Below are 57,671 nucleotides of genomic sequence, written 5' to 3'. Positions count from 1 at the left end.
CTACCGCAGCACCGTCACCCCGTTCGAGTTGAAGACCTACCTCAGCCTGTAACGGCTCCCCGCCCGGCAGGATTGCCGAACCGAGGGGCGGTTGCGTTACCGTGCTGACGTGCCCGCGTCCAAACCTGCCTCGCAGCGCCCGAAGCTGCCCAGCGTAGGGCGGCTCGGCCTGCTGGAACGCACCGCGCAGTCCGACCTCACCCGCCTGGGCTGGGACACCGACGCACACATCGAGCTGCTGTGGTCGTTGTCGCGGGCTCCCGACGCCGACGCCGCGCTGCGTGCCCTGGTGCGACTGGCCGACGCCCTGGGCGCCGAGTGGGACGAACTCAACACCGCGCTGCTCAAAGACAAGGGACTGCGCGGCAGGCTGCTCGGGGTGCTCGGCTCGTCGCTGGCGCTCGGTGATCACCTGGTGGCCAACCCGAATGCGTGGCGGCTGCTGCAAGGCGCCACCCCGGGGCCGATCACGCTGCCGTCGGCCGACGAACTCAAGCGCACGTTCCTCGAGGCGGTGTCCCACGTCACCGCCCAAACCGCCCCGGCGACAGTGGTTCCCGTCCTGCGCACGCTGTACCGGGACCACCTGCTGGTACTCGCCGGCCTCGACGTCGCACCCACGGTGGAGAACGAACCGGTACTGCCGTTCCCGACCGTCGGCGCGCACCTGGCCGACATGGCCGACGCCGCGCTGACCGCCGCCCTGCATGTGGCGACCACCATCGTCTGCAAAGGCGACACCAAGCCACCGCGGCTGGCCGTCATCGCCATGGGCAAATGCGGTGCGCGGGAACTCAACTACGTCTCCGACGTCGACGTCATCTTCGTCGGTGAGACCGCGGACGGCACCGAGACGCGGGTGGCCGGGGAGATGATGCGGCTGGCGTCGGAAACCTTCTTCGAAGTGGATGCCGCCCTGCGGCCCGAAGGCAAACGCGGCCAGCTGGTGCGCACCCTGGAATCCCATATCGCCTACTACGAGCGCTGGGCCAAGACCTGGGAGTTCCAGGCCCTGCTGAAGGCCCGGCCCGCCGTCGGTGACGCCGAACTCGGCGAGCAGTACATGGCCGCGCTGATGCCGATGGTCTGGACGGCATGCGAGCGTGAGGATTTTGTGGTCGACGTGCAGGCCATGCGCCGCCGCGTCGTGGAACTGGTGCCCGCCGATGTGCGCAGCCGCGAGATCAAACTGGGCACCGGCGGGCTGCGTGACGTCGAATTCGCCGTGCAGCTCCTGCAATTGGTGCACGGCCGCAACGACGATTCGCTGCACGTCACCTCCACGGTGGACGCGCTCGCCGCGCTGGGTTCCGGAGGCTATGTCGGCCGCGACGACGCCGCCAACATGACAGCCTCCTACGAATTCCTGCGGCTGCTCGAGCACCGGCTGCAGCTGCAACGCCTCAAGCGCACCCACATGCTGCCCGCCCCCGACGACGACGAGGCACTGCGCTGGCTGGCCCGCGCCGCGCATGTCCGCCCCGACGGCCAGCACGACGCGCTGGGGGTGCTGCGCGAAGAGCTCAAGCGCCAGAGTGTGCGGGTCTCGCGTCTGCACGCCAAGCTGTTCTATCAGCCGCTGCTCGAATCCGTAGGCAACGCAGTCGATTTCGCTTCCGGTCTGAACAACGAGGGGATGTCCAGCGAGGCCGCCGAGCGGCAGCTGGCCGCACTCGGCTACCAGGCGCCGCGCAGCGCGCTGACCCACCTGGCGGCGCTGACCAGCCAGGGCGGCCGGCGGGCCCGGGTGCAGACCGTGCTGCTGCCGACCCTGCTGGACTGGCTTTCCGACACCCCCGATCCCGACGCCGGGCTGCTGGCCTACCGCCGGATCAGCGAGGCGCTGTCCGACGCGCGGTGGTACCTGTCCAGCCTGCGTGACGAGAGTGCGGTGGCCAAGCGGCTGATGCACGTCCTGGGCACCTCGGCGTACGTTCCCGATCTGCTGATGCGCGCCCCGGAGGTCATCCAGTCCTACGCCGACGGGCCCACCGGCCCCAAACTGCTCGACGTCGAACCCGAAGGCGTGGCACGTTCTCTGGTCGCTGCGGCGGGGCGGTACTCGGACCCGGTCAAGGCGATCGCCGCGGCGCGCACCCTGCGCCGGCGTGAACTGGCCCGCATCGCCTCGGCCGACCTGCTGGGCATGCTCGATGTGCGCGCGGTGTGCAAGGCACTCACGTCGGTGTGGGTGGCGGTCCTGCAGGCGGCGCTGGAAGCGGTGATCCGCGCCAACACGCCCGCCGACGGCATCATCCCGGCGAAGTTCGCCGTCATCGGCATGGGCCGGCTCGGCGGCGGTGAACTGGGCTACGGATCCGACGCCGACGTCATGTTCGTCTGCGAGCCCGTCGACGGGGTCGAGGAGAACCGGGCGGTCAAATGGTCGACGTCCATCGCCGAGCAGGTGCGGGCGCTGCTGAACACCCCGAGCGCCGACCCACCGCTGGAGGTGGACGCCAACCTGCGCCCGGAGGGGCGCAGCGGGCCGCTGGTGCGCACCCTGTCGTCCTATGCCGCCTACTACGACCAGTGGGCGCAGTCCTGGGAGGTCCAGGCGCTGCTGCGGGCCCACCCGGTGGCCGGTGACCTCGAGCTCGGGCACCGCTTCCTGCTGATGGCCGACAAGACCCGCTATCCGGCCGGAGGTGTCTCCGAGGCCGCGGTGCAGGAGATCCGGCGCATCAAGGCGCGTGTCGACGCCGAACGGCTGCCGCGCGGCGCGGACCCCAACACCCACACCAAGCTGGGCCGCGGCGGGCTGGCCGACATCGAGTGGACCGTGCAGCTGCTGCAGTTGCGGTTCGCCCACAAGATCCCGTCACTGCACAACACCTCGACGCTGGAATCGCTGGACGCCATCGGCGCCGCGGAGCTGATCGCCGAAGGTGACGTGGACCTGCTGCGGCAGGCGTGGCTGACCGCCACCCGTGCCCGCAGCGCGCTGGTGCTGGTGCGGGGCAAGCCCACCGACCAGCTGCCCGGGCCGGGCCGTCAACTCAATGCCGTGGCCGTGGCCGCCGGTTGGCACAACGACGACGGCAGCGAGTTCCTGGACAACTACCTGCGGGTGACCCGGCGGGCGAAGGCCGTCGTGCGCAAGGTCTTCGGGGGCTAGCTGTACTGACCACGGACGTTAGGTACGGATTACGGCGTGGCGTGGTGACATGAAGAAGACCTCCGAGTGAAGTGCGAGCTGTCTAAGGAACGCACCAACTCATCTCGGAGGTCTTCGTGTCCCACCGTAATGCCCCCTTGTCAGAAACCGGGCGTTTGCGCCTGGCTCGCTGCATCATCGAGGATGGCTGGTCGCTGCGACGAGCTGCCGAACGATTCCAGGTCGCCGTCACCACCGCCCAGCGCTGGGCGAAGCGCTACCGCGAGGAAGGGCCGGCCGGGATGGCCGATCGCAGCTCACGGCCCCACCGCAGCCCCAATCAGACCTCGACCCGGACCGAACGTCGCATCATCAAAGTCCGCGTCATCCGGCGTTGGGGCCCCGCCCGGATCGCCTACCACCTGAGCTTGAACGTCTCGACCGTGCACCGCGTTCTGACCCGCTACAAGCTGGCCAGGCTCTGCTGGCTGGACCGACCCACCGGGCGGGTCATTCGGCGGATGGAGTCCGCCGCTCCGGGTGATCTGGTGCATGTCGATGTCAAAAAGCTCGGCAAGATCCCGGCCGGCGGCGGGTGGCGGATGCTGGGCCGAAGTGCAGGTCGGCGCCACTCTCGGGCGGACAAACGCCACGGCACCGGAGCGGACAACGACGGACGGCGCGGCTATCACTTTCTGCACACCGCCATCGACGCGCACTCCCGGCTGGCCTATTCAGAGATCCTCAGCGACGAATGCAAAGAGACGGCTGCACAGTTCTGGCTACGTGCGCATTCCTGGTTCAACAAATGCGGCTTCACCGTACGGAAAGTATTGACCGACAACGGATCCTGCTACCGGTCTCAGACATTCCGAGACGCGCTCGGTGACATAGAACACCGCCGCACCCGACCCTACCGACCGCAGACCAACGGCAAGGTGGAGAGGTTTCATCGCACGTTGGCCGACGAATGGGCCTATGCGCGCCTCTACACCAGCGACGCCGAACGTTGCGCCGAGTTCCCGATCTGGCTACACCACTACAATCATCACCGCGGCCACACCGCACTCGCAGGTAACGCACCCGCCAGCCGCGTACCTAACCTCTCAGGTCAGTACAGCTAGCTCGGTCGCCGGGGAGGTAGGGCCGAGCTGAAGGGGTCGAGCACGTTTCGTAGAGCCCTCGATGATATGAAGATCGGGTGCGGTTCACTCACGATGCCACCAGCGACGACGAGTACGAGCGCCAGCGGGCGTACTTCGGACCGTTCACCGACGCGGTGCGCGACCTGCTGGACGCCACCATCCGAACCGAGGTCGGCGAGGACGCCATCCGGCAGGCGCAGGCCGCCATCGAGGCCGTGACCGCCACGTTGCGCACCCAGCAGATCGACGGCGCCTACGGCGTGCGGTTCAGCGCCGAAGGCCGCAGCCGGTCCTGGGGCAACCCGGTGATCGGGCTGCGTAACCCGATCGCCCCGCCGCTGGTCATCAGCCGCGACGAGCAGGACCGGTGTGTGGCCGAGTTCGAACTGGGCGCGGCCTACGAAGGTCCGCCGGGGCACGTGCACGGCGGCATGTCCGCGCTGGTGCTCGACCACATCCTCGGCGAGGCAGCCAGTGGGGGACTGACGAAGCCGAACTTCACCGGCACCATCTCGTGCCGCTACGTGCGCGCCACGCCGCTGGGCCGGCTGCGGGCCGAGGCCTACATCGACCGGGTCGAAGGCGTGAAGACCTACGCCCGCGGGTTCATCGCCGACGCCGACGGGGTGTGCGTGGAAGCCGAGGGTGTGTTCATCACCCCCGCTTGGGCGCGCGAGGTCAGCTGACCGGCATGCGGTTCTACGTCAGCGTCGCCTTCTTGGACACCCGGGAAGCCATCGAAGTCGCCAGGGCGGCAGACGAACTCGGTTATGACGGGATCGGCATCCCGGACCATGTGGTGAACCTGGAGAACCTGAAAACACCCTACCCGTACACCAAGGACGGCAAGCGCCGCTGGGAGGCATTCACCCACTGGCCCGACCCCTGGGTGATGATCGGGGCGATCGCGCTGGTGACCACTCGCGTGCGATTCGTCACCACGGTCTACATCCCGGCGATGCGCGATCCCTACTCCGCCGCCAAATCCATCGGCACCGCCGCGGTACTGGCCGGCGGGCGACTGGAACTCGGGGTGGGCGTCGGCTGGTGTGAAGACGAATTCGCGTTGCTGGGACAGCAATTCGAGCGCCGTGGCAAGCGCACCGACGAGATGCTGGAGTTGATGAAACAACTCTGGGCGCCCGGCTGGACCGAGTTCGACGGCGACTTCTACCCGACCCCGCGACTGGAGATGGAACCCACTCCGCCGCCCATCCCGATCTACGTCGGCGGCCTGTCGGACATCGCGTTGCGCCGCGCGGCGCGTCACGACGGCTGGATCGGCGACCTCATCACCACCGATCGGGCGCTGGAACGGGTGTCCCGGCTACGTGAGTTGCGCGCCGACAATGGCCTGTCCATGGATGATTTCACCGTCATCACTCCACTGACCGACGCCTTCACCTCCGAGCATTTTCAAGCTGCCGAGGCCGGCGGAATCCACGGCATCATCACCATGCCGTGGATGTACTACAGCGGAGCCGACGCCACCCTGGCCGAGAAGATCGACGGGATGAAACGCTTCCGCGCCGACATGGCGCTCGACTGAAGGGTTGTCACAACGCGGTGGCCATGGCGCGGTAGCCTTCCCACACACTCCGGTGGTGAGGCGTCCAGGTGGTGGCCGCGCGGAAGCGGGCATTGCTGACCCGCAGGGATCGCGTCATGGACGTGGCACGCTCACCCAGCAATGACGCCAACCGGCCGGGCGCCTCGAGCCATGCCGTCGCGCCGACCGCCTGCGCCATTGCCGCGCTGTTCTGCGCCGCGGTGACGGGCTCGTCATCGACGATGTTGTAGGTGCCGCCGGGGCAGTCGAGCGCCGCGACGACAGCCCCGGCCGCGTCGGCCAGATGGATCGATGACAGGTAGGAATCACGGGAGCCCATCCGGAACCCCAGGTGGCGCCGCGCGAGGTTCATGATCTGCTCGCTGTGCGCTGCGCCCGGTCCGTAGAACAAGCCGAAGCGCAATACCGTTGCGCTGCAGCCGGACTCGGCGAATCGCCGAGAGCTGGCTTCGGCGGCGTGATTGCCCGCGGAGATCGGATAGTGATCGACCGGCCAGTCCTCGTCGACCCACTGGGCGCCACCGTCGCGGTAGATCATCACCACGGACTCCTGAACCACCCTGGGCACCCCCGCCGCCAACGCCGCATCAACGAGAGTCGCCGACCCTTCGGTGCGGATTCGAGTGCATTCCCGCCACGCGGATTTCAGCATGAACCGCTGCGGAGGCGGCAGTGCCGAGGCCAGATTGACGGCGACGTCGTGCCCGCGCAATGCCGTGGTGAGCCCGGCGCGGTCGAACAGCGACACCTGCACGGCAGTGGCGCCCTGATGCCGGAGCGCATCGGCCTTGGCGGTGCTGCGGGCCATCGCCGTCACGGTGTGACCCGCTTCTAGCAGCGCCGGCACCGCATGACTCCCGATGGCGCCCGTGCCGCCGGTGACGAACACCCGCATAGCTTTTCCTTCACAGACTGCGCGCGATGATGTCCTTCATCACCTCGTTGGCGCCGGCGTAGATGCGCTGCACCCGGGCGTCCTCGTACATCCGGGCGATCAGGTACTCACGCATGTATCCGTAGCCGCCGTGCAACTGCACACACCGGTCGATCACCGCGCACTGCTGATCGGTGAGCCAGTATTTGGCCATCGCGGCTTCGGTGCCGTCGAGTTCCCCGCGCAGGTGGGCGTCGATGCAATGGTCGAGAAAGGTCCGTGACACCCGGGCCAGCGTGGTGCACTCGGCGAGTTCGAACGCCGTGTTCTGGAACTCGAACAGGCTGTGCCCGAACGCTTCCCGCGCCTTGGTGTAGGCGATGGTCTCGTCGACCGCACGTTCCATTCCGCCGACGGCCTGCGCACTGACGATCAACCGCTCCTGGGGCAGCTGGGCGATCATCTGACCGAAGCCCTTACCCTCCTGGCCGCCGAGCAGGTTGGCCACCGGCACCCGGACGTCGGTGAACGACTGCTCGGCGGTGTCGGCGCCGTGCATGCCGACCTTGTCGAGCACCCGGGTGACCTGATAGCCCGGTTCGTCGCGCAGGTCGACGATCAGCAGCGAGATACCGCGCGCGCCGGCCTTGGGATCGGTCTTGACGGCCAGCAACGACATGTCCGCGGAGCCGCCGTTGGTGATGAACGTCTTGGACCCGTTGACCACATAGTGATCACCGTCGCGAACGGCCGTGGTGCGGATGGCCTTCAGATCCGACCCGGCGCCCGGCTCGGTCATGCCGATGGAACCGAGCACTTCCCCGGTGGCCATCAGCGGCAGCCACGCGCGTTTCTGTTCTTCGCTGCCGTAGGCCAGCAGGTAGTGCGGGACGATCCCGCTGTGCACACCGATGCCCAGCGACAGATCACCGGCGTAACCCTGGGCGTCGAACACCGCGAGATCGTGCGCGAAAGTACCGTCCCCGCCGCCGTATTCGGCGGGGATCGAGCACAGCAGCAACCCGAGCTTGCCCGCCTCCAGCCACACCTCACGGTCGATGCGCCGCTGGGCATCCCACTTGTCGACCTTGGCCACGACCTCACGCTCGAAGAACCCGCGTGCGAGATCGAACAGAGCCCCCACCTCGTCGTCGTACCAGGACGGGGTGCGCTTGATCGTCATCTCAGCGGCGCCAGCCCCGCCGCGGGGTGCGGCCGGTCACGACACCGCCGCGGGCCACCCGGCGCGACTCGATGGCGTACCGGCCCGGGCCGGTGAAGACCAGCAGCAGGAAGGCGAAGCAGAACAGCACCGCCGGTTCGCCACCGTTGTTGATCGGCCAGAAACCGCCGGGCAGGTGCTGCCAGAAGAAGGCCACGGCCATGTGGCCGGAGGCGATGAACGCCGCTGGGCGAGTGAAGAACCCGACGGTCACCAGCGCCCCGGTCACCAGTTCGATGATGCCGGCCCACCAGTACGGCCAGGTCCCCACGGGCACCTGCGGGCCGCCGGGCCAACCGAACAACTTCGACGTGCCGTGGAGCAGGAACAGCAACCCCACGACGATGCGGAACAGACTCAAGACCGCAGGGGCCTGCGGGTCGAGGCGGGCGTTCAGGTTCTGGGTCATGCACCGACGATACTTTTCAGACCTTGGCCCGAAGGGAGTTTCCGGTCCTATCGTCGCCGGATCGCAACCCTTTGTGCACTCACAATTCGAGCAACACCGTCACCGGTCCGTCGTTCACCAGGGCCACCGACATCTCCGCACCGAACACCCCGGTCTCGACGCAGGCGCCGAGCCGGCGTAGCTCATCGGCGAACGCCGTCACCAACGGTTCGGCGACCGCGGCGGGCGCGGCGGCATTCCAGGACGGCCGCCGGCCCTTGACGGTATTGGCATACAGCGTGAACTGGCTGATCACCAGGATGGGCGCACCGATGTCGGCGGCGCTGCGCTCGTCGTCGAGAACCCGCAACTGCCAGAGCTTTTCGGCCATCCGCGCAGCCTTGGCCGGGTCATCGTCATGCGTGACACCCACCAAAGCCACCAAACCCTGCGTGTCAGGGTTGATGGCGCCGACCGCCTGCCCGTCGACGGTGACACTGGCCGACGTGACGCGCTGTAGCAACACCCGCATGCGGGCCAGTACAGCACATGGGCTCACCTCCCCGGGGTTCGTGCGTCACCCCGCCTCGGCGCCCGGCGTAGTCAGCTGATGGACTCGCGGAACGCCACCCCCTCCTGGGCAACACCCAGCCAATCGGAGTAATCCATGACCGGATGCACTTCGAATTCGTTCAACGGGCCGAACTTCGTCACGCCGTCGAGGACCTCGGCGGGATCGTCCGTTTCGACGACGGCGAAGCCGCCGGTGCCGTCGAGGCGGCCCAGGAACTGGTGGAAGGTGGTCTGCGATGGCATCTCGTACTTGCTGAACAGTTCGATGCCTCGGCGGGCGGCCTGCTCGTTCTCTCGCTCCGAACCGGTGAGCCTGGTCTTCCAGGCGATCACATACTTCATGACTCCTCCTCGGGGACTGACGCGAGCCAGTGTCCTCGGGCCGGCGGACCGTTTCGGAGGTTCGAACCAGAAATACAAAAATGCCCCGTCCTGCAGGACGGGGCATCTTCGCTCAACGTGATTACACGTCGTAGTACAGCGAGAACTCGTACGGGTGCGGACGGATCTGCACCGGCAGGATCTCGTTCTCCCGCTTGTAGGAGATGTAGGTCTCGATGAGATCCTCGGTGAACACGCCACCCTCGGTGAGGTACTCGTGATCCTCTTCGAGCTTGTCGATGACGGCCGACAGCGAGGTCGGGGCCTGCGGGATCGCGGCGGCCTCGTCCGGCGGCAGCTCGTAGAGGTCCTTGTCGACCGGGGTCAGCGGCTCGATCTTCTTCTTGATGCCGTCGATACCGGCCATCAGCATGGCCGCGAACGCCAGGTACGGGTTGCCCGAGCTGTCCGGGCAACGGAACTCGAGGCGCTTGGCCTTCGGGTTGTTGCCGGTGATCGGGATACGAACGCAGGCCGACCGGTTGCGCTGGCTGTAGACCAGGTTGATCGGAGCCTCGTAACCCGGCACCAGACGCTTGTAGGAGTTCACCGTTGCGTTGGTGAACGCCAGCAGCGACGGCGCGTGGTGCAGGATGCCGCCGATGTAGTGGCGGGCGATGTCCGACAGACCCGCGTAGCCGGCCTCGTCGTGGAACAGCGGCTTGCCGTCCTTCCACAGCGACTGGTGGGCGTGCATGCCCGAGCCGTTGTCGCCGAACAGCGGCTTCGGCATGAACGTGACGGTCTTGCCGTTGGCCCACGCGGTGTTCTTGATGATGTATTTGAACAGCAACACATCGTCGGCCGCGTGCAGCAGCGTGTTGAACTTGTAGTTGATCTCGGCCTGGCCGGCGGTGCCCACCTCGTGGTGGCCGCGCTCCAGGACGAAGCCGGCGTTCTGCAGGTTGGTGGCCATCTCGTCGCGCAGATCCACGTAGTGGTCATACGGAGCAACGGGGAAGTAGCCACCCTTGGGGCGCACCTTGTAACCGCGGTTGGCGCTGCCGTCGGCCTCGAAGGGCTCGCCGGTGTTCCACCAGCCCGACTCCGAGTCCACCTCGTAGAAGGTGCCGTTGATCTTGGAGTCGAAGGACACCGAGTCGAAGATGTAGAACTCGGCCTCGGCGCCGAAGAAGCAGGTGTCGGCGATACCGGTGCTGGTCAGGTAGTTCTCCGCCTTGCGGGCCACGTTGCGCGGGTCACGCGAGTAGGCCTCACGGGTGAACGGATCGTGGACGAAGAAGTTGAGGTTCAGCGTCTTCGCGGCCCGGAACGGGTCGATGCGCGCCGTCGCGGGATCCGGCAGCAGCATCATGTCGGATTCGTGAATCGACTGGAAGCCGCGCACCGACGAACCGTCGAACGCCAGACCGTCCTCGAAGACGCTCTCGTCGAACGCCGAGGCCGGGATCGAGAAGTGCTGGACTGCACCGGGCAGATCGCAGAACCGGACGTCGACGTACTCAACGTTTTCGTCTTTGATTTGCTTGAAGATGTCGTCAGCAGTCTTTTCTGCCACTTACTGCTCCTTCGTGTGCTCGTGTAGGCACAGTTGTGAATTAACCCGCGGCTGACGGTATGGAGCCGATGTTGCACGCCAGTCAACCGCATGTTGCGTGGACGTTACGCAATCAATCTCACCCTATGCTGGCTGCATGGCTCGCGCGCTGTCGTCCTGGCTTTCCGGCCCCGAACCTGCGGACTCCGGACACCAGTCCGCGTACCCGGGTGAAGCGTTCGGTTTGCCTGAATCCGGGCCACGATCCATCGCCCGCTCAGGCCGCCGGTTCGCCGCACTTCTGGTGGACTGGCTGATCGCCTACGGACTCGCCGGCCTGGCCATCAGCCTGGGCCTGTTCTCCCTGGCCTGGCTGTCGACAGCGGTGCTGGTGATCTGGCTGCTGCTCGGCGCGATCTCGGTGCGGTTGTTCAGCTTCACTCCGGGACAGTTCGCGCTGGGGCTGATGGTGGTGTCCATCGACAACCGTATGCATGTCGGGTTCGGTCGCGCGTTGTCGCGTGGGCTGCTGCTGTCGCTGGTGATCCCGGCGCTGTTCATGGACAGCGACAGCCGCGGCATGCAGGACAAGTTCACCTTCACCGCCGTGGTGCGGAGATGACGTGGACGGAGACGCCACAGCCGTCAGACTTCGTGCCGGATCTGGCCGTTCATCAGCGTCATCATCACGTTGGCCGTATGAATGTCGTGCGGATCGATGTCGAAGATGTTCTTCTCCAGGACGATGAGATCGGCGAGCTTGCCCACCTCGACTGAGCCCACCCGGTCGTCGAGCCGGATCTGGTAGGCCGCACCCAGGGTGTTGGCGTGCACCGCCTCGGCGACCGTCAGCTTCTGATCGGCCGGAGCCAGCACCGCCGCGCCGCTGTCGCCGATGAGCTGACGTGTCACCCCGATCTGGATGGAGTCCAGCGGCTTGTAGGTGGAGAAGTAGCCCGCCGCGGGCCAGTCGGTCCCCAGTGAGATCCGGCCGCCGGAGCGCAGCACCTCCTGCGGCCGGTACATCAGGTCCTTGCGCGGCGATCCGTAGCGGGCCGCCATGTTCTCCAGGGTGTCCGGGTCGGCCGACATCCAGTTCGCGGAGAACTGTGCGACGACACCGAGTTCGCCGAAGCGGGGATTGTCGCTGTCCTCGACGTAGACCAGGTGGGCGATGGTGTTGCGGCGGTCGCGGGCGGGGTTGGCGGCGATGGCACGTTCGATGGCGTCGAGGCCCACCCGCGCGGTCCGTTCACCGCAGGCGTGGACATGCACATCGAAACCGGCGGCGTCGATGTCGCCCACCAGCTGGTGCCACTGCTCTTCGGTGAAGGGGGAGCCGCCGGTGGAATCCGGCTTGTCGGCGTAGGGCTCGATCAGCCACGCGGTGTAGCCGCCCTGAGTGCCGTCACCGATGATCTTGACGACATCCACCGACACCAGGTCACCGGAGATCTCGCTGCGGACCCGGCGGAAGTTCTCCACCGTGCCGTCGATGGGGGCGGTGCGCACCGAATACGACGCCACCACCCGGAACGGCAGCTCACCGCTGCGCTCGACGTCGGTGTAGAGGCGCAGAATCGAGGCCTGGTCGTCGCCGATGGGCGGCACCCCGGCGTCGAACACCGAGGTGATGCCCGCCGCCGACGCCTTCGGCAGCCAGCCCCGCATGAGCGTGCCCATGGTGTCCGGTGAGATGGGCTCGACGGCGTTGACCAGCCCCAGCACCGCGTTGACCTCGAGGATGTAGCCGGTCGGGTCGCCGCCGGCGTCCCGCGCGTAATAGCTGAAACCCGGGATCGGGTCCGGGGTGTCGCGGTTGACCCCGGCCATCTCGAGAGCCTTGCTGTTGGCCCACAGGCTGTGCCCGTCGATGGCGAAGAAGAAGCCCGGACGGTCCGGCAGCACAGTGTCCAGGTCGGCGCGGGTGGGGCCGTCGGGACCGAACATGTCCACCCGCCACCCGAAGCCGCGGACCGGGCCATCGGGATGCTGCCGCGCATAGTCGGCGATGGCGGCCTGGGCATCGGCCAGCGTCGGCACCTGCAGATCGACGCCGGAGGTCAGGAACGAACCCAGGAACGGATGCGTGTGGCCCTCGACGAAGCCCGGCATCAACAGCCGCCCGTTCAGGTCGACGATGCGGGTGTTCGGGCCGGCCAGCGCCATGGCGCCGGCCTCGTCGCCCACGAAGCTGATGGTGTTTCCGGTGACGGCCACCGCCTGCGCCCACGGGGTGGGGCCGGCGACGGTGTAGACGGGCCCGTTGCGGAAGACGAGATCCGCGGGACCGGCTGGGGGCGCCGCCTGCGCGGACGGTGTCGCCACCGTGGCGCCCAGGGCGCCTGCGGTCATGGCGGCAGCCGCGCGCAAAGCCGAACGACGGCTGAAGGTGACGTCGCGTCCGTACGCGGCAAAATGGGGTGCCCACTCACACGCAGTGCACATAGCCGAGCCTCTCCGACGCGCTCATCCGCCGAATGGCCAGCACCTGTCTGCGTCGCGCGAATTATCGCGGGCGCAAATCAGATTCACAAGTGCAACACGCTGAGATCGGGCGCGGCCGAACGGAATTCGCGAAGCCCGGCACCGGCGCTGCGTCTACAAGGGCCGACGCGCCGTGTCACGGCGTCAGCGACGCTGAACCTTGCGCTGCACACCGCGAAGCTTCGCGGCGTTGGGCAGCGGCCCCTTGGGCATGGCGGCCGGGCCCATCTTGGTGCCGAGCGCCACCAGACGCGACTCCAGCGAGTCCATCTGTTTGACGTTGATGTTGGCCGGCAGCTTGTTGAGGTGGCGTTCCAGCTTGGCCAGCGGCACCTCGCCCTCGCCGTTGCCGACGATGATGTCGTAGATCGGCACGTCGCCCACCAGGCGGGCGGTGCGCTTCTTCTCCTGGGCCAGCAGCGGCTTGACCCGCGCCGGGGTACCTTCGCCCACGAAGATCACACCCGGCCGGCCGATCACGCGGTGCACGGCGTCGAAATGCCCCGTCGCGGCCACGCCCGGCGTCACGCGCCAACGGCCACGGAGGTTGTCCAGTGCCCACGCCGCGGCGCCGGTCTGGCCCTCGGCCTTGCGGTACACCGACTTCTGCGCGCGGCGGCCGAAAATGATGAACGCGACCAGCGCGCCGAGCACGATGCCCAGCGGAATCAGCATGTACATGGTGAACCCGCCGATGGCGATGCCCGCGGCCACCGACAGCGCCACGATCAGCACAAATGCGCCGATCATGTAGGGCAGCAGACGCTTGTCTTCCTTGCGCTGCATCTGGAAGGCCTGCCACAGCTGGCTCCGACGCTGCTTGGACGCAGCCTTGCGGGCGGCCTTCGCCTGGGCCTTCGCCTCTTTGGCCTGGGCGGAGTTACGGGATTTCGCCATAGCTCTCAGGATACGGCGGCAGGGGAGGTGCTGATACCACCCCGGCGCTTCTCGGCTGCCTGCTGATACAGGCGCCCGGCCCGGTACGACGAGCGCACCAACGGGCCCGCGAGCACTCCGGCGAACCCGATGCCCTCCGCGTACGCGGCGTGCTCGACGAATTCCTCCGGCTTGACCCACCGTTCCACCGGGTGGTGCCGGGCCGACGGCCGCAGGTACTGCGTGATGGTGATCAGGTCGCAGCCCGCGTTGTGCAGGTCGTCCAAGGCGGTGCGCACCTCGTCCGGGGTCTCACCCATGCCGAGGATCAGGTTGGACTTGGTCACCAGGCCGAAGTCGCGGGCGGCCGTGATGACGTCCAGGCTGCGCTGGTAGCGGAACGCCGGCCGGATGCGCTTGAAGATGCGCGGCACGGTCTCGACGTTGTGCGCCAACACTTCCGGCCGCGACTCGAAGACCTCTTCGAGCTGCTCGGGGACGGCGTTGAAATCCGGGATCAGCAGCTCCACGCCGGTACCGGGGTTGAGCTTCTTGATGTAGCGGACGGTCTCGGCATACAGCCAGGCGCCGCCGTCGGGCAGGTCGTCACGGGCGACACCGGTGACGGTCGAGTACCGCAGCCCCATGGCCTGCACGCTTTCCGCAACCCGGCGGGGCTCGTCACGGTCCAGATCAGCCGGTTTGCCGGTGTCGATCTGGCAGAAATCGCAGCGCCGCGTGCACTGTTCACCACCGATGAGGAACGTGGCTTCGCGGTCTTCCCAGCATTCATAGATGTTGGGGCAGCCGGCTTCTTCACACACCGTGTGCAGGCCCTCGCGCTTCACCAGGCCCTTCAGCTCGGTGTACTCGGGCCCCATCTTGGCGCGGGTCTTGATCCAGGGTGGTTTGCGCTCGATCGGTGTCTGCGCATTGCGCACTTCGAGCCGCAGCAGCTTCCGACCTTCTGGAACGACACTCACTGGGTCGATCCTACGCTCGCCGCAGGGGCGGACACGTGTTCGCGGACAGGCAGAACACCGTCGAGTGCGTCACACACCACAGTGCCCACCCGCTCGCGGACTTCGGCCACCCGGACCTGCCGGCCCAGCTCGGCAGACAGCGACGTCACCCCGGCATCGGTGATGCCGCAGGGGATGATGCCGGCGAACGAGCCCAGGTCGCAGTCGCAGTTCAGGGCGAACCCGTGCAGCGTGACCGCACGGGACACGCGGATGCCGATGGCGCCGATCTTGCGGGCCGGTCGGAGGCCGTCCTCCGGTAGCCACACCCCGGAGCGGCCCTCGACCCGGCCGGCGTCCAGACCGAAATCGGTGCAGACCGTGATGAGGGCTTCCTCCAGGCGCCGAACGAAATTCACCACGTCCAGGGGCTCGGCCAGGCCGATGATCGGATAACCGACCAACTGGCCCGGACCGTGCCAGGTGATCTTGCCGCCGCGATCGGTGTCGACCACCGGGGTGCCGTCCCGCGGCCGTTCATGGTCTTCGGTGCGCCGTCCCGCGGTGTACACCGACGGGTGCTCCAGCAGCAACAGCGTGTCTGGGCCGCCGGCCACGCGCGCGTCGGCGAGCTCGCGTTGCCTGTCCCACGCCGCCACATAGTCCAGCGTGCCGAGCTGACGGACATCGACCGGAGCGGTGCTGGATCTGATGGAACTCATGATGGCCAAATTACGCCCGTTCGCTGGTGACGTAGCTCAGCGCTTCGCCGAGCGTTTGATGGTGGAACTGAAACCCGGCCCGTTCCAGCGCCGCCGGGATGGCGCGCTGCCCGATCAGCAGCCCCTCCTGCGCGAACTCCCCGAGCAGGGCCTTGATGGCGAAACCCGGCGCGATCAGCGGAGTGGGGCGGTTGAGGGCCCGGCCCACCGCGGTGGTGAATTCGGCGTTGGTCACCGGAGCCGGTCCGGTGAGGTTCACCGGACCGGTCAGCTCGTCGTGGAAGATGGCGAACAACAGCGCGCGCACCTCGTCTTCGAGGCTGATCCACGGCATGTACTGCCGCCCGCTGCCCAGCCGCGCACCCAGCCCGAGGGAGAACAGCGGTTTGAGCCGGCCGAGCATGCCGCCGGCGGGGGAGAGCACCAGCCCCGAACGCACGTGCACCACCCGCGCCCCCGCGGCCTCGGCGGCGACCGTCGCCGCCTCCCAGTCGATGCACAGCCGGGCCAAGAAACCCGTACCCGGGCCGCTGGTCTCGTCGACCACGCGGTCCCGGGTGTCGCCGTAATAACCGAGCGCGCTGGCGTTGACCAGCGTCGGTACGCCGGCGTCGGCCACGGCCGCTGCCAACACCTCCGTCGGGGCGATCCGGCTGTCGCGCAGGCTCTGCTTGAACGCACCCGACCAACGGCCGCCGCCGACGTTGACCCCGCACAGGTTCACCACCGCGTCCACGCCGATCAGTCCACTCGGGTCGAACTCCCCGGTGTCCGGATTCCAGTGCAGCTCATCGGGATTCGACGGCGCCCTGCGCACGATGCGCACCGCCCGGTGATCGGTCGCGCGCAGGGCGTAGACCAGAGCCGAACCGATCAGGCCGGACGAACCGGCGACGGCGACCGTGGCAGTGCTCATGGCGGCCCAGTGGCCTTTCTACAGACCCAGATCGGCCTCGAACGCACCCTCTTCGAGGCGACGCTTGACCGTCGTCAGGAAGCGTCCCGCGTCGGCGCCGTCGATGAGGCGGTGATCGTAGGTCAGCGGCAGGTAGGACACCGAGCGGATGCCGATGGACTCGTTGCCGAACTCGTCGACGATCACCCGCGGCCGCTTCACGATGGCACCGGTGCCCAGCATCGCCGCCTGCGGCGGAACCAGGATCGGGGTGTCGAACAGCGCGCCCTCACTACCGATGTTGGTGATGGTGAAGGTGCCACCGGACAGCTCGTCGGGCTTGAGGTTGCCCGAGCGGGCCCGGCCGGCGATGTCCTTGATGGCCCGCGCCAGGCCGGCCAGCGACAGGTCGCCGGCGTTGTGCACCACCGGTGAGAGCAGGCCCTGCTCGGTGTCCACCGCGAAGCCGAGGTGCTCGGCGTCGTAGTAGGTGATCTCCTTGCTGTCCTCGTTGTAGCTGGCGTTGACGTTCGGGTGCGCCTTCAACGCGTCGATCACCGCGCGCGCGATGAACGGCAGGTACGTCAGGTTCACGCCCTCGCGCTCGGAGAAGCTCTTCTTGGCCTTGGCCCGCAGCGCCACGATCTTGGTCATGTCGACCTCGTGGACCTGCGTCAGTTGCGCGGTGGTCTGCAGCGACTCACGCGTCTTCTTGGCCGTGATCTGGCGGATCCGGTTGGCCTTCTGCGTGGTGCCGCGCAGATGCGCGAGCGGGCTCTCGGCGGGAGCCTTGGCGGCGGGCGCAGCAGGCTTCTCCGCTGCAGCGGCGGGCTGCTCGGCCGGCTTCTTGGCAGCGTCGGCCGCAGCCAGCACGTCCTGCTTACGGATGCGGCCACCTACGCCGGTGCCCTTCACCGACGCCAGGTCGACGTTGTTCTCGGCGGCCAGCTTGCGGACCAGCGGGGTGACGTACGGGCTGCCGTCACCGGACGGCTCCGCTGCGGGTTCGGGCTTGGTCTCTTGCTTGGGTTCGGGCTTGGGCTCGGGTTTCGGTTCCGGCTTCGGCTCCGGCTTGGTCTCTTGCTTGGGTTCGGGCTTGGCCTCTTGCTTGGGCTCGGGCTTGGGTTCCGGCTTGGCCTCTTGCTTGGGCTCGGGCTTGGGTTCCGGTTTGGCCGCCGCAGCGGCGCCCTTGTCGCCGATCTTGGCCAGCTCGCCACCGACGGCCACGGTGTCGTCTTCTTCGGCGGTGATGCTCAGCAGGGTGCCTGCCACCGGCGACGGGATCTCGGTGTCGACCTTGTCGGTGGATACCTCGACCAGCGGCTCGTCTACCTCGACCGAATCGCCGACGCTCTTGAGCCAGCGCGTCACGGTGCCTTCGGTGACCGATTCGCCGAGCTCGGGCATGGTCACCGAGGTGCCTTCGCCACCACCCGACGACTGCTGCGAGGGCTCCGGCTCCGGCTCCGGCTCAGGTTCGGGTTCCGGTTCGGCCTGCGCCTCGGGCTCGGGCTCCGGCGCTGCTTCTTCGCTGGGGGCGGCCTCGGGCTCGGTGGTACCGCCCGTGCTGTCGCCTTCTTCGGCGTCGCCGATGACTGCCAGCTCGCCGCCGACCTCGACCGTGTCATCCTCCTGCGCCACGATCTTGGTGAGCACGCCTGCCGCCGGGGAGGGGATCTCGGTGTCGACCTTGTCGGTGGAAACCTCGAGCAGTGGCTCGTCGACTTCGACGGTGTCACCTTCTTGTTTCAACCAGCGGGTGACAGTCCCCTCGGTGACGCTCTCACCGAGTGCGGGCATCTGGACTGAAACGGCCATCCTGTTGACTCCTCGAAGGTCAGTCGTTGTTCGACTTACGAGCGGTTCGAGTTCCGGCTTACCACAACGTCGTGTACCGGTTCAGAAACCAGTTGCATTTTGTGCTGGACCATCCTTTCACTCTCGGCGGATACGCATGCACGCAGGGTTGCTCGGAGCTCTGGCACTATCGAAGTGAGAGTGAACTCGGCCGACAAGCAAGGAGCGAACCGGAGTTGGGATTGTTCGACAGGTTCCGGCGCGGCGGCGGCGCGCGCGGCGCCGATCCCGCAGCTGACCTGCGGTACATGCGCGAGTGGGTGGCCACTCACACCGGTGTGGAAGCGTTCGTCGAACCCAAGACGACGGTCACCGAGCTAACTGTGGTGCTGGTCGCCAACGACGGGGAGTGGACGCGCAGGCGCGTCGGCGGCGAGAAGGGCGCCCGCCGGCTGTCCGATCAGCTGAAGATCCCGGTGTACGACGTGCAGAAAGTCGGCTACCCGCAACGCATGCGCGACCACGACGCCCGCCGGCGGATCGAGCGGCGCCGGGCGCTGCGCGACGAACTGGCCGAGGACTGACTGGGCGACGAGGCGGCGAGGGACGAGCCGGGGAGGAGAGCCAGGCAGCAGGGGGACTGACTGGGCGACGAGGCGGCGAGGGACGAGCCGGGGAGGAGAGCCAGGCAGCAGGGGGACTGACTGGTCTTGATTCCGGTACCGGCGGTATGAGGTACTGAGCCATGGCATCAGCTCCCACATTCGTCGACAGCACCGACGGCGTCCGGATCGCCGCCTACGAAGAAGGCAACCCCGACGGGCCCACCCTGGTGCTCGCGCACGGCTGGCCGGACTCGCACGTGCTCTGGGATGGCGTGGTGCCGCTGCTCGCCGAGAAGTTCCGCATCATCCGCTACGACAACCGCGGCGTCGGCGGGTCGTCGGTGCCCAAGCCGGTCCGGGCCTACCGGATGGAGCGCTTCGCCGACGACCTCGAAGCAGTCCTCACCACGCTCAGTCCCGGCGAACCGGTCCACATCCTCGGCCATGACTGGGGTTCGATCGCGACCTGGGAGTACCTCAGCCGGCCCGGCGCCGCCGACCGGGTGGCGTCCTTCACGTCGGTCTCCGGTCCCAGTACCGACCATTACAAGGCCGGCATCCTCCGGGCGCTGGCGCGGCCGTACCGGCCGGTGCTGTTCCTGCATGCGCTGGAGCACGCGCTGCGGTTGACCTACATGATCCCGCTGTCGATCCCGGTGCTGGCCCCGGTGGTGATGCGGGCGTTGTTCTCCGGCGGGCGCGGCAAGGTTCTGCTGACCGACGGCGTGCCGACCGCGCAGCGGTTCCGAAGTGATTCTGTGGCAACGGATCTGGCGAACTCGCTGAAGATCTACCGGGCGATGACCAGCCGCTCGCCACGGCAGTACCGCCGCGACCACTATGTGGGTGTGCCGGTGCAGTTGATCGTCAACCGCCGTGACCCGGTGGTCCGGCCGCACGGTCTCGACGGTGTGTCCCAATGGGTGCCGCGGCTGTGGCGCCGCGACATCAACGCCGGGCATTGGGCGCCGATGTCGCACCCGCAGGTGCTGGCGCAGGCCGTCACCGAACTGGTCGACCACCTGGACGGGGCGCCCGCCAAGCGAGGGCTGCTGCGCGCGCAGGTGGGCCGGCCCCGTGCCCCGTTCGGTGACACCCTGGTGTCGGTGAACGGCGCGGGCAGCGGGATCGGGCGTGCTACGGCCGTCGCGTTCGCTGCCCAGGGCGCCGAGGTGGTGGTCAGCGACATCAACGAGGACGTCGTCAAGGAGACCGCCGCGCAGATAGCCGCGGCCGGCGGTATCGCACACGCCTACGTGGTCGACGTCTCCGATGCGGACGCAGTCGAGCGGTTCGCCGCCGAGGTCTGCGCCGAGCACGGCGTCCCCGATGTGGTGGTGAACAACGCCGGCATCGGACAGGCGGGCGATTTCCTGGACACCCCGGCCGAGCAGTTCGACCGGGTGCTCGATGTCAACCTCGGCGGTGTGGTCAACGGCTGCCGTGCCTTCGCCCGCCGCCTCGTCGAGCGCGGCACCGGCGGGCACATCATCAACGTCGCCTCCATGGCCGCGTACGCACCGCTGCAGGGGATGAACGCCTACTGCACCAGCAAGGCCGCGGTCTACATGTTCTCCGACTGTCTGCGCGCCGAATTGAGCTCTGCCGGAATCGGTTTGACCACCATTTGCCCGGGTGTCGTCAACACCGACATCGTGCGTACCACCCGCTTCGACGTGCCCGCCGACAAGGAGGACGCGGCCGCCGCGGCCCAGGCCCGCGCCCAGAAGGCCTTCGCCGCACGCCGCTACGGGCCCGAGAAGGTGGCCGCCGCGATCCTGGACTCGGTGCGCAAGAACACCGCCGTCCGTCCCGTCACCCCGGAGGCCCACCTGGTCTACGGGGTGTCGCGGGTGGCGCCACAGATTCTGCGCAGCACCGCCCGCGGCAAGGTGGTGTGACATGGGTGCGCCTGACGTGCACGTCGGCTCAGTGCCGAGTAGTGCGCAGCGGAGGCATGAAGTGGCAGTTCGGGGTGGCAGCGCACCGTCGGCCATCGGAACGTCATTGCGCTAGTTCACCTTTGGCCGTTTCGGTCAGCTTGAACAGATACCTCGCCGGGTTGTGTGAGTGCGTCGATTCGTGGCTGGGCAACTGGCGGCCCTTCCCGCCGGACATGCTTGTTGAAGTGGGGGAACACGGGTGTTGCCTTGCGTCAAGGCCCGTGGTGTCGGGTTGTGGATGAAGTGCTGACTGTGGATAAGTAGGCGCTTGTCGTGGTGGATTGCCTTGTGGCGCATGTCTTGTCGGTGGGCGTGGGTAGTGTCGAAAGCATGTTCGAAGAGCTGATTGATCCGACCACCTGCGGGGATTTGTCCCCCGCGGCGATGGTCGATGCCATCGGCGCCTTCCACCGCGCTGAGGCCACCATGGTCGCGCACAAATGGACGATGATCGCCCGCCTACTGGCCCACCACAAAGACCACGCCGCCGCCGAAGAGAAAACCTGGGCCTACGACGAATGGAACGCCGTGCGGGATCAGGTGGGCCCGGTGATGCGGCTGAGCGCACGACGGGCCTCCACCCAGATGCGCCTGGCCGAAGGGCTCGCCCGGTCCCCGAAGGTCGCGGCGTTGTTGGCGGCGGGGGTGATCAACACCCGGGTCGCCGAAACCCTGATCTACCGCACCGAGCTGCTGCTGCCGTCGGTGCAGGCCACCGTCGATGCCGAGCTCGCCGCCCACGCGGGCGGCTACACCCTGCTCTCCGACGATGACCTGGTGCTGGCCGTGGATGCGATCATCGAAGAACACGACCCCGATGCGGTGCGCCGCTACCGTGAGGCTGCCCAAGGCTGTGATGTGGGGTTCGGTAAACGCGATGACGCTACCGGCACCGCGTCGCTGTATGGGCGGATCTCGGCAGCTGATGCGGAGTTGGGGATGCGGGTGCTGGATGCACTGGCCGCCACCGTCTGCAGCAACGATCCCCGCAGCAAAGGCGAGCTCCGCGCGGCGGCGCAAGGGGCGGTCTACGCCCGGCGGGACCGGTTGGTGTGCCAGTGCGGTGCCGGCGACTGTGTGGCCGCGACGCTGCCGTCGGCGGTGCCTGCGGCGGTGATTCATGTGCTGGCCGAACACGGTGCCCTGGAGCAGGTGCTGGCCCAACTCGACGCCCTGCGCCAAGCCCAGTCCACCGATGCCACCGCGGCCCCACCCACCATCGACTACGAGGGGCTGGCCCGCGAGGCCGCCGCGGCCGAAGCCGCCCGCATCCCCACCCCACCCGCGCCGCCACCCTGGGAAAACAACCCTGTCACCACCGAACCCGAACCCGAGTCGGAGCCGGAGGCTGGGCAGCCCGACGAACCGGCCGCCGATGACGGTGGCGTCGACTGGTCGCACTGGTGGACCACCTCACCCGGTGACGACGACGGGGAGGAGCCACCCTGGGCGCACCCCACCCCACCCCCGCTGGAAGCACCTGACAAGACAGACGGCGCCGGCGACGAAACAGACGACGACATCGACGAGGGCGCTGACCGCATCAACGAGACGGACGAGGCCGACGGCGCCGCCGACGACCCCGGCACCGACCCCGAGGACGATGACGAGTCGCCGTGGGGCACCGGCAGTGCCCCGCCACCCCCACCCGGACCCACCACCCCCGACACCGGCGGCGGAACCACCGCAGCCACCCCCGACGCGGCCGACCGGGTGAACAACGCTGCCTCCGAGCAGGTCTCGGCCCAGGATCTGCCGCAGGCACCGGCCGCGCACACCCCACCACGGCGGCCCCGCCCTGCAGTCACCCTCGGTGGCACCCTCATCCCACTCGACCAACTCGCCGCGATGCTCCGCGACGGCGCCACCGTCAAAGCCGTTCCGATCCCGCCCGCGGCACCTGCCCGCGGCTACAGGTTCACCGGCAAGGCCCGCGAGTTCATCCGATGCCGGGATATGCGATGTCGGTTCCCGGGCTGCACCCGTAAAGCCGAATACGCCGACATCGACCACACCGTCCCGCACGGCGACGGCGGACCCACCCATCCCTCCAATGGGAAGGTGTTGTGTCGAGAACATCACCTCGCGAAGACCTTTGGTGACGGCTGGCGTGACGAGCAATTGCCCAACGGTGACGTCCGCTGGACTGCGCCCACCGGTCACACCTATATCACGCAACCGACGAGCAGACTGTTGTTCCCCGACTGGGATTGCACCACCGCCACCCTGCCACCCCCGACACCCACAAGACGCCGCACAGCGCACCCGGGTACCACCATGCCCACCCGCAAACGCACCCGCGACCAAGACCGCCAACAACACATCAACGCCGAACGCGAACACAACGCCCTGCAACGCGCCCTCGGAGAACCCACACGGAGAGGGCCATTTTAGAGAGGTTGCGGCAGTCGAGGCCGAGCCTGACTAGCTCAAGCCGCGGGAATAGTCGTGGACCACAACGTGGCGCCCGTGCTATCGCAGAGGTCGACCGTGAGCGCCCGGGTGTCCTTATCGATCCGCACGTGGCCGAAGTGCTGGAAACCCTCGGCAGGGGAGACGTTCTCCTCCTCCGGCGCGTGGACGAACTCGTACACCGCGCCGAACGTGGAGTCGACCGGACTGACGGGGAAAGCGCCGGCATTGAGCGGACCCGAGACGAATTCGTAGAACGGGCTGAAATCCTGGAACGCCGCACGATCGGGGTGATAAGAGATCGCCGCGGTGTAGTGCACATCGGCAGTGAGGTAGACGATGTTGCGAACGTTCTTGGTGGAGCTCAGGATTCGGGCGGTCTCGAACTCGCGGCCCAGCGGAGCGCCGGCATCGCCCTGAGCTATGGCCTCCATGGCCTTCGGACCGTTCGGCGGGCTGGTGGCGGAATCGGCGACCACGATGCTCAGGGGCAGGTCGTTGGCGACGACCTTCCATGTGGCGGTCGAGGCCTGCAGCGAATCGATGAGCCATTGCGCCTGTTCGGGGCCCAGGAGTCCGGTTCTGTCGTCGGTCGACCAACTCTCGGGGTTCGGATTCTTGTAGCTGCGCATGTCGAGCACGAAGACGTCGAGCAACGGCCCGTAAGCGATCTTGCGGTACAACCGTCCGTCGACGGCTTCCCGTGCGTCGATCGGTTGCCATTCGCGCCACGCCTGCGTGGCCATGGCCGCGAGCTGATCCACGCTGGTCTGCTGATACCCCTTGCGATTCTGACCGGCCAGGTTCTCGCCCGGGAACCAGTTGTTGACCACCTCATGGTCGTCCCACTGGATCAACTGGGGCACAGTGGAATTGAAGTACCGATAGTTGGTGTCCATCAAGTTGTACTGATAGTTGCCGCGGAACTGGTCGAGACTCTGGGCCACCTGGGCCTTGGCCGGTGACGTGACGTTGCGGTAGATCCGGCCGTCGTTCTGCTCTTGGGTTTCCTCGATGGGATTGTCGGCGTAGATCGCATCACCGGAGTGGATGAAAAAGTCGGGATTGCGTTGTGCCATCACCGTCCACACCGTCATCCCGCCGGTATCGGCGTTGATGCCCCAGCCCTGCCCGGCGACATCGCCCGACCAGACGAAGGTGATATCGGACGGCTCGACGGGCGCGGTGGTGAACACGCCGGTGGCAGGTTCACTGCGGGCACCGTCCTCGCCCTCCAAGGTCACCCGGTAGTGCACGCGCTGGCCGGGTTCCAGACCTTGCAGACGAAGCCGTCCGGTCCCGTCGGAGGCCGGTGTGAGCAGGGGACCACGCACCTGCGCCGCGTTCGTGAAGTCCTCGGTCGCCGACGTCTCCACGATCATGGTCGCCGGGACGTCGGAACGCGCCCACACCAGCGCGCCGTCGACACGCGGATCACCCGTGGCGATTCCGTGGGTCAGCTGGGGACGCGCTCGCACCAGGCCGGGCGACGCGACCGCCCAGGGCGTCGGCAGTGCGCCGGCCAGAGCGGCTCCGGCCGGAACGAGCAGGGCAGTACGCAGCAGTGTTCGGCGAGGCAGGCGGTTGGTCACCGGACCGAGTGTCGTGCGGTCGCCCGGCCTGGAGGTGACCGGAAGGTGAACTTCAGTCAGCCGTTTACTGCTAGCCCTTCAGTGCGATGTCTTCCAGCACCGCGAACATGGTCCGTGTCGGCACCCCGGTACCACCCTTGCCGGTGTAACCCCACGGCCCACTGGTGTTGTACGCCGGACCCGCGACGTCGAGGTGCGCCCACTGCACACCGTCGGCCACGAACTCGCGCAGGAACACCCCGGCCACCAGCATGCCGGCGAAGCGCTGCCCGCTGATGTTGGCCAGATCGGCGACCTGCGACTTGAGATCGTCCTTGAGCTCGTCGGGCAACGGCATCGGCCAGCCGTTCTCGCCGACCTCCTGGGAGATGGTGGCCACCCGGTCGCGGAACTCGTCGCTGCCCATCACACCCGGATACCGGGCCCCGAGTGCGACCGTCTGCGCGCCGGTGAGCGTCGAGGTCTCGATCAGATAGTCGGGACCGTCCTCACAGGCCCGCACGATCGCGTCGGCCAGGATCAGCCGGCCCTCGGCGTCGGTGTTGAGCACCTCGACCGTCGTGCCGCCGTACTGGGTCAGCACGTCACCGGGGCGCTGCGCGGTGGCCGACGGCATGTTCTCGGCCATCGGCACGGTCGCGATGACGTCGACCGGCAGCTCGAGCTGCGCGGCCAGCACCGTGGTCGCGATCACCGCGGCGGCCCCGCCCATATCGGAGGTCATGTGGTGCATGGAGGCGGCCGGCTTGATCGAGATGCCGCCGGTGTCGAAGGTGATGCCCTTGCCGATCAGCGCCACCTTGGGAGCCTTGCGCTTGCCCGACTTGTACGTCAGGCGCACCAGCCGCGGGGGCCGCGACGAGCCCTGGCCGACGCCGATGATGCCGCCGTAGCCGCCCTTGGCCAGTGCCTTCTCGTCGAGGATCTCGACCGACAACCCCGCGGATTCACCCAAAGCCCTTGCCCGCTTGGCGAATTCATCGGGATAAAGATGGCTCGGCGGGGTGTTGACGAAATCGCGGGCGGTGGCCACCGCGGTGGCGACAGCGGTGGCGTGCGCGGCGGCCGACTTGACCGCCTTGGAGCCGTCGGTGGCCAGCGCGGTGATCTTCTGCAGTCCGGCGTCTTTCGGCGCGGTCTTGCCGCTGCGGAAGTCGCTGAACCGGTAGGCACCCAGGATCAGGCCTTCGATGGCGGCTTCGAGGTCCAGGTCGGACAGCGCGGTGATCACCGACTCGGTGCCGTTGAGCGAGCGGGCGGCCACGCCGGAGGCCTTGCGGATCAGATCCGGCGGGTACTGGTCGCGCGGTTTGCCCAGTCCCACCGTCAGCACACTGGCGACCGGCAGCGACGGCACCACCAGGCGGGTGAGCGACTCGGCACCGCCCTTGGCGCTCAGTGCGGACAGGGCCACTTCGATCTCACCGACGGCCTCGGCGTCCAGGAACGGGTTCGTCACGACCTTCGGGCTGGAGTCGTCGGCGCTCGTCACGCCCACGATCAGCACAGCCGATCCGATGCCCCGTTTGGGCAGCGACGTGGCGACGGTGACGGCGGGGGACTGGTAACCGGGTGCGGTGCTCACGGCGTTGAGCCTAACCACCAGCCACTAATGTTGGTGATCGTGACCGATGTGAAGCAGGGCCCACTCGAAGACCGTCATCGCGCTCTCGGCGCGAGCTTCGCCGAGTTCGGCGGCTGGCTGATGCCGGTCTCGTACGCCGGCACCGTCACCGAGCACAACGCCACCCGCAACGCCGTCGGCCTGTTCGACGTCAGTCACCTCGGCAAGGCGCTGGTCCGCGGCCCCGGCGCGGCGGAGTTCGTCAACTCGGCGTTCACCAACGACCTGCGCCGCATCGGGCCCGGCAAGGCGCAGTACACCTTGTGCTGCACCGAGACCGGCGGCGTGATCGACGACCTGATCGCCTACTACGTGTCCGACGACGAGATCTTCCTGGTGCCGAATGCCGCCAACTCCGCCGCTGTGGTGGCAGCGTTGAAAGAGGTTGCGCCGCTTGGTCTCACGATCACCGATGAGCACCGCTCGTTCGCCGTGCTGGCCGTGCAGGGGCCCAAGGCCGCCGACGTGCTGACCACCCTCGGGCTGCCCACCGAGATGGACTACATGGGATACGCCGACGCCGACTACGCCGGTGTCCCCGTGCGGGTGTGCCGCACCGGCTACACCGGAGAGCACGGCTTCGAACTCCTGCCGCCGTGGGAGCAGGCCGGTGTGGTGTTCGACGCCTTGGTCGAACAGGTGCAGGCGGCCGGCGGCGAGCTGGCCGGCCTGGGCGCGCGCGACACCCTGCGCACCGAGATGGGCTACCCGCTGCACGGCCACGAACTGTCGCTCGACATCTCGCCGCTGCAGGCGCGCACCGGATGGGCCGTCGGCTGGAAGAAGGACGCGTTCTGGGGCCGCGAGGCGCTGCTCGCGGAGAAGGAAGCCGGCCCGACGCGATTGCTGCGCGGGCTGAAGGTGCTGGGCCGCGGGGTGCTGCGGCAGGACCTCACCGTGCTCGCCGGTGATCAGAGCGTGGGCGTCACCACCTCGGGAACGTTCTCGCCGACGTTGAAAGCCGGGATCGCGCTGGCGCTGATCGACACGGCAGCCGGCATCGAGGACGGGGCCCACGTCACCGTCGACGTCCGCGGCCGCGCCGTGGAATGCGAAGTGGTCAAACCGCCGTTCGTCGCGGTGAAAACCCGCTAGCGCGCGGTTATACAATCGCTGCATGACCAACGGCCACCTCGAATTCAGCCTTGCCCGCAACACTGCACCGGCAAGTGACGAGGTACGGGCCGCAATCCTGCAAGATCCGGGATTCGGGCGCTATCACACCGACCACATGGTCTCGATCAGCTACACCGAAGGCCGCGGCTGGCACGACGCCGAGGTGCTGCCCTACGGCCCCATCCAGCTCGATCCGTCGGCCGTCGTCCTGCACTACGCGCAGGAGGTTTTCGAAGGGCTCAAGGCCTACCGCTGGAGCAACGGCGCCATCGTCTCGTTCCGACCGGAAGCCAACGCCGCGCGGCTGCGCAGGTCGGCCCGCCGCATCGCCATTCCGGAACTGCCCGAAGACGTGTTCATCGAGTCGCTGCGGCAGCTGATCGCCGTCGACGAGGCCTGGGTGCCGGCCGCAGGCGGGGAAGCGTCGCTGTACCTGCGGCCGTTCATCATCGCCACCGAACCCGGCCTCGGTGTGCGCCCGGCCAACGAATACCGCTACCTGGTGATCGGCGGCCCGGCCGGCGCCTACTTCAAGGGCGGTATCAAGCCGGTCAGCGTGTGGCTGTCCACCGAGTACGTCCGGGCCAGCCCCGGCGGCACCGGCGCGGCCAAGTTCGGCGGCAACTACGCCGCCTCGCTGCTGGCGCAGGCCGAGGCGTCCGCCCACGGCTGCGATCAGGTGGTGTGGCTCGACGCGATCGAACGCCGCTACATCGAAGAGATGGGCGGGATGAACCTGTTCTTCGTGTTCGGCAGCGGCGGGTCGGCCCGCCTGGTCACCCCGGAGCTGTCGGGGTCCCTGCTGCCGGGTATCACCCGGGATTCGTTGCTGCAGTTGGCCACCGACGCCGGCTTCGCCATCGAGGAACGCAAGATCGATGTCGAGGAGTGGCGCAAGGGTGTGGCCGCCGGCGAGATCACCGAGGTGTTCGCATGCGGTACCGCCGCCGTCATCACCCCGGTGTCACACGTCAAGTACGGAGACGGTGAGTTCACCATCGCCGACGGCGAGCCCGGCGAGGTCACCATGGCACTGCGCGACACCCTGACCGGGATCCAGCGCGGCACCTTCGCCGACACCCACGGCTGGATGGCCCGCCTCAACTAAGCGCCGGCCAGCAGTCCCAATGCCGTGACCGTCGTCGTCAGCTCGATGGCGGCGCCCAGCACGTCCCCGGTGATCCCGCCGAACCGGCGCACACAATGCGCCACCAGGGCCGCCGTCAACGCCAGTGCCACGAGCACCACCAGCGGGCCCTGCCACGGTCGCGGCGTCGCCCAGCCGGCGGCCCACGCGAGCAACGCCACCCACACCGCCACCACCCAGGCCGGTTGGGTGCCGGCCACCAGCGCGCCCAGCGCGCTACCGGCCGCGGCGGGCACCGACCGGCGGCACGTCAGCACCGCCGCCACCCGTCCCGCGGCCACCGCCACCACGATGGCCACCGGGTCGAGGGCGGAGAACGCCGCACCCTGGACGGTGATGCTCAGCACCACCGCCGCCACCCCGAACGGGCCCGCGGTACCGCCGCGCATCACCGTCAGGGCCCGCTCCGGCGGGCCGTAACACCCGAGGCCGTCGACCGTGTCCGACAGGCCGTCGATGTGCAGACCACGGGTGGCCAGCAGCAGCGCCGCCACCGCGAGCAGGCCCGGCAACACACCGCCGAACAGCGTCGAGGTCCCGTAGGCCACCCCGGCCGCCAACACCCCCAGTACCACACCGACAACGGGTAGAGCCGTCAGGGCGCCCCGGCCGATGGGCGCCTGCGTGCGGATCGGCAGCACCGTCGCGAACGAGAACGCGCCCAACACCGAGGTCATCACGGGGCAGTGGAACCGCCGGCGATCCGGGCCGAGTCGAACGTCGCCATCTGCGCGCACGTGGCCACGGCCGCCCGCAGCACCGGCAGTGCCATGGCCGCGCCGGTACCTTCGCCGAGACGCATCTGCAGGTCGAGGATCGGTTCCAGTTCCAGCTGCGCCAACGCGTGGGTGTGCGCGGGTTCGGTGGACCGGTGCCCCGCCTGCCACCAGGCTCGCGCGCCCGGCGCCAACCGCTCGGCCACCAGCGCCGCGGCGGTGACCACCACGCCGTCGAGCAGTACCGGGGTGCGCCGGACGGCCGCCTGGGCCAGGAAACCGGCCATCGCGGCCAGGTCCGCGCCCGCGCCGATGCGCAGCAGGGCCAGCGTGTCGAAGCGGTCCCGGTAGGAGCGGTAGAGCGCGTCGCGCACCGCCGCGGTCTTGCGTTTCCAGCCCGCGTCATCGATACCGGTACCGCGGCCGACCGCGAGCACGGGTTCGGTGTTGGTCAGCGTGGCGATCAGAACCGTTGCCGCGGTGGTGTTTCCGATGCCCATGTCGCCTGCGATCAGCAGGTCGGCCCCGGCATCGACCTCCTCGTCGGCGATGCGGGCGCCGGCGGTGACGGCAGCGACCGTCTCGTCCTCGGTCATCGCATCCTCGACGGCGATGTTGCCGCTGGAGCGGCGTACCTTGTGCGCGCCGATCCGGTCGGTGGCGGGCTCGGCGTCCACGGCGATGTCGACGACGCGTACCGAGGCGCCGGACACGTCGGCGAGTACGTTGATCGCCGCCCCGCCCTCGGCGATGTTGGCCACCATCTGCGCGGTCACCTCAGGGGGAAACGCCGACACCCCGGCCTGTGCGACACCGTGGTCACCGGCGAACACCACCACCCGGGCGCGTTCGAATTGCCTTGGCGGACAGGCGCTTTGGCAGGCAGACACCCAGATAGACAACGCCTCGAGCCGGCCGAGAGAGCCCGGCGGCTTGGTCAGTGTGGCCTGGCGCGCAGCGGCGGCCGCGGCTGCCTCGGCATCAGGTGCGACGACAGACGGAAACGACGGCAGCACCATCTCGTGGTCGGTCAGGCGACTTTGTCGCCGCGGTTGACGCGGGGGCGCGGCGCACGCATGCGGCGCAACTGTGAGGCGCGACTGGCGGCGTAGAAGCCGAGCTTGACGCGGCCTTCGGTGTTGTCGGGGAACTTCACGTCCACGGCGTTGTTGACCTTGCGGGCCAGGAAGATGCCGTCGATCGCCATGATCGCGATCAGGACCAGCATCGCGGGGGAGATGTAGTACTGCACCTGCGGCACGGCCAGCATGACGAAGATCAGGAACAGGGCCGCGGGCATGAACAGCCCGAGCAGGTTGCGCCGGGAATCCACGATGTCGCGGGCATAACCCCGCACCGGGCCCTGGTCACGCGGCAGCAGGTAGGCCTCTTCGCCGGCCATCATCCGTTCGCGGCGCTCGTTCGTCACCGACCGCCGCTCGGCGCGCTCGGCCTTGCGCTCTTCCTTCGACAACTTCGGCCCGGCCATCGCCTTGCGGCGGGCGCGGGCCTCTTTGGTGGTCATCGGAGCCGGGGCGACGGGGCCGCGGCGCTTGGCGCTGTCGCGTTTGGGAGTGGGCCGCCCTTTGGGTGCGGTACCCGCCGCCACCTCGTCGGTGGTCTCGACCACCGGGGTGGATTCGACGTCTTTCGACTCTCCGTCGTCGTTCTTGCGGCCCAACAATTTCACACCGCCAGGTTACTTGGGATACAGCCGTCCCCGGAAATGCACCTGCAATGGGCGCACCTTAATCTGCACTGATGACGGGCGCGCAGGAGTCGGGGTTGAGAGTGCTGATAGCGCCCGATTGTTTCGGTGACACGCTGACCGCGGTCGAGGCCGCCCAGGCCATCGCCGTCGGCTGGCAGCAGTCGCGGCCCGGCGACGAGTTGACCCTGGCTCCGCAGTCCGACGGCGGCCCCGGCTTCGTCGGCGTGCTGGCCAGCAGGCTCGGCGAACTGCGGCACAGCCGGGTCTGCGGCCCACTGGACCCGCCCGGCGACGGCTCGGTGGACGCCGAGTGGGTGTTCGATCCGGTCACCGATCCCGCACGTCCCACCGCCTACATCGAGTGCGCGCAGGCGTGCGGTCTGACGCTGCTGGGCGGGCCGCCGACGGTCCAGACGGCGCTGGCCGCCCACACCTACGGCGTGGGACAGCTGGTCGACGCGGCGCTCACAGCAGGCGCCGCCCGCATCGCCGTCGGCCTCGGCGGCAGCAGCACCACCGACGGCGGCCGCGGCATGATCGAGGCGCTCGGGGGATTGCAGGCCGCGCGTGACCGGCTGGCCGGCATCGAGCTGATCGTGGCCTCCGACGTGGAGCATCCGCTGCTGGGCCCGATGGGGGCCGCGCACGTCTTCGGGCCGCAGAAGGGCGCCGACCCGGCCACTGTCGAGTTGCTCGAGAAGCGGCTCACCGAATGGGGCGCCGAGCTGGACGCGGTGGCGGGCCGGCCGATCAGCGGCGACGCCGGGGCCGGGGCCGCGGGAGGGCTGGGCGCGGCACTGCTGGCCCTGGGCGGGCGGCGCGAATCCGGGGCCGCGATCATCGCCGAGCACACCCGGCTGGCCGACGATGTGGCCGTCGCCGAGTTGGTCATCACCGGGGAAGGCCGCTTCGACGACCAATCGCTGCACGGCAAGGTGGTCAGCGCGCTGGCCGGCGGGGCAGGTGCACACCGGATCCCGGTCCTGGTGCTGGCCGGGCAAGTGACCTTGGACACCGATACCCTGCGCGACGCCGGTATCGCCGCGGCGTTCGCCGTTGCCGAGTTCGCCGGATCTGTGCAGGTCGCCATCGACGACGCGGCCAATCAGCTGGCCGGGCTGGCGCGAAAGACGGCGGCAGAACTCGCCAGATAGGCGGTGGACACCGCTCGACCGGTAGGCGGCGGACATCGCCGCCAGGCCTCGGGAATGCGGGAAGAATCTGTACAGTTGCAGATACTGGGTTCAGGCCCACTACATGCTTGTCACGAGGGAGACGCAATGACTGTTCAACACGAGTCGGCGACCACCGATACCCACGGCGCAATCCTGACCGATGCCGCGGCGGCCAAGGCCAAGTCGCTGCTCGACCAGGAGGGTCGTGATGACCTGGCACTGCGGATCGCGGTACAGCCGGGCGGTTGCGCCGGCCTGCGGTACAACCTGTTCTTTGACGACCGCACACTCGACGGTGACCTGGTGGTCGAATTCGGTGGAGTGAACCTCACCGTCGACCGGATGAGTGCCCCCTACATCCAGGGCGCCACCATCGACTTCGTGGACACCATCGAGAAGCAGGGTTTCACCATCGACAACCCCAACGCCACGGGCTCCTGCGCCTGCGGCGACTCGTTCAACTGATCACCTGATCTCACCGGCGGGCACGTTCCGAGCACCAGCTCAGAACGTGCCCGCTGTGCGTAGTACGTACGAGCAGACCAGCACGTCGTCGCCGAAAGCGAGGAGCTGGGCGACGCCCTGACGGACGTCATCGCCGCCCCGGTTCCCCGCGGTGGGCACCACCTGCATGCTGAACAACACCTGGGCGCTGCTCGGCGAGGCGAACACCATCGTGTCGATACCGGTGACCTGCGCGCTGGAGAACTGCTTCTGGAAGGCATCGCTGCTCAGCCGCGCCAGCGCATCATCGGAGCGCCGGTCCCGCACCCCGTCGTAGAGGCCGCACAGGGCGTTGCGGGAAATGGTCTGCAGATCGCCGTCGGACAACGCATCCAGATATCCCTGGATGGCCTCCTGGGCGGTGGCCGTCGTCAGCACCGCGCCGCCCCGGCTGTCGTCGCCGCGGCCCAGCAGCACCACCGCGACCACCACAGCGATGATCACCGCGGCCGCGAGCGCGGCGGCGAGCAGCGGCTTCCACCGGCTGCGCTTCGGATACGGCACCGGCGCGGGCCCCGGACCGGGGTACGGCCCGGGTGCCGGTCCCGGGGGGAACGGTGCGCTCGGCGGCAGCGGTGGTTCCGGCGGGCGGTACGGGCCCCAGGCCTGACCGATGTTCGCGTTGTAAGCGGGCGGTTCGGGCTGGCGGTCGGACCCCGGCGCGCCGACACCCTGGTACGGCGGATATGGGCCGGACATGATTTCTCCCCGAGGGTTGCGCCTGTCGCCGGCGGCCGGCGGTGGCGTGGACGGCGGTCGCTTCGGCACGCCCGTGGCGGTTCTGCTGGTGAGGTTATCGCACCCGGGAGGAGATGATCGGATACGTGGGCACCGGTAGGGTCGAGTGCGCCCTTCCCCGAGGCACCCGAGAAAACTGGATGGAGCTGCACGTGACCATTGCCGTGACCGGATCGATCGCAACGGATCACCTGATGCGTTTTCCGGGCCGCTTCGCCGAGCAGCTGCTGGCCGAGCACCTGCAGAAGGTGTCCCTGAGCTTTCTCGTCGACGACCTGGTGATGCACCGCGGCGGCGTCGCCGGCAACATGGCATATGCCATCGGCATCCTGGGCGGAAGCCCCACTCTGGTGGGTGCCGTGGGCTCCGATTTCGACGAGTACCGCCAGTGGCTGGAGTCCAACGGGGTGGACTGCTCGCAGGTGCTGGTGTCCGAGAGCGCCTACACCGCCCGGTTCGTGTGCACCACCGATCAGGACATGGCGCAGCTGGCGTCGTTCTATCCCGGCGCGATGTCCGAGGCCCGCAACATCGCGCTCGCTGACGTCGTCGCAGGCGTCGGCACCCCCGAGCTGGTGATCATCGGCGCCAACGACCCCGAGGCGATGTTCCTGCACACCGAGGAATGCCGCGCTCTCGGACTGGCTTTCGCGGCCGACCCGTCGCAGCAGCTGGCGCGGCTGGACCGCGACGAGATCCGCCGCCTCATCGACGGCGCCACCTACTTGTTCACCAACGACTACGAGTGGGATCTGCTGCTGCAGAAGTCCGGCTGGTCGGAAGCCGAGGTGATGAGCCAGATCGGGCTGCGGGTCACCACCCTGGGGCCCAAGGGCGTCGATCTGGTCGGCTCCGACGGTACGTTCGTGCACGTCGGCGTGGTGCCGGAGCATCACAAGGATGACCCGACGGGCATCGGTGACGCATTCCGCGCCGGCTTCCTCACCGGCCGCAGCGCCGGGCTGAGCCTGGAGCGGTCGGCGCAGCTGGCCTCGCTGGTGGCCACCCTGGTGCTCGAGGCCCCGGGCCCGCAGGAGTGGACCTGGGACAAGGCCGCCGCGCTGCCACGCCTGGCCGACGCCTACGGCACCGAGGCCGAATCCGAGATCGCCGCCGCGCTGTTGTAAACACCCGCCGAACCCGGCGAAATGCCGGGATCCGCCTCGCACAAAGCCGCCCAAACGTCGGTTTGGGCGGCTTTGGTGTCTACAGCTCGACGGGGTAGGTGGGTTCCTCGATGTGCGGGGTCACCGTGCCGTCGATGAAGATCGCGTGCCACAGCATGAAGATCAGCACCGTCCACAGCCGGCGGCTGTGATCGCTGGCGCCGGTGCGGTGTTCGTCGAGCATCCGGCGCACTCCGGCGATGTCCACCAGCCGGCCCGCCTGGGAGGTCTCGGTCATGGCTGTGATTTCGTAGGCCCATTCGAGCAGCTCCCCGGCCCGCAGCCAGTGCCGGATCGGTACCGGGAAGCCCAATTTGGCGCGATGCAGGACATGTGCGGGCACGATCGGTTCCAGCGCCCGGCGCAGCGCGTACTTCGTCGTCGTCCGGGTGATCTTCTGATCCAGCGGCAACCGGGACGCGACCGCGAACACCTCGGGATCCAGGAACGGCACCCGCAGTTCCAGCGAGTTCGCCATCGTCATCTTGTCGGCCTTGACCAGGATGTCGCCGCGCAGCCAGGTGAACAGGTCCAGGTGCTGCATGCGCGCCACCGGATCCCAGCCGGCCGAGTGCCGGTAGACCTCGGCGGTGACGTCGGTGTGGGTCCAGTCGGTGCGGAAGCCCGGCAGTACGGTGCGCAGCTGGTCATCGGAGAAGCTGCGGGCGTTGCCGTAGTAGCGCTCCTCGAGGGTCAGTGAGCCGCGGTGCAGCAGGCTCTTGCCGCGCACCCCTTCGGGCAGGGGTTTCGACGCGCGGCCCAGCGAGCGCCGGACCGGGCGGGGGAGATAGTCGAAAGGCTTGAGCGACAACGGCTCCCGATAGATGGTGTAACCGCCGAACAGTTCGTCGGCGCCTTCGCCCGAAAGCACCACCTTGACGTGCTTGCGGGCTTCCTTGGCGATGAAGTACAGCGGCACCAGCGCGGGGTCGGCCACCGGCTCGTCGAGATACCAGACGATCTCGGGCAGGGCGGCCACGAACTCGGCCGGGCTGACCACCTTGGCGACGTGCCGGGCGCCGATCGCCTCGGCCGAGGCCACCGCCACGTCGACTTCGGAGAAGCCTTCGCGTTCGAACCCGGTGGTGAAGGTGATCAGCTTCGGGTTGTGCCGGATCGCCAATGCGGCGATGGCGGTGGAGTCGATGCCGCCGGACAGGAACGCGCCCACAGTGACGTCGGCGCGCATGTGTTTGGCCACCGAGTCCTCGAGGACCCTGGTGATCTCGTCGTAGCGGGCCTGCTCACCACCGGCCACGAACGGGCTCACCGGGAACTTGGGCGTGAAGTACCGCGACACCTCGGGGGCCGCGCCCTGGCGGATCCGGGCATAACAGCCCGATTCCAGCCGGCGCACGTCGCGGTGCAGCGTTTCCGGTTCGGGCACGTACTGCAACACGGTGTAGTGCTGCACCGCGCGGTCGTCGATCCCGGTGGCGCCGACGTCGATCCCCAGGACACCCGCGAGGTCGGTGAGGCACTTCTTCTCGCTGCCGACGGCCGTCCCACCCGGGCCGGTCGCCATGAACAGCGGTTTGATGCCGAACGGGTCGCGGGCGCAGAACAGCTCGCCGGTGGCGGTGTCCCACAGGGCGAACGCGAACATGCCCCGGAGCCGGGGGAGCGCGTCGACCCCCCAGTGGTGGTAGGCCGCGATGATGGCCTCGCCGTCGCCTTCGGTGTGGAACTGTGCGCCGAACTCGGTCCGCAGTGCCTGGCGCAACTCCACGTAGTTGTAGATCTCGCCGTTGAACACCAGCACGTAGCGGTCCGGGGACTCCGGCGGTCCCCACCGCAGTGGCTGGTGCGAGTGGGCGATGTCGATGATCGACAGCCGGTTGAAGCCCAACACCACCCGATCGTCGGACCAGGTGCCCGGTTCATCGGGGCCGCGGTGTCGCATCAGATGCGACGCGCCCGCCACCGCGTCGACGATTTCGGGTGTGACGGGCCGAGCCGTTTCACACAGCAGAGCCACCAGTCCGCACATCGCCGCCAAGTATGCCAAGCGGCGGTGGAAGACAAGCGGTGAGGTGCTTACGCCTCGGCTGGAGGGCGTGGTCTACGCTGCGTAGTATTCGACGGAAATCCGCCGTGTCATTGCTGCTTCTAGGGCGACTGCTAGGGCGACTGCGACACGACTGAACACAGGAGGCGCCAGCGTGAAGACCCGCCGTTCTCGTCGGCTCAGGGCTTTGGCTTTGGCGGTCACGTTCGGTGTGCTGGCTGTCGTCCTCAGCGGCTGCAGTCTCACCGAGGCGCTGGCCCTGGGCTGGCCGAAAGGCATCACCCCCGAGGCTCACCTGAACCGTGAACTGTGGATCGGCTCGGTGGCGGCCTCGTTCGTCGTCGGCGGGATCGTCTACGTCCTGCTGTTCTGGACCTCGGTGTTCCACCGCAAGAAGGCCACCGACACCGAGCTGCCCCGGCAGTTCGGCTACAACATGCCGCTGGAACTGGTGCTGACCGTCGTGCCGTTCCTCATCATCTCGGTGCTGTTCTACTTCACCGTGGTGGTGCAGGAGACCATGCTGGCCAAGGAACCCAACCCCGAGGTCGTCATCGACGTCACCGCCTTCCAGTGGAACTGGAAGTTCGGCTATCAGAAGGTGGCCTTCGCCGACGGCACCCTCGACTACGACGGGGTGGACAACGAGCGCAAAGAGGCCATGACCTCGCGGCCCGATCAGGGTGAGCACCGCGCCGGCGAGGGTGAGGGTCAAGAGGGCCACGAAGAGGTGGGCCCGCTGAACGGCCTGAACCCGGAGGACCGCAGCTACCTGAACTTCGACAAGATCGAGACGCTGGGCTCCAGCAACGAGATCCCGGTGCTGGTGCTGCCGAAGGGCAAGCGGATCGAGTTCCAGATCGCCTCCGCCGACGTCATCCACGGTTTCTGGGTGCCGGAGTTCCTGTTCAAGCGGGACGTGCTGCCCAACCCGAAGGAGAACAACTCCGACAACATCTTCCAGATCAGCGAGATCCTGGAGACCGGAGCGTTCGTCGGGCGCTGCACCGAGATGTGCGGCACCTACCACGCGATGATGAACTTCGAGGTCCGGGTCGTCGAGCCCAACGACTTCAAGGCGTATCTGGAGTACCGCGAGGGCCGGCCCGAGGCCACCAACGCCGAAGCACTGCAGGCCATCGGCCAGGATCCGGTGGCGATCACCACCCGGCCGTTCGACACCCGCCGCGGTGAGCAGGCACCGCCGGTGCGTAACTGAGACGTAGAGAGAAACCAGCATGCATATCGAAGCCAGGCTGTTCGAGATCCTGACCGCGTTCGTCGTGCTCGCCGCGATCGTCTACGGCGTCCTGACAGCGCTCTACGCCAACGGTGGCATCGAGTGGGCGGGCACCACGGCACTTGTCCTGACCGCCGGACTGTCGCTCATCATCGGTACCTTCTTCCGTTTCGTGGCCCGCCGCCTCGACACCCGTCCCGAGGACTACGAGGACGCCGAGATCAGTGACGGCGCAGGCGAACTCGGCTTCTTCAGCCCGCACAGCTGGTGGCCGATCCTGATCGCGCTGTCCTTCTCGACGGCCGCTGTGGGCGCCGCGTTGTGGCTGCCCTGGCTGATCGTCGCCGGTGTGGTGTTCGTGCTGACCTCGGCCGGTGGTCTGGTCTTCGAGTACTACTGGGGCCCCGAGAAGCACTGAGGTCTGCACCGATCGGCTGACCCAGCCACGGTCTGTCATCCCTCGTTCCGCCGCAATGGTTGGGTAGTGTTGCCGAGGCACGACAGCTCTGTGAGCAATCCTCTTCGGGGCCTGTCGCGGGTGTTGTAGCGGAGAAGGACAGGCGGACATGAGCGGGCCGAATCCCCCGGGACCGGACTCCGGTGACGACCGGGATCCCACGTCGACCCCTGACGGCGACGTCCCCGGCAGTGGCTTCGACGAGGACCTGAGCACCGAGTACGGCACCGACCTGGTGCCTTCGGAGTTCCCGTCCCGCGCCTACTCCGCCCCCGAGGCCGAGCAGTTCAGCACCGGCCCCTACGTACCGGCCGACCCCCATCTCTACGACTACGACAGTTACGACGGCGGGGAAGCCGCCGAGGACGCGCGGCCGCCGCGGTGGCCGTGGGTGGTCGGTGTCACCGCCATCATCGCCGCCATCTCCCTGGTGGTGTCGGTGTCGCTGCTGGTGACGAGCACCAACACCGACGACGTGGCAAACCCCGGCACCTCCACCACCACCCGGCCGCCGGTGCAGGACGAGATCACCACCACGACCCCGCCGCCGCCACCACCGCCGCCGACCACCACCGAACCACCCCCGCCGCCGCCACCACCGCCGACGGAGACGGTGACGGTGACCCCGGAGCCGCCTCCACCGCCTCCGCCACCACCGACCGAGGAACCACCTCCGCCGCCGCCGACCACCACCGAGGCGCCGCCACCTCCGCCGCCGACCACCACGACGCCGGCGGGTCCCCGACAGGTCACGTACTCGATCACCGGCACCAAAGCGCCCGGAGACATCATCTCGGTGACCTACACCGACGCGTCCGGACGCAGCCGCACCCAGCGGAACGTCTACATCCCGTGGTCGCTGACGGTGACACCCATCTCGCAGTCCGAGGTGGGTTCGGTGCAGGCGTCGAGCCTGTTCCTGGTCAGCCGGCTCAACTGCGCGATCACCACCAGCGACGGCACGGTGCTGTCGTCGAACAACGGCAACGCAGCGCAGACGAATTGCTGACCGCCGGATTCCGCAGCGCGGCGAACCGCACGAAACGGGGGAGCAACTAGTGGCCTGGCGCCCGGAGAACCGGTTCTCGGACTCACCAGAGGTCATCGATCGCGGGCTGATGGCCGCCTGTGCGGTGGCATGGCTGGCGGCACTCGGCGTCGCGGTGGCAGCCGGCGTGGCCCTGGTGAACCTCGGCGAGGCGCATTCCACCGCACCGGTCGAAGATCCGGACACCCCGTGGCTGCTGTACACCGTGATCGGGATTTCCGCGCTGGTGATCGTCCTGGCGGTGCCGCTGCTGCTGCGCGCCCGTCGCAGCGTCGAGGAGCCGCCGCCACCACCTCGGCCCGGGCCGAAAACCGTTCAGGCGCGGGCCATGCTGGCCGACCAGGATCCTCCCGGTTACCCGGGCCCCACGCCCGCGCGGCACTCGAGCACGGCCATCTCGGCGGCGTTCCTGGACCGGATGTGGCTACGCTGCGGGCTGGGCGTGTTGACCGCCATCGGTCTGGCGTACGTGGCCGTGGGGGTGGCGACCTATCTGATGGCCGTGGACAAGTCGACCGCCTCGTGGGTGGCCTACGGAGTGGCCGGCGTCATCACCCTGGCGATGATCGCCTTGCCGGTCGCCTATCTGCGCCAGCTGCGGGGCGCGCTGGCCGTCGACACCGACTGAGCTAGGGCCACAACAGTTCCCGCGCCCACCCGTCGGATCTGAGGTACCTCAGCCGGGTGTGCAGCCGGCCCGGATCGGCCTGCCAGAACTCCACGGTGTCGGCGCGCACGGCATAGGAGCGCCAGTCCGGCGGCACCGCCTCGGTATCGGCCGCCGCGACAGCCGCGGTGAGCTCGCGGGAATCGCGGTACGGGGCGCTCTGGGTTCCGCTGGCGGCCACCGCCCTGGCGGTGGGGGAGCGGGCCAGGAAATCGGACGCTGCGACCTCGTCGGGATCGGCGGTGACAGTACCTTCGATACGGATCTGCCGGCCCACCGAGGGCCAGTAGAAGGTCAGCGCGGCGACGGGATTCGCGGCCAGGTCCCGGCCCTTGCGGCCGGCCGCGCTGGACGCGAAATGCCAGCATCCGTCATCGCTGAGATCCTTGAGGATCAGCATCCGCGCCGACGGCCGCCCGGCCGAGTCCGCCGTCGACAGCGTCATCGCATGCGGTTCCGGCGCACCGGAATCGACGGCGTGACCGAACCATTCGTGAAACAGCGGCACCGGGTCGTCGGGCGCCCGGGCCGGGTCGAAAACGCCGACAGCGGCCGCGAGCACGGGAAGTGCTCGCAGCCGCTGCCGGAAACCGTCTCTCAGTGGTGGCCGTTCGACCCGTTCGGGTGATGACCGTCGGAGTGCCCGTTGGACCCGTACTCGTTGTCCTGGTACTCCTTCAGCGCCGTGAGAGCCCGATGATGCGATGCATGCTCGGCCTCGGTGAGCGCCTGGTCCTCGGTCACCGGATCGGCCAAGAGGAAGCTGCCGCGGCCCGGTGCGCCACCGGAGCCCAGCTTGTTCATCTTCTTCGGCACCGACGCACCCTGGTACTCGAGCGCGATCGGGTGGCCATGATCGTCGACCGGGCCGATCGGCTGGTGCAGCTCGACGTAGGCACCGTGCGGCAGCCGCTTGATGATGCCCGTCTCGATACCGTGCTCGAGCACCGCCCGGTCGGCACGCTGCAGCGCAACGGCCCACCGGTAGGCGACGAAGTAGACGATCGGCGGCAGGATCACCATCGCGATACGGGCGATCCACGTGGTCGCGTTCAGCGAGATGTGGAACTTCAGCGCGATGATGTCGTTCATGCAGGCGAAGGTCATCAGGATGTAGAACGCGATGGCCATCGAGCCGATCGCGGTACGCACCGGAGCGTCACGCGGACGCTGCAGCAGGTTGTGGTGCGCGTCGTCGCCGGTGAACTTCTTCTCCATGAACGGCCACGCGATCAGCAGCGTGAAGACCAGGCCCATCAGGATCGCGATCCAGAACGGCTGGGGGATCGTGTAGTTGCCGATGTAGAACTCCCACGCCGGCCAGATACGGATCAGGCCGTCGGTCCACATCATGTAGAAGTCCGGCTGCGAACCGGCCGACACCATGGACGGCTTGTACGGACCCAGATCCCAGATCGGGTTGATCTGCAGCAGACCACCCATGAGGCCCATGATGCCGACCGTCATGGCGAAGAACGCGCCCGACTTCACGGCGAACACCGGCATGACGCGCACGCCGACGACGTTCTTCTCGGTACGGCCGGGGCCGGGGAACTGGGTGTGCTTCTGGAACCACACCAGCGCCAGGTGGGCACCGATCAGGGCCAGCATGATGCCGGGGATCAGCAGGATGTGCAGGGCGTACAGCCGCGGGATGATGATCGTGCCCGGGAAGTCACCCCCGAAAAGTGCCCAGTGCAACCAGGTTCCGATGACGGGGACGCTCATCGTGATACCCGAGAACGCGGCGCGCAGGCCGGTGCCGGAGAGCAGGTCGTCGGGCAGCGAGTAACCGAAGAAGCCCTCGAACATCGCCAGGATCAGCAGCAGCGAGCCGATGACCCAGTTGGCCTCGCGAGGCCGGCGGAACGCACCGGTGAAGAAGATGCGGGCCAGGTGAACCATGATCGAGGCGGCGAACAGCAATGCCGCCCAGTGGTGGACCTGACGGACGAACAGACCGCCGCGCACCTCGAAGCTGATGTTGAGCGCCGACTCGTAGGCCTTCGACATCTGGATACCGCGCAGCGGCTCGTAGACGCCGTTGTAGGTGACCTCGGCCATCGAAGGATCGAAGAACAGGGTCAGCCAGACACCGGTGAGCAGCAGCACGATGAAGCTGTACAGCGCGATCTCACCGAGCAGGAACGACCAGTGGGTGGGGAAGACCTTGTTCAGGATTCCGCGCCGGACCGCCGCCGAGGGGTGATACCGCGAATCGATCGCATCACCCTGCTTGGCCATCACATCAGCGAGTTTGGGACTCATGATCTCCGCTCCCAGAAGGCAGGTCCGACGGGTTCGATGAAGTCACCATTGGCGACCAGATATCCATCCTGGTCGATGGTGATGGGAAGCTGGGCCAACGCGCGGGCAGCGGGACCGAAGATCGGTTTCGCGAAGTGCAACGCGTCGAACTGCGACTGGTGGCACGGGCACAGGATGCGGTACGTCTGCTGTTCGTACAGCGACGACGGGCAGCCCAGGTGCGAGCACACCTTCGTGTACGCGAAGAAGTCGCCGAAGTTGAAGCTCTCCTGGCCCTGACGCTTGACCACCTTCGACATGTCCTGCGACTTGATGCGGATCAGCATCACCGGGTTGCGCACACCCATCTGGATGGCGGCCAGGGTGTGGTGCGACTCGACGGTGGTGCCGTCGCCGTCGGACTCCCGCCACGGGAACACCGTCTCCATACCGCCCGCGTCGAGGTCCTCGGGACGCATCTTGATGAAGGGGGAGTGGGCATCGCCGGTGGCGCGGGCCAGCCAGATGGTCTCGCCCTCGAACCGCGGGGTCCAGCCCGAGGTCCACAGCACGGCCTTCTTGCCCTCGGCCGTCGGGACCACCGGCTTCCACGGGTTCTTGATCAGACCACCGAGAAGCGCCACCACCGTGCCGGCGCCGAAGGCACCGAGACCGAGGCCCATCGAGATACCGATCATCTTGCGGCGCTTGACCGTCGAACCCTCGAGCGCGTCGGTCAGGTTGGCGACGACGGTCTTGCGCTGCAGCTCCGGAGAGGCGCCGTCGTGACGGTCCTGGATGGTGATCTCTTCGGGGATGAACCGCTTCTGGAAGAGCACCGCGCCGATACCGATCGCCAGGATCGACAAACCGAAGGTGAGGCCGTACAGCGGGGTGGCCAGGTTGTACCAGATGCTGTCCGGGTTGTACTCCCACGGCCAGAACAGGAATACCAGCAGCAGCGCCAGACCGCTGGCGCCGCCGATCAGCAGCCACAGGCTGACACCTCGCTCGGCCCTCTTCTCGGCCTTGGTGCCCTCGACGGGCCAGCGCGGTTCCTTGTAGACGATGTCGACACCGTCGAGCTTCCCGCCGAGGGCGAGCAGCTCCTCGCGCGACATCCGCGCCAGCTGCTCGTCGGTGGGGTCGCCCGAGTCGACTGTCTGACCCGGGCTGTCGGTGCCCCGGTTCACGTTGTCCGGGTCGTTACCGCGTGCGTGTTCGTCGCTCATGCCCTTGCCCCGATCCACATCGCCACACCGATGATGGCGACCATGCCGATAATCCACACAGCCATGCCCTCAGAGGTGGGGCCGAAGCCGCCCAGGCCGTAACCGCCCGGAGTGCGGGTCTCCGCCGCGCCGCGGACATAGGAAACGATGTCCGCCTTCTCCTCCGGGGTGAGCTGCCGATCGGAGAACTTCGGCATGTTCTGCGGGCCGGTCAGCATGGCGGTGTAGATCTGCTGCGGGTTCGCGTCACCCAGATCGGGTGCGTACTTGCCCGACGACAGCGCGCCACCCTTGCCGGTGAAGTTGTGGCAGGACGCGCAGTTGAGCCGGAACAGGTCGCCACCGCGAGCCACGTTTCCGTGGGTCAGCGACTCCTGGGCGATCTGACCGTTCTCGTCGCGTACCACCATGGGTCCGCCGCCGTTGGCCTGGATGAAGGCACCCAGGGCGTCGATCTGCGCCTCGTCGAAGTTCGGCGGCTTTTCCGGCGCCTGGGCGTTGAGGCTCATCGCCGGCATGCGGCCGGTGGACACCTGGAAGTAGACGGCGGCCTCGCCGACGCCCACCAGGCTGGGACCGCGGTCGCCGACGCCTTGCAGGTTCGCGCCGTGGCAGGAGATGCAGGAGGTGTCGTACAGCTGCTTACCGGTGCGGAGGAGGGCCGACGCAGATTCATCGGCGACCGCCACCTGCGGCTTGGGGGTGAGGATGGCGGCCAGGCCGCCGGCCATCGTCAACGCGATCAGCAGCAGCAGACCGGCCGAGACCCGGCGGCGGGTGCGCCGCTTGGACTTCGGCGAGCCGGTCCTGGTGAACCGCGAGATCTTCAACCGAGCACTCCTGTTCGTCGGGTTGCTGCTCTGCGGAGATGGGCCGCTCTCCGGATGTGGTGTCATCGAACGAAATAGATCACGGCGAACAGCGCGATCCACACGATGTCGACGAAATGCCAGTAATACGAGACGACGATGGCCGCGGTGGCCTGCGCCGGGGTGAACTTGGACATCTTGGTGCGGGCCAAGAGGAAGACGAAGGCCACGAGGCCGCCGATGACGTGCAGACCGTGGAAGCCCGTCGCCAGGTAGAACACCGTGCCGTAGGCGCTGCCCGGGATCGTGGTGCCGTGCTCGACGAGGTGGATGTACTCGTAGCCCTGGCCGAGCACGAAGAAGGTGCCCATCGCCAGCGTCAGCGTGTACCACCGGCGCAGCCCGAACACGTCACCGCGCTCGGCGGCGAACACACCCATCTGGCAGGTGAACGACGATGCGATCAGCACCAGGGTCACCGGTACGGCGAGGGCGAGGTTCAGCTCGGTCGGTGCCGGCGGCCAGTCACCTCCCGCCTGGGCTCGCGCGGTGAAATACATCGCGAACAGGCCAGCAAAGAACATCAACTCACTGGAAAGCCACACGATGGTGCCGACACTGACCATATTGGGTCTGTTCAGCGAATGAATCCGCGACGTGATAGCGGTTCCCGAAGTGCCTACAGCGCTCGTCACATCAAGAAGTATGACGCTTTGTAGTTGTCGAACTCCACCCGGGGAGGGGTTTGGTAATAAGTGTCTTGCTGATATGAGGCCGGGCGCGTTCGGCGACCATCTGCCGACATGGGAAAATCGGCGCGTGACTGCCTCTCATTCCGCCCCGACGTGGCCGCTGATCCTGGCCCGGCTGACCGATTCCGAGCACCTGGCCCCCGGGCACGCGGGATGGGCGATGGACCAGATCATGACCGGAGTCGCCACCCCCGCCCAGATCGCCGCCTTCGGGGTGGCCATGAAGATCAAGCGGCCCACCGCCGCCGAGGTCAACGAACTCGCCACCACGATGCTCAATCACGCGCGCAAGGTGCCCACCGATGTCATCGGCACCGAGACCGTCGATGTGGTGGGGACCGGAGGCGACGGTGCCAACACCGTCAACCTGTCCACGATGGCCGCCATCGTGGTGGCGGGGGCCGGCGTGCCGGTGATCAAACACGGCAACCGTGCCGCGTCATCGTTGTCCGGGGGTGCGGACACCCTCGAAGCACTCGGTGTGCGCATCGATCTGGGGCCCGACGAGGTGGCCCGCTGTGTCGCCGAGGTGGGTATCGGGTTCTGCTTCGCGCCCCAGTTCCATCCCTCGCTGCGCCATGCCAGTGCCGCGCGCCGCGAGATCGGGGTGCCGACGGTCTTCAATCTGCTCGGGCCGCTGACCAATCCGGCCGGCCCCCGCGCCGGGCTGATCGGGTGCGCGTTCGGCGACCTCGCCGAAGTGATGGCCGGGGTGTTTGCCGCCCGCCGGTGCAGCGTCCTGGTGGTGCACGGTGACGACGGCCTCGACGAGCTGACCACCACCACCACGTCGACCATCTACCGCGTGCAGGCCGGGACCATCGACCGCCTGACGTTCGATCCCGCCGGGTTCGGTTTTCCCCGCGCACAGCTGTCCGAGTTGCTCGGCGGCGACGCCCAGAGCAATGCGGCCGAGGCCCGCGCCGTGTTCGGCGGTGCCCCGGGTCCGGTGCGCGACGCGGTGATCCTCAACGCGGCCGGCGCCATGGTGGCGCATGCCGGGTTGACGGCCACCGCGGAGTGGCTGCCGGCCTGGGAGAGCGGACTCGAGCGGGCCGCCAAGGCCATCGACTCCGGTGCCGCCGAGCAGCTACTGACCAAGTGGATCAAGTTCAGCCATAAGCTCTGAGGCTGGTGCGGACCGGGCGCAGCAGGTCGGTGTAGTTCTCGTCGACGGCCTGCTCGGCCGCAATCCGGGCCGAACGGGCGGTGGCCGCCCACCCTGCCCAGCGCCCGGCCGCCTGCACGGGAGTGGACCACCCCTCGGTGGTCCGCACGATCCGGGTGCCGGGTGCGGCGAGCCAGCGGGCCAGTAGTGCGGTCTCCTCGACCAGCGCCCCGCCCAGCGGCGCCTCCTCGGGCAGCACGGTCTGCGCTCCCGCGCACACCGCGTCCACCACGGGCATCGGTGGAACGCCGCGCCGCGCCGTGCCCGCTGCGGCCAGCTGACCGTGCCGGATCACGGCGAAATGCCAGCCGCCGGCGCCATCGGGCTGGGCGGCCACGAGCTCGCCGACTGCGGCCAGCGCGCGTAGCCGCTGCCCGCGCCACAGCACCTCGACGGCCGCGGCGGTGTGATCGCGTAACCGCGCGGCACTTTCGTAGTGTCCCCGCTCGGCCAGGGCGGCGATCTGCGCGACGGCCGCGCCGAAGGCATCGCTGTGTCCGCCGGTGATGAGCGCTGCGGCGCTGTGCACCGCGGGCGCGTACGCGGCGGCGTCGATATCGCGCAGGGCGGGGCAGGGGGCGACCTCCCGTTCCGGACAGGCCGGACCGTGTTGGGCCGTGCGGCCCAGCCGGTTGGTGCACGTCCGGACGCCGAGGAAGCGGGCCAGCAGCGCCGCGGTGTCGGTGGCGTCGGACCGGGCGCGGAAAGGGCCGATGGCGCTGCGCAGGCCCGGTGAACGCACCACCGTCCACCGCGGGAACGGCTCCTCGGTGAGCGTCAACCACCACCAGCGGTGCGGAAACTTCGAACGCCGGTTGTAGGGCGGGGCATGCGCGGCCAGGAGCCGTAACTCGCGCACCCCGGCCTCCAGGGCGTGCGCACACTCGACGTGATCGATCGACTGCGCCAGCGCCACCATCTCTTTGATGCGGGTGCGCGGGTCCGCGCCGTTGAAGTACTGGTTGACCCGGCGGTCCAGGTTCACCGCGGTGCCGACGTAGAGCACTTCGGCGGCGGGGCCGCGGAACAGGTAGACGCCGGGGCTCTGCGGCACCCCGGTGGCCAGTACCCGTTTGCGACGCTGGGTCGGCGTGGCGTTGGGCAGATAGGAACGCAGTTGGGCGTACGTGTGGATGCCCTGGTTGCCGACGCGCTCGATCAGTCCATGCAGGACGTCGACGGTGGCCCGCGCGTCGTCGAGGGCGCGGTGGGTGGGTTCGGTGCCGGAGCGGAACAGTGCCGCCAGGGCCGAGAGCCGCACGCTGGGCGCCTCGTCCCGGGTGAGCACCCGGCGGGCCAGGCGCACCGTGCACAGCACCGGCGGCCGCGGCCATGCCAGGTCGCACTGCGCCGCGGCGGCCTTCAGGAAACCGATGTCGAAGCCGGCATTGTGCGCCACCAGCACGGCCCCGCGGCAGAATTCGAGGAACATCGGCAACACCGCGGAGATCGGCGGTGCGTCGCACACCATGGCGGTGGTGATACCGGTCAACTGCATGATCTGCGGCGGGATGGCGCGTTGCGGATCGACAAGCGTGGCAAACTCTCCGAGCACCACTCCGCCGCGCACTTTGACCGCGCCGATCTCGGTGATCGCGTCGTTCTGCTGGCCCGGCTGTCGCGCGGTGGCCCGGCCGCCGGTGGTTTCCAGATCGACCACCACGAATGTGGTGTCACGCAGTGACAGGTCGGCCGCCGGATCGAGATCCGCGAAGCTCATCTGCTCGCTGCCGGCCGCCTTCACGGATGTTGACGCTAGGAGGTCGCACCGACATCACGCGGTAACGCCGGACCCTGGCGCGTCACCGCGCGGCCCGGACTCGGTCAGGACTTGTCGGGGGGTCGGTTTAGCGTGTCGATCACCAAGGCAGGATCAGAATCGAAAGGGCCGAAACATGGGATATGCCGGACGTCCGCCGGACAATGGCGAACCGGTGATCATCGACTGTGATGACTGCGCGGTACGTGGCCCGGGTTGTCGAGATTGTGTGGTCAGCGTGCTTCTGGGTGTTCCGGACACTTTGCTGGCCGACGAACGGGCGGCACTGGAGGTGCTCGCCGAGGCCGGGATGGCACCACGTCTGCGGCTCGTGCCGATCCACCGCACACCCAAACCGGGGGTAGCGTGACGCGCGGTAGTGGAGAACACGACAACCGCCGTGACGGCTGTTAAATTTACGTCTCCTGTTGGACAACGCCGATGCCGTTTCGTAACCTATCTGAGACCTAAGGCGGTTCGAGGGTGACGCAGCAGCGGCACGTCGAAAGCAGTTTAAGGACCCGTAATCTTGAGTTTTGTCGGCTCGGAGTGGCTCACGCGCGTATCGAAGCGCTCTCGCAAGGGTGCCGTCTGTGCGGTGGCCGGTTTCACCGTGATGGCGGGTGTCCTCGCCTCGAGTGTGCAAGCCGACCCGGCCGAGGATGCGCTAGCAAAGCTCAACGATCTGTCGCGTCAGGCTGAGCAGACCACCGAGGCCATGCACAGCGCACAGCTCGACCTCACCAAGAAGCTGGAAATCCAAGCGGCGGCCGACAGGAAGCACTCCGACGATCTGGCCGCAGCCGAGGCGGCCAAGGCCAAGCTGGCGACCTTCCAGAGCGGCGTCGACGAGTTTGCCGCCGCCATGTACATGGGTGGGCGCACCGACGGCATGACCGCCATCCTCACCGCCGAGTCGCCGCAGGGTCTGATCGAGCGGTTGGCGGTGCAGCGTGTCATCGCCGGCGAGCTGTCCGACCAGATGGCCGAGTACCGCAAGGTCAGCGACCAGGCCGCCGCGGCCGAGACCGCTTCCGCCCAGTCGGCGGCCGACGCCAAGACCGCCGCCGAGCAGGCCGCGGCCGTCCGCGCCGAACTCCAGGCCAAGCAGAGCGACCTGCAACTCAAGATCGCCGTGGTGAAGTCGCAGTACGACTCACTGACCGAAGCGCAGCGGATGGCGCTGGCCGCGCCCGGTCCGGTACCCCCGGCGCCCGCCGCCCTCCCGGCTCCGCCACCCGGTGCTGCACCTGCGCCGCCCCCCGAGATCCTCGCCGCGCCGCCGGCGCCGGGCCTGCCGCCGGTCGGTGTACCGCCGGGCGACCTGGCACCGCCGGAGCCCCCTGCGCCGCTGCCCGGTGCGGGAAGCCCGGTGGGTTCGACGGTGGTGCAGGCCGCGCTCACCAAGGTCGGCTCGCCCTACTCGTGGGGCGGATCAGGCCCGGGCCAGTTCGACTGCTCCGGCCTGGTGATGTGGTCCTTCCAGCAAGCCGGTATGTCGCTGCCGCACTCCAGCCAGGCGCTGGCCTCCGGCGGTCAGCCGGTGTCGCGGGATCAGCTGCAGCCCGGTGACGTCGTGAACTTCTACTCCGATGCGTCTCACACCGGTATCTACGTCGGCGACGGCATGGTGGTGCACGCATCCACCTACGGCGTTCCGGTCAAGGTGGTGCCGCTTGACGGCGCCGGACCGTTCTACAACGCACGCCGCTACTGACGCCGCCCCCGGCCACCGCGCCCGGCCCCGTTGGCCGGTCGCCGCGCTGGCGGCCGCACTGATCGCCCAGTTGCTCGTCGCCGTGGCGGTGGTGCAGACCCCGCAGGCACTGCCACCGGCCCCGGCCGCTCCGGCGGCGGCGCAGTCGCATCCCGGCGGTCAGCGCGATGTCACCCTCGTCAGCCTCGGGGGTGCGGCCACGGATCCGCTGCTCCGGCGCATCGCCGTCGAACTCGACGGCGCCGTCGACCGGGTGGAGTCGTTCTGGGGTAACGAATGGCCGCATGAGGTGGTGGTCGTCGCGGCGGGCACCGAGGCCGAGTTCCGCGAACAGGCCCCCGGCGTGCCCGACCCGTCGCACATCGCTGCGGTCACGGTCGCCGATTCGGTGAACCCGCAAGAGAACTCGGCCACCGGCCAACGGATCGTCTTCGCCCCCGGTGCCGTCGCGATGAGTCCGGACGCGTTGCGACTGGTCCTGACCCACGAACTGTTCCACTATGCCGCCCGCGCGTCGACCGCCTCGGATGCGCCCCGCTGGATCACCGAGGGCGTCGCCGATTATGTTGCGCGCCCGTTCATCCCGGGTCAGCCCAGACAACCAGGAGTGCCGCAGGCGTTGCCGTCGGACGAGGACTTCTGGGCCACGGAGCCGGCGCTGAGCCTGGCCTACGACCGGGCCTGGTTGTTCGCCCGCTATCTCGCCGACCGATACGGTGCACCGGCGCTGCGGTCGTTCTACGTGTTGGTCGCCGGACCGGACCGCACCGACCTGGACACCGCGTTGCGCGAAGTGTTGCGTACCGATCCGGCAGACGTCCTCACGGGGTGGCAGGAGTGGTTCGTCCGCAACGGGCTAGCGTGACACCCGATGACACGGGTCCTGCTGGTAACCAACGACTTTCCACCCCGCCGCGGAGGCATCCAGTCCTATCTCGAGCAGTTGGTGTTGCGGCTGGGCACCTCACATGAGCTGACGGTGTACGCGCCGCGGTGGAAAGGGGCCCGGGAGTATGACGCCGTGCTGGATTTCGAGGTGGTCCGCCACCCCGGCACGTTGATGATTCCCGAGCCTGGGGTGGACACCAGGATGCGCGGGCTGATCCGGACCCGCGATATCGAGACCGTCTGGTTCGGCGCGGCAGCACCGCTGGCACTGCTGGCGCCGCGCGCACGTAAAGCCGGGGCCGCGCGCGTCATGGCGAGCACTCACGGTCACGAGGTCGGGTGGTCCATGCTGCCGGTGGCACGCTCGGCCCTGCGCCGCATAGGCGACGGGACGGATGTGGTGACGTTCGTCAGCCGCTACACCCGGGGACGGTTCGCGTCGGCGTTCGGTCCCCACGCCGGCCTCGAACACCTGCCCTCAGGCGTCGACACCGAGCGTTTCCGCCCCGACGCCGCCGCCCGCGCCGAACTGCGGGCCCGGTACGGCCTCGGCGGCAGGCCGACCGTGGTGTGCGTGTCGCGGCTGGTGCCCCGCAAGGGCCAGGACATGCTCATCCGGGCGTTGCCCCGGATCAGGGACCGGGTGCCCGGGTCGGCGCTGGTGATCGTCGGCGGGGGACCGGACCTGGAGCGGTTACAGGGGATCGCCGCCGAGTCCGGTGTCAGCGAGCACGTGGTGTTCACCAAGGGCGTGCCGGGCGAAGAGCTGCCCGCGCACTACGCGCTGGGCGACGTCTTCGCCATGCCCTGCCGGACCCGTGGCGCCGGCCTGGACGTCGAAGGGCTGGGCATCGTGTTCCTGGAGGCCTCGGCCACGGGTATCCCGGTGGTGGCCGGTGATTCCGGCGGCGCCCCGGAAACCGTCCTCGAAGGGCAGACCGGCCATGTGGTCGACGGCCGCGACGGCGACCAGATCGTCGCCGCCATCAGCGCCCTGCTGGCCCACCCCGAACGCGCGGCCACCATGGGACGACGCGGCCGCGACTGGGTCACCGAGCACTGGCGCTGGGACACCATCGCCGCACGGGCGGGCCGGCTGCTGGAAGGCTGACCGGCTCAGCCCTTGGCGTACAGCGCGTCGATCTCGCCGGCGAACTTCTCGGCGACCACCTTGCGCTTGACCTTCATCGTGGGGGTCAGTTCGCCGGTGTCCTCGGTGAAATCGACCGGCAGGATGCGGAACTTGCGGATCTGCTCGGCATGCGACACCGCGGTGTTGGCCTGCTTGACCGCGACATCCACCTCGGCCACCAGATCCGGGTCTGCCGCCAGGTCGCCGACACTGGCGTGAGAGTCCTTGCCGTTGCGTTGCTTCCAGCCCTCGAACGCCTCGGGATCGATGGTGATCAGTGCGCCGATGAACGGTTGCGCGTCCCCGACGGCCATCGCCTGGCTGATCAGCGGATGGGCCCGCAGCTGGTCTTCGAGCACCGCCGGGGCGACGTTCTTGCCGCCCGCGGTCACGATGATCTCTTTCTTGCGGCCCACGATCTTGAGGAAGCCGTCGGCGTCCACGTCACCGAGATCGCCGGTGTGGAACCAGCCGTCGGTGAAGGCATCCGCGGTGGCCTCCTCGTTGCGCCAGTACCCGTGGAACACCACGCCGCCGCGGACCATCAGTTCACCGTCGTCGGCGATCCGCATGCTGTTGCCCGGCACCAGCTTGCCGACGGTGCCCACCTTGAGCGCGCCCACCTGGTTGACGGTGATCGCGGCGCTGGTCTCGGTCAGCCCGTAGCCCTCGTAGATGGTCAGCCCGACACCGCGGTAGAAGTGGCACAGCCGGGCGCCCAGCGGCGCGCCGCCGGAGATCGAGGCGCGGCAGTCACCGCCCAGTGCGGCGCGCAGCTTCCCGTACACCAGCTTGTCGAACACCGCGTGCTTGAGGCGCAGGAGCAGCCCGGGTCCCGAACCGTCCTGCGCTTCACTCCATGCGATGGCGGTCTGCGCCGCGATGGCGAAGATCTTGCCCTTGCCGTCATTGGCGGCGTTCTGCTCGGCGGTGTTGTACACCTTCTCGAACACCCGCGGGACCGACACCACGATGGTCGGCTTGAACACCGAGAACATCGGCACCAGGTTCTTGATGTCGCTGGTGAACCCCACGGTGACCTTGTTGTGGAAACCGGCGATGGTGATCGCCCGCGCCAGCACGTGCGCCAGCGGCAGGAACACCAGCAGCCGTTCACCCTTCTGCAGCAGCGTCGGCAGCGCGGCCTTGGCGCCGCGGGTCTCGTGCAGCAGGTTCGAATGCGTCAGCTGGCACCCTTTGGGGCGGCCCGTGGTGCCCGAGGTGTAGATCAGGGTGGCCGGGGAGTCGGAGCCGACCGCGGCCACCCGCCGGTCCACTTCGGCCGGATCGACGGAGGCGCCGCCCTCGGCGAGCGCCGCGAGCGCCTTGGGCCCGGTCCCGTCGATGGTCAGGACCTCGCGCAGGTCGGGCAGTTCGCCGGTGAGTTCGGCGGCCAGCGCGGCGTGCGCGTCGGTCTCGGCGAACAACAGCACCGCCGCGGAGTCGGTGAGTACCCAGCGCACCTGCTCGGCCGAGGACGTCTCGTAGATCGGCACGGTCAGTGCGCCGACACTGAGGATCGCCAGATCGAGGATCGCCCACTCGTAGCGGGTGGCGCTGAGGATCGCGACCCGGTCACCGGGATTGACCCCGCGGGCGATCAATCCCCGCGCGGTGGCCCTGATCTGGGCGGCGGCCTCGGCGCAGGTGACATCGATCCACGCGCCGTCGACGAGGCGTTGGTAGATGACGTGGTCAGGGTCGTCGCGCTCGTGCTCGAAGACAGCGGAGGCGACGTTGTCCTGCTCGCCGACCGAAAACGAAGCGGGAACACTCAACTCGCGCAATGTCGGACCTCTCGTCGCCGAACTCCGGATAGTGGACACGAGCCTAGTCGCTGTCCAGCCGGGCGTGTGACGTCATTCACTCGTGAGGTCCTCGCCGGGGACCGTCGCCGGTGTGTGAAGCTAGGGCGGTGAACAGCATTCAGGTGGCCGACGAGACCTTCGTGGCTGCCGACGGCCAGACGGTCAGTGCGGCAGTCGCCGATCCGGCGCGCTGGCGGCGCTGGTGGCCCGACCTCGTGCTGCAGGTGGTCGAGGACCGGGGCGACAAAGGCGTGCGCTGGACGGTGGCCGGCCCGGTCACCGGCACCATGGAGATCTGGCTGCAACCGGTGCTCGACGGAGTCAAGCTGCACTACTTCCTGCACGCCGAGCCCGCGGGCGTGGCGGCCTGGCAGCTGGCCAAGCTGAACCTGGCCAAGCTGACCCACCGGCGCCGGGTGGCCGGTAAGCGGATGGCGTTCGAGGTGAAGGCCGAGGTGGAGCGTGATCGCCCGGTGGGAGTGGCGCCGCAACCCGGATAGCGGGCGGCCGATTCTGCCGGAAGGGTAGCGTTTGTCACCGTAAGCAGGGTTCGACAGGTAGGACGGCGATCAGTGGCGGACAAAACGGCGCAGACCATCTACATCGATGCCGACCCCGGCACGGTGATGGACGTGATCGCCGATATCGGGTCCTATCCGGATTGGGTCAAGGAGTACAAGGACACCGAAGTACTCGAATCCGACGACGACGGCTACCCCAGGAAGGCGCGCCTGGTGCTCGACGCCGCCGTGCTCAAAGACACCATGGTGCTGGAGTACGAGTGGCCCGCTGACCGTCGCTCGGTGCGGTGGTGGCTGGTGTCGAGCACGTTGCTCAAGGCGCTCGACGGGGCATACCGGTTGCAGCCCAACGGATCTGGTACCGACGTCACCTATGAGCTCGCGGTGGACCTGATGATTCCGATGATCGGCCTGCTCAAGCGCAAAGCGGAGAAACGGCTCACCGACACCGCGTTGAAGGACCTGAAGAATCGAGTCGAGGGCTGAAAGAGTCCAGCGCCCGCATCAGCCTGTTCGTCGGCAAAGGCGGCGTGGGCAAGTCGACGCTGGCCGCCGCCACCGCCGTTCGCGAGGCCCGGGCCGGGCGGCGGGTTCTGGTGGTCTCCACCGATCAGGCCCACTCGCTCGGCGACGTGCTGTCCGTCGACGTGCCGCCCACCGGCGACCGGAACCCGGTCCGGGTGTACTCCGACGAGGGCGGCGGCTCGCTGGATGCGCTGGCGCTGGACACGCTGGCCCTGCTGGCCACACGCTGGCGCGAGCTGGCGGCTCCGCTGGCGCAGCGCTTCCCTGGATCGGATCTGGGTTCTGTTGCCCCCGAGGAACTCTCGGCGTTGCCTGGGATCCAGGAGGTGCTGGGCCTGTACGAGGTCGGTGCCCTGGCCGATTCCGGGGACTGGGACCTGGTGGTGGTGGACTGCGCGTCCACGGCGGATGCCTTGCGCATGCTGACACTGCCGTCGACGTTCGGGCTGTACCTCGAGCGGGCCTGGCCCCGGCACCGCAGGCTCAGCACGGCCGACGGCGGAGCCTCGGCGCTGATCGTGGACCTGCTCGAGCAGGTCAACGTCGGGGTGGAGCGGTTGAGCGCGCTGTTCACCGATCCCGAGGTGGTGAGTGCGCACCTGGTGCTGACCCCGGAGCGGGTGGTGGCCGCCGAGGCGGTGCGCACACTCGGAACGCTTCTGTTGATGGGTGTGCGGGTGGCCGAACTCATCGTGAATCAAGTTCTGGTGCAGGATGATTCATTCGAATACCGGAACCTGCCCGAGCATCCGGCCTTCGATTGGTATTCCGAACGCATCGTCGAGCAGCAGGCGGTGCTCGACGAACTGAGCACCCGTACCGGCGAGGTGGCGCTGGTGCTCACCCCGCACCTGGCCGGGGAGCCGATCGGACCCAAGGCGCTCGGTGCGCTGCTCGACGGTGCCCGGCGGCGCGGGGGAGCGCCGCCACCGGGGCCGCTGCGCCCCGTCGTGGAGCTCGAATCGGGCTCGGGTCTGGAATCGGTGTACCGGATGCGGTTGGAGTTGCCGCAGGTCGACACGGGCTCGCTCACCTTGGGCCGGGTCGACGACGATCTGGTCATCGGTGTGGGCGGGATGCGGCGCCGGGTCCGGCTGGCCTCGGTTCTGCGCCGCTGCATCGTCATGAATGCCCAATTACGGGGTACTGACCTCACTGTGAGATTTCGACCGAACCCGGAGGTGTGGCCGGCATGAACCCGAAGGGGCACGCCGACCTGGGCCCTGAACTGCGCCAGCTCGCGCAGGCCATCCTGGACCGACTCGACCCTGCGCTGCGCGCCGCGGCCACTCTGGCGGCAGCACGCGCCCAGGACGGTCCCGGCCGGTGTCAGCAGGTGTGGTGCCCGGTGTGTGCGGCGGCCGCCCTGGTCACCGGCGAGGAACACCCGCTGCTGACGGTGGTCTCCGAACACGGCGTCGCGCTGCTGGCCGTGGTGCGGGCCGTCCTCGATGACGGCGCCGAGCCACCGACTCCCGAGCCCCCGCCCTGTGGGCCGCCGGATTCCGGTCCGGCCGGGGAGACCGGCCGCTACCAGCCGATCCCGATCATCGTCGAGGAATAGACCCTGTGGTCGGTTGCACCGGCGATGAGTAGAGTTGGCCCGGAGCACCGCCGTCCGGTGCGCCGCAGCGGGAGGGTCCATGTGGTATTGGCTGTTCAAGTACGTCTTCATGGGGCCCCTGCTGTCCTTGCTCGGCAGGCCGAAAGTCGAAGGGCTGGAGCACGTTCCGAGTAGCGGGCCGGCGATCCTGGCCAGTAACCACCTGGCGGTCGCCGACAGTTTCTACCTGCCGCTGGTGGTGCGCCGGCGGATCACGTTCCTGGCCAAACAGGAGTACTTCACCGGCACCGGTCTCAAGGGCTGGTTCACCCGCTGGTTCTACACCGTCGCCGGGCAGGTGCCGATCGACCGCACCGATGCCGACTCCGCGCAGAGTGCGCTGAACACCGCGGCCCGCATCCTCGCGCAGGAGAAGCTCCTGGGCATGTACCCGGAGGGCACCCGGTCACCCGACGGCCGGCTCTACAAGGGCAAGACCGGGCTGGCGCGGCTGGCGCTCGAAACCGGTGTCCCGGTGATTCCGGTCGCGATGATCGGAACCGACGTCGTGAACCCACCGGGCAGCAAGATGTGGCGCTTCGGCCGCGTCCAGGTGCGCTTCGGCAAGCCCATGGACTTCTCCCGATTCGAGGGCCTGGCCGGTAACCGGTTCATCGAGCGCGCCGTCATCGACGAGGTGATGTACGAGCTGATGCAGCTCTCGGGTCAGGAGTACGTCGACATCTACGCGGCCACCCTCAAAGAGGGTGTGCCGGGGCCGGATTCTGGGCCGGGTTCGCGGCTTCCCGAGAGCGCGGCGGGCTGACCTTCTCGGTGACGGCCAGTCCGGCGACCACCAGGACGGCCAGCGCCCACCACACGTAGGACCCGCCGAGCAGTTGACGCCACCACGACGCCGCGGCCTCGCGGTGCTCGGGCAGCAGTTCGATGGGGGTCCACACCAGCAGGGCGATCCCGGCCGCGGTCAGCGCCGCGAGTGCGGCACTGCGCCGCCGCCAGGCCAGCACCGCGAGCACCACCAGCGCCGGCAGCGTCCACACCCAGTGGTGTGACCACGACACCGGGGAGACGATGAGACCGAACAGGGCGATGCAGATCAGCGCCAACACCGGTTCGTCGGCCCGCAGGACCCGCCGCCCCGCCCACACCGCCAGGGCCAGCGCCGCAAAACAGGCGGCCGTCCACAGCACGAA

The 57,671-nt window shown here is 68.3% G+C and carries 55 protein-coding genes (2 of these 55 cut by a window edge); 28 read left to right on the top strand and 27 right to left on the bottom strand.

What is annotated here, in order from left to right:
* The 5 genes from glnA (NL241_RS21835) to NL241_RS21815 all read left to right on the top strand — a co-directional run.
* On the top strand, positions 1-52 hold the 3' portion of the coding sequence (glnA, locus tag NL241_RS21835; protein WP_487688025.1) for a type I glutamate--ammonia ligase. It extends 1,289 nt beyond the left edge of the window; the window shows 52 of its 1,341 coding nt (coding positions 1,290-1,341); its start codon lies beyond the left edge, outside the window; it ends in the stop codon at positions 50-52.
* Between the two features lie 57 nt (positions 53-109).
* Positions 110-3,118, top strand: coding sequence for a bifunctional [glutamine synthetase] adenylyltransferase/[glutamine synthetase]-adenylyl-L-tyrosine phosphorylase (locus NL241_RS21830; RefSeq protein WP_494395001.1), 3,009 nt, complete (start codon positions 110-112; stop codon positions 3,116-3,118).
* A gap of 116 nt (positions 3,119-3,234) precedes the next feature.
* Positions 3,235-4,221 carry an IS481 family transposase gene (locus tag NL241_RS21825; protein WP_494395000.1) on the top strand — a complete coding sequence of 329 codons (987 nt, stop codon included), beginning with the start codon at positions 3,235-3,237 and terminating at the stop codon, positions 4,219-4,221.
* Between the two features lie 77 nt (positions 4,222-4,298).
* Positions 4,299-4,928 carry a PaaI family thioesterase gene (locus NL241_RS21820; RefSeq protein WP_494394999.1) on the top strand — a complete coding sequence of 210 codons (630 nt, stop codon included), beginning with the start codon at positions 4,299-4,301 and terminating at the stop codon, positions 4,926-4,928.
* Positions 4,929-4,933: 5 nt separating this feature from the next.
* Entirely contained in the window at positions 4,934-5,791 is an 858-nt protein-coding gene (locus NL241_RS21815; RefSeq protein WP_494394998.1) for a TIGR03619 family F420-dependent LLM class oxidoreductase, read from the top strand.
* A 7-nt stretch (positions 5,792-5,798) separates the two neighbouring features.
* On the opposite strand, the gene NL241_RS21810 is transcribed toward NL241_RS21815, so the two are convergent.
* The 6 genes from NL241_RS21810 to glnA (NL241_RS21785) all read right to left on the bottom strand — a co-directional run bounded on the left by NL241_RS21810 (position 5,799) and on the right by glnA (NL241_RS21785) (position 10,769).
* On the bottom strand, positions 5,799-6,707 hold the full coding sequence (locus NL241_RS21810; RefSeq protein WP_494394997.1) for an NAD-dependent epimerase/dehydratase family protein: 909 nt from the start codon (positions 6,705-6,707) through the stop codon (positions 5,799-5,801).
* A gap of 10 nt (positions 6,708-6,717) precedes the next feature.
* Entirely contained in the window at positions 6,718-7,869 is a 1,152-nt protein-coding gene (locus NL241_RS21805; protein ID WP_487688037.1) for an acyl-CoA dehydrogenase family protein, read from the bottom strand.
* 1 nt (position 7,870) lies between these two features.
* On the bottom strand, positions 7,871-8,317 hold the full coding sequence (locus NL241_RS21800; protein ID WP_487688039.1) for a DoxX family protein: 447 nt from the start codon (positions 8,315-8,317) through the stop codon (positions 7,871-7,873).
* Between the two features lie 79 nt (positions 8,318-8,396).
* A complete protein-coding gene (dtd, locus tag NL241_RS21795) occupies positions 8,397-8,828 on the bottom strand; it encodes a D-aminoacyl-tRNA deacylase (protein WP_487688041.1) in 432 nt (143 codons plus the stop codon).
* A 71-nt stretch (positions 8,829-8,899) separates the two neighbouring features.
* Positions 8,900-9,211 (bottom strand): DUF3303 domain-containing protein, encoded by a 312-nt coding sequence (locus NL241_RS21790; protein ID WP_487688043.1) that lies wholly within the window; start codon positions 9,209-9,211, stop codon positions 8,900-8,902.
* Positions 9,212-9,332: 121 nt separating this feature from the next.
* Positions 9,333-10,769 (bottom strand): type I glutamate--ammonia ligase, encoded by a 1,437-nt coding sequence (gene glnA / locus NL241_RS21785; RefSeq protein WP_487688045.1) that lies wholly within the window; start codon positions 10,767-10,769, stop codon positions 9,333-9,335.
* A 136-nt stretch (positions 10,770-10,905) separates the two neighbouring features.
* Between glnA (NL241_RS21785) and NL241_RS21780 the strand changes: the two genes are divergently transcribed.
* Positions 10,906-11,370: an RDD family protein gene (locus NL241_RS21780; RefSeq protein WP_487688048.1), complete on the top strand. Its 465-nt coding sequence runs from the start codon at positions 10,906-10,908 to the stop codon at positions 11,368-11,370.
* A gap of 23 nt (positions 11,371-11,393) precedes the next feature.
* On the opposite strand, the gene NL241_RS21775 is transcribed toward NL241_RS21780, so the two are convergent.
* The 6 genes from NL241_RS21775 to sucB all read right to left on the bottom strand — a co-directional run bounded on the left by NL241_RS21775 (position 11,394) and on the right by sucB (position 18,508).
* Positions 11,394-13,196 carry an amidohydrolase gene (locus tag NL241_RS21775; RefSeq protein ID WP_494394996.1) on the bottom strand — a complete coding sequence of 601 codons (1,803 nt, stop codon included), beginning with the start codon at positions 13,194-13,196 and terminating at the stop codon, positions 11,394-11,396.
* A gap of 183 nt (positions 13,197-13,379) precedes the next feature.
* Entirely contained in the window at positions 13,380-14,132 is a 753-nt protein-coding gene (locus NL241_RS21770) for a DUF4191 domain-containing protein (RefSeq protein WP_487688053.1), read from the bottom strand.
* Between the two features lie 5 nt (positions 14,133-14,137).
* Positions 14,138-15,094 (bottom strand): lipoyl synthase, encoded by a 957-nt coding sequence (lipA, locus tag NL241_RS21765; protein ID WP_487688054.1) that lies wholly within the window; start codon positions 15,092-15,094, stop codon positions 14,138-14,140.
* Positions 15,091-15,798: a lipoyl(octanoyl) transferase LipB gene (gene lipB / locus NL241_RS21760; protein ID WP_494398360.1), complete on the bottom strand. Its 708-nt coding sequence runs from the start codon at positions 15,796-15,798 to the stop codon at positions 15,091-15,093. Before lipB ends, lipA begins: the two co-directional genes overlap by 4 nt.
* Before the next feature lie 7 nt (positions 15,799-15,805).
* Entirely contained in the window at positions 15,806-16,711 is a 906-nt protein-coding gene (locus NL241_RS21755) for a TIGR01777 family oxidoreductase (protein WP_494394995.1), read from the bottom strand.
* Positions 16,712-16,729: 18 nt separating this feature from the next.
* Positions 16,730-18,508 carry a 2-oxoglutarate dehydrogenase, E2 component, dihydrolipoamide succinyltransferase gene (sucB, locus tag NL241_RS21750; RefSeq protein ID WP_494394994.1) on the bottom strand — a complete coding sequence of 593 codons (1,779 nt, stop codon included), beginning with the start codon at positions 18,506-18,508 and terminating at the stop codon, positions 16,730-16,732.
* Positions 18,509-18,723: 215 nt separating this feature from the next.
* Here sucB and NL241_RS21745 point away from each other — a divergent pair, with 215 nt between their 5' ends.
* The 3 genes from NL241_RS21745 (at position 18,724) to NL241_RS21735 (ending at position 23,429) form a co-directional block, all read left to right on the top strand.
* Positions 18,724-19,071, top strand: a complete 348-nt coding sequence (locus NL241_RS21745; protein WP_487688061.1) for an oxidoreductase — start codon at positions 18,724-18,726, stop codon at positions 19,069-19,071.
* Positions 19,072-19,232: 161 nt separating this feature from the next.
* Positions 19,233-20,993, top strand: coding sequence for an SDR family oxidoreductase (locus NL241_RS21740; protein WP_494394993.1), 1,761 nt, complete (start codon positions 19,233-19,235; stop codon positions 20,991-20,993).
* A gap of 372 nt (positions 20,994-21,365) precedes the next feature.
* Complete coding sequence (locus tag NL241_RS21735; protein WP_494394992.1) at positions 21,366-23,429, top strand: HNH endonuclease signature motif containing protein; 2,064 nt, start codon at positions 21,366-21,368, stop codon at positions 23,427-23,429.
* Between the two features lie 35 nt (positions 23,430-23,464).
* On the opposite strand, the gene NL241_RS21730 is transcribed toward NL241_RS21735, so the two are convergent.
* Positions 23,465-25,039 (bottom strand): alkaline phosphatase D family protein, encoded by a 1,575-nt coding sequence (locus NL241_RS21730; protein ID WP_494394991.1) that lies wholly within the window; start codon positions 25,037-25,039, stop codon positions 23,465-23,467.
* A gap of 70 nt (positions 25,040-25,109) precedes the next feature.
* Positions 25,110-26,624, bottom strand: coding sequence for a leucyl aminopeptidase (locus tag NL241_RS21725; RefSeq protein WP_494394990.1), 1,515 nt, complete (start codon positions 26,622-26,624; stop codon positions 25,110-25,112).
* A gap of 27 nt (positions 26,625-26,651) precedes the next feature.
* Between NL241_RS21725 and gcvT the strand changes: the two genes are divergently transcribed.
* Together gcvT and NL241_RS21715 are read left to right on the top strand one after the other, a co-directional pair.
* Entirely contained in the window at positions 26,652-27,758 is a 1,107-nt protein-coding gene (gcvT, locus tag NL241_RS21720; protein WP_487696879.1) for a glycine cleavage system aminomethyltransferase GcvT, read from the top strand.
* Positions 27,759-27,780: 22 nt separating this feature from the next.
* The gene (locus NL241_RS21715) at positions 27,781-28,887 is read left to right on the top strand and encodes a branched-chain amino acid aminotransferase (protein ID WP_487696878.1); all 1,107 of its coding nucleotides are present in this window, start codon (positions 27,781-27,783) and stop codon (positions 28,885-28,887) included.
* Here NL241_RS21715 and NL241_RS21710 read toward each other — a convergent pair.
* The 3 genes from NL241_RS21710 to NL241_RS21700 are packed head-to-tail and all read right to left on the bottom strand — an operon-like array spanning position 28,884 to position 31,272.
* Entirely contained in the window at positions 28,884-29,606 is a 723-nt protein-coding gene (locus tag NL241_RS21710) for an adenosylcobinamide-GDP ribazoletransferase (RefSeq protein ID WP_487696876.1), read from the bottom strand. The genes NL241_RS21715 and NL241_RS21710 overlap by 4 nt on opposite strands.
* On the bottom strand, positions 29,603-30,661 hold the full coding sequence (cobT, locus tag NL241_RS21705) for a nicotinate-nucleotide--dimethylbenzimidazole phosphoribosyltransferase (protein WP_494394989.1): 1,059 nt from the start codon (positions 30,659-30,661) through the stop codon (positions 29,603-29,605). Before cobT ends, NL241_RS21710 begins: the two co-directional genes overlap by 4 nt.
* Positions 30,662-30,672: 11 nt before the next feature.
* A complete protein-coding gene (locus NL241_RS21700) occupies positions 30,673-31,272 on the bottom strand; it encodes a DUF3043 domain-containing protein (RefSeq protein WP_487696902.1) in 600 nt (199 codons plus the stop codon).
* Positions 31,273-31,427: 155 nt separating this feature from the next.
* Here NL241_RS21700 and NL241_RS21695 point away from each other — a divergent pair, with 155 nt between their 5' ends.
* On the top strand, positions 31,428-32,507 hold the full coding sequence (locus NL241_RS21695; RefSeq protein ID WP_487696900.1) for a glycerate kinase family protein: 1,080 nt from the start codon (positions 31,428-31,430) through the stop codon (positions 32,505-32,507).
* A gap of 126 nt (positions 32,508-32,633) precedes the next feature.
* Positions 32,634-32,993 carry a HesB/IscA family protein gene (locus NL241_RS21690; protein ID WP_487696873.1) on the top strand — a complete coding sequence of 120 codons (360 nt, stop codon included), beginning with the start codon at positions 32,634-32,636 and terminating at the stop codon, positions 32,991-32,993.
* 39 nt (positions 32,994-33,032) lie between these two features.
* Here the strand turns inward: NL241_RS21690 and NL241_RS21685 are convergent, their stop codons facing one another.
* Positions 33,033-33,731, bottom strand: coding sequence for an Rv0361 family membrane protein (locus NL241_RS21685; RefSeq protein ID WP_487696871.1), 699 nt, complete (start codon positions 33,729-33,731; stop codon positions 33,033-33,035).
* Positions 33,732-33,922: 191 nt separating this feature from the next.
* Here NL241_RS21685 and NL241_RS21680 point away from each other — a divergent pair, with 191 nt between their 5' ends.
* The gene (locus NL241_RS21680) at positions 33,923-34,897 is read left to right on the top strand and encodes a carbohydrate kinase family protein (protein WP_487696869.1); all 975 of its coding nucleotides are present in this window, start codon (positions 33,923-33,925) and stop codon (positions 34,895-34,897) included.
* Positions 34,898-34,976: 79 nt separating this feature from the next.
* Here NL241_RS21680 and asnB read toward each other — a convergent pair whose 3' ends face one another.
* Positions 34,977-36,926, bottom strand: a complete 1,950-nt coding sequence (gene asnB, locus NL241_RS21675) for an asparagine synthase (glutamine-hydrolyzing) (RefSeq protein WP_494394988.1) — start codon at positions 36,924-36,926, stop codon at positions 34,977-34,979.
* Between the two features lie 172 nt (positions 36,927-37,098).
* Between asnB and ctaC the strand changes: the two genes are divergently transcribed.
* The 4 genes from ctaC (at position 37,099) to NL241_RS21655 (ending at position 40,317) form a co-directional block, all read left to right on the top strand.
* Positions 37,099-38,163: an aa3-type cytochrome oxidase subunit II gene (ctaC, locus tag NL241_RS21670; protein WP_487696867.1), complete on the top strand. Its 1,065-nt coding sequence runs from the start codon at positions 37,099-37,101 to the stop codon at positions 38,161-38,163.
* Positions 38,164-38,182: 19 nt separating this feature from the next.
* A complete protein-coding gene (locus tag NL241_RS21665; protein ID WP_487696866.1) occupies positions 38,183-38,602 on the top strand; it encodes a cytochrome c oxidase subunit 4 in 420 nt (139 codons plus the stop codon).
* 148 nt (positions 38,603-38,750) lie between these two features.
* Positions 38,751-39,650: an MmpS family transport accessory protein gene (locus tag NL241_RS21660; protein ID WP_494394987.1), complete on the top strand. Its 900-nt coding sequence runs from the start codon at positions 38,751-38,753 to the stop codon at positions 39,648-39,650.
* Between the two features lie 49 nt (positions 39,651-39,699).
* Positions 39,700-40,317, top strand: coding sequence for a DUF2561 family protein (locus NL241_RS21655; RefSeq protein ID WP_487696864.1), 618 nt, complete (start codon positions 39,700-39,702; stop codon positions 40,315-40,317).
* A 1-nt stretch (position 40,318) separates the two neighbouring features.
* Here the strand turns inward: NL241_RS21655 and NL241_RS21650 are convergent, their stop codons facing one another.
* Genes NL241_RS21650 through ctaE form a run of 5 tightly spaced genes read right to left on the bottom strand, consistent with a single transcriptional unit; the run spans position 40,319 to position 45,339 of the window.
* Positions 40,319-40,918: a pyridoxine/pyridoxamine 5'-phosphate oxidase gene (locus tag NL241_RS21650; protein WP_494394986.1), complete on the bottom strand. Its 600-nt coding sequence runs from the start codon at positions 40,916-40,918 to the stop codon at positions 40,319-40,321.
* A 35-nt stretch (positions 40,919-40,953) separates the two neighbouring features.
* Entirely contained in the window at positions 40,954-42,624 is a 1,671-nt protein-coding gene (gene qcrB, locus NL241_RS21645; RefSeq protein WP_494394985.1) for a cytochrome bc1 complex cytochrome b subunit, read from the bottom strand.
* Entirely contained in the window at positions 42,621-43,835 is a 1,215-nt protein-coding gene (gene qcrA / locus NL241_RS21640) for a cytochrome bc1 complex Rieske iron-sulfur subunit (RefSeq protein WP_487696862.1), read from the bottom strand. Before qcrA ends, qcrB begins: the two co-directional genes overlap by 4 nt.
* Positions 43,832-44,731, bottom strand: coding sequence for a cytochrome bc1 complex diheme cytochrome c subunit (gene qcrC, locus NL241_RS21635; RefSeq protein ID WP_487696861.1), 900 nt, complete (start codon positions 44,729-44,731; stop codon positions 43,832-43,834). Before qcrC ends, qcrA begins: the two co-directional genes overlap by 4 nt.
* Entirely contained in the window at positions 44,728-45,339 is a 612-nt protein-coding gene (gene ctaE, locus NL241_RS21630) for an aa3-type cytochrome oxidase subunit III (RefSeq protein ID WP_487696860.1), read from the bottom strand. Before ctaE ends, qcrC begins: the two co-directional genes overlap by 4 nt.
* 73 nt (positions 45,340-45,412) lie before the next feature.
* On the opposite strand from ctaE, the gene trpD reads away from it, so the two are divergent.
* Positions 45,413-46,525 (top strand): anthranilate phosphoribosyltransferase, encoded by a 1,113-nt coding sequence (gene trpD / locus NL241_RS21625; protein ID WP_494394984.1) that lies wholly within the window; start codon positions 45,413-45,415, stop codon positions 46,523-46,525.
* Here the strand turns inward: trpD and NL241_RS21620 are convergent.
* Positions 46,509-48,308, bottom strand: a complete 1,800-nt coding sequence (locus tag NL241_RS21620; protein ID WP_494394983.1) for a DEDD exonuclease domain-containing protein — start codon at positions 48,306-48,308, stop codon at positions 46,509-46,511. The genes trpD and NL241_RS21620 overlap by 17 nt on opposite strands.
* 151 nt (positions 48,309-48,459) lie before the next feature.
* Here NL241_RS21620 and NL241_RS21615 point away from each other — a divergent pair, with 151 nt between their 5' ends.
* The 4 genes from NL241_RS21615 to NL241_RS21600 all read left to right on the top strand — a co-directional run bounded on the left by NL241_RS21615 (position 48,460) and on the right by NL241_RS21600 (position 52,039).
* Positions 48,460-48,693 (top strand): hypothetical protein, encoded by a 234-nt coding sequence (locus NL241_RS21615; RefSeq protein WP_487696857.1) that lies wholly within the window; start codon positions 48,460-48,462, stop codon positions 48,691-48,693.
* Positions 48,694-48,939: 246 nt separating this feature from the next.
* Complete coding sequence (gene ripC, locus NL241_RS21610) at positions 48,940-50,040, top strand: peptidoglycan hydrolase RipC (RefSeq protein WP_487696897.1); 1,101 nt, start codon at positions 48,940-48,942, stop codon at positions 50,038-50,040.
* A 70-nt stretch (positions 50,041-50,110) separates the two neighbouring features.
* Positions 50,111-50,905 (top strand): hypothetical protein, encoded by a 795-nt coding sequence (locus NL241_RS21605; protein WP_487696895.1) that lies wholly within the window; start codon positions 50,111-50,113, stop codon positions 50,903-50,905.
* 6 nt (positions 50,906-50,911) lie between these two features.
* Positions 50,912-52,039, top strand: a complete 1,128-nt coding sequence (locus tag NL241_RS21600; RefSeq protein ID WP_487696856.1) for a glycosyltransferase family 4 protein — start codon at positions 50,912-50,914, stop codon at positions 52,037-52,039.
* A gap of 5 nt (positions 52,040-52,044) precedes the next feature.
* On the opposite strand, the gene NL241_RS21595 is transcribed toward NL241_RS21600, so the two are convergent.
* Positions 52,045-53,847, bottom strand: a complete 1,803-nt coding sequence (locus tag NL241_RS21595) for an AMP-dependent synthetase/ligase (RefSeq protein WP_487696855.1) — start codon at positions 53,845-53,847, stop codon at positions 52,045-52,047.
* 128 nt (positions 53,848-53,975) lie between these two features.
* On the opposite strand from NL241_RS21595, the gene NL241_RS21590 reads away from it, so the two are divergent.
* The 5 genes from NL241_RS21590 (at position 53,976) to NL241_RS21570 (ending at position 57,283) form a co-directional block, all read left to right on the top strand.
* On the top strand, positions 53,976-54,368 hold the full coding sequence (locus NL241_RS21590; RefSeq protein ID WP_487696854.1) for a polyketide cyclase / dehydrase and lipid transport: 393 nt from the start codon (positions 53,976-53,978) through the stop codon (positions 54,366-54,368).
* A gap of 72 nt (positions 54,369-54,440) precedes the next feature.
* Positions 54,441-54,875 carry an SRPBCC family protein gene (locus NL241_RS21585; RefSeq protein ID WP_487696853.1) on the top strand — a complete coding sequence of 145 codons (435 nt, stop codon included), beginning with the start codon at positions 54,441-54,443 and terminating at the stop codon, positions 54,873-54,875.
* On the top strand, positions 54,872-56,110 hold the full coding sequence (locus tag NL241_RS21580) for an ArsA family ATPase (protein ID WP_494398359.1): 1,239 nt from the start codon (positions 54,872-54,874) through the stop codon (positions 56,108-56,110). Before NL241_RS21585 ends, NL241_RS21580 begins: the two co-directional genes overlap by 4 nt.
* Complete coding sequence (locus NL241_RS21575; RefSeq protein ID WP_494394982.1) at positions 56,107-56,478, top strand: hypothetical protein; 372 nt, start codon at positions 56,107-56,109, stop codon at positions 56,476-56,478. Before NL241_RS21580 ends, NL241_RS21575 begins: the two co-directional genes overlap by 4 nt.
* A 79-nt stretch (positions 56,479-56,557) precedes the next feature.
* Positions 56,558-57,283 carry a lysophospholipid acyltransferase family protein gene (locus tag NL241_RS21570; RefSeq protein WP_487696851.1) on the top strand — a complete coding sequence of 242 codons (726 nt, stop codon included), beginning with the start codon at positions 56,558-56,560 and terminating at the stop codon, positions 57,281-57,283.
* Here the strand turns inward: NL241_RS21570 and NL241_RS21565 are convergent.
* Positions 57,216-57,671 carry the 3' end of a glycosyltransferase 87 family protein gene (locus NL241_RS21565; RefSeq protein WP_487696850.1) on the bottom strand. It continues 861 nt past the right edge of the window, so the window shows 456 of its 1,317 coding nt (coding positions 862-1,317); its start codon lies beyond the right edge, outside the window; it ends in the stop codon at positions 57,216-57,218. The two genes, NL241_RS21570 and NL241_RS21565, sit on opposite strands and share 68 nt — an antisense overlap.

The organism is Mycolicibacterium sp. SMGY-1XX (assembly GCF_059132455.1).
Note: the sequence above shows the minus strand (reverse complement) of the source record. Positions and strands in the feature narration are given on the sequence as shown.

Bases quoted from the DNA above. Each gene is read 5' to 3' on its own strand.
- NL241_RS21815 (WP_494394998.1), top strand. From the start codon at position 4,934: ATGCGGTTCTACGTCAGCGTCGCCTTCTTGGACACCCGGGAAGCCATC.
- NL241_RS21810 (WP_494394997.1), bottom strand. From the start codon at position 6,707: ATGCGGGTGTTCGTCACCGGCGGCACGGGCGCCATCGGGAGTCATGCG.
- NL241_RS21805 (WP_487688037.1), bottom strand. From the start codon at position 7,869: ATGACGATCAAGCGCACCCCGTCCTGGTACGACGACGAGGTGGGGGCT.
- NL241_RS21800 (WP_487688039.1), bottom strand. From the start codon at position 8,317: ATGACCCAGAACCTGAACGCCCGCCTCGACCCGCAGGCCCCTGCGGTC.
- dtd (WP_487688041.1), bottom strand. From the start codon at position 8,828: ATGCGGGTGTTGCTACAGCGCGTCACGTCGGCCAGTGTCACCGTCGAC.
- NL241_RS21790 (WP_487688043.1), bottom strand. From the start codon at position 9,211: ATGAAGTATGTGATCGCCTGGAAGACCAGGCTCACCGGTTCGGAGCGA.
- NL241_RS21780 (WP_487688048.1), top strand. From the start codon at position 10,906: ATGGCTCGCGCGCTGTCGTCCTGGCTTTCCGGCCCCGAACCTGCGGAC.
- NL241_RS21775 (WP_494394996.1), bottom strand. From the start codon at position 13,196: ATGTGCACTGCGTGTGAGTGGGCACCCCATTTTGCCGCGTACGGACGC.
- NL241_RS21770 (WP_487688053.1), bottom strand. From the start codon at position 14,132: ATGGCGAAATCCCGTAACTCCGCCCAGGCCAAAGAGGCGAAGGCCCAG.
- NL241_RS21755 (WP_494394995.1), bottom strand. From the start codon at position 16,711: ATGAGCACTGCCACGGTCGCCGTCGCCGGTTCGTCCGGCCTGATCGGT.
- sucB (WP_494394994.1), bottom strand. From the start codon at position 18,508: ATGGCCGTTTCAGTCCAGATGCCCGCACTCGGTGAGAGCGTCACCGAG.
- NL241_RS21740 (WP_494394993.1), top strand. From the start codon at position 19,233: ATGGCATCAGCTCCCACATTCGTCGACAGCACCGACGGCGTCCGGATC.
- NL241_RS21735 (WP_494394992.1), top strand. From the start codon at position 21,366: ATGTTCGAAGAGCTGATTGATCCGACCACCTGCGGGGATTTGTCCCCC.
- gcvT (WP_487696879.1), top strand. From the start codon at position 26,652: ATGTTGGTGATCGTGACCGATGTGAAGCAGGGCCCACTCGAAGACCGT.
- NL241_RS21715 (WP_487696878.1), top strand. From the start codon at position 27,781: ATGACCAACGGCCACCTCGAATTCAGCCTTGCCCGCAACACTGCACCG.
- cobT (WP_494394989.1), bottom strand. From the start codon at position 30,661: ATGGTGCTGCCGTCGTTTCCGTCTGTCGTCGCACCTGATGCCGAGGCA.
- NL241_RS21690 (WP_487696873.1), top strand. From the start codon at position 32,634: ATGACTGTTCAACACGAGTCGGCGACCACCGATACCCACGGCGCAATC.
- NL241_RS21685 (WP_487696871.1), bottom strand. From the start codon at position 33,731: ATGTCCGGCCCATATCCGCCGTACCAGGGTGTCGGCGCGCCGGGGTCC.
- asnB (WP_494394988.1), bottom strand. From the start codon at position 36,926: ATGTGCGGACTGGTGGCTCTGCTGTGTGAAACGGCTCGGCCCGTCACA.
- NL241_RS21665 (WP_487696866.1), top strand. From the start codon at position 38,183: ATGCATATCGAAGCCAGGCTGTTCGAGATCCTGACCGCGTTCGTCGTG.
- NL241_RS21660 (WP_494394987.1), top strand. From the start codon at position 38,751: ATGAGCGGGCCGAATCCCCCGGGACCGGACTCCGGTGACGACCGGGAT.
- qcrB (WP_494394985.1), bottom strand. From the start codon at position 42,624: ATGAGTCCCAAACTCGCTGATGTGATGGCCAAGCAGGGTGATGCGATC.
- qcrA (WP_487696862.1), bottom strand. From the start codon at position 43,835: ATGAGCGACGAACACGCACGCGGTAACGACCCGGACAACGTGAACCGG.
- qcrC (WP_487696861.1), bottom strand. From the start codon at position 44,731: ATGACACCACATCCGGAGAGCGGCCCATCTCCGCAGAGCAGCAACCCG.
- trpD (WP_494394984.1), top strand. From the start codon at position 45,413: ATGAGGCCGGGCGCGTTCGGCGACCATCTGCCGACATGGGAAAATCGG.
- NL241_RS21615 (WP_487696857.1), top strand. From the start codon at position 48,460: ATGGGATATGCCGGACGTCCGCCGGACAATGGCGAACCGGTGATCATC.
- ripC (WP_487696897.1), top strand. From the start codon at position 48,940: ATGGCGGGTGTCCTCGCCTCGAGTGTGCAAGCCGACCCGGCCGAGGAT.
- NL241_RS21600 (WP_487696856.1), top strand. From the start codon at position 50,912: ATGACACGGGTCCTGCTGGTAACCAACGACTTTCCACCCCGCCGCGGA.
- NL241_RS21575 (WP_494394982.1), top strand. From the start codon at position 56,107: ATGAACCCGAAGGGGCACGCCGACCTGGGCCCTGAACTGCGCCAGCTC.
- NL241_RS21570 (WP_487696851.1), top strand. From the start codon at position 56,558: ATGTGGTATTGGCTGTTCAAGTACGTCTTCATGGGGCCCCTGCTGTCC.